General features: G+C 72.5%; 41 protein-coding genes (1 of these 41 running past the window's edge). 27 read left to right on the forward strand and 14 right to left on the reverse strand.

Annotated elements, in window-relative coordinates; genetic code table 11:
- From B4N89_RS35645 to B4N89_RS35655, 3 genes are all read left to right on the forward strand, one after another.
- On the forward strand, window positions 1–364 hold the 3' end of the coding sequence (locus B4N89_RS35645; protein ID WP_235619105.1) for an ATP-binding cassette domain-containing protein. It extends 1,808 nt beyond the left edge of the window; the window shows 364 of its 2,172 coding nt (coding positions 1,809–2,172); its start codon lies beyond the left edge, outside the window; it ends in the stop codon at window positions 362–364.
- 28 nt (window positions 365–392) lie between these two features.
- Entirely contained in the window at window positions 393–593 is a 201-nt protein-coding gene (locus B4N89_RS35650; RefSeq protein ID WP_078980586.1) for a hypothetical protein, read from the forward strand.
- Between the two features lie 205 nt (window positions 594–798).
- Window positions 799–1,758 carry a GlxA family transcriptional regulator gene (locus B4N89_RS35655; RefSeq protein WP_078980587.1) on the forward strand — a complete coding sequence of 320 codons (960 nt, stop codon included), beginning with the start codon at window positions 799–801 and terminating at the stop codon, window positions 1,756–1,758.
- Between the two features lie 82 nt (window positions 1,759–1,840).
- On the opposite strand, the gene B4N89_RS35660 is transcribed toward B4N89_RS35655, so the two are convergent.
- The gene (locus B4N89_RS35660) at window positions 1,841–2,671 is read right to left on the reverse strand and encodes a class I SAM-dependent methyltransferase (RefSeq protein ID WP_078980588.1); all 831 of its coding nucleotides are present in this window, start codon (window positions 2,669–2,671) and stop codon (window positions 1,841–1,843) included.
- A gap of 59 nt (window positions 2,672–2,730) precedes the next feature.
- On the opposite strand from B4N89_RS35660, the gene B4N89_RS35665 reads away from it, so the two are divergent.
- Window positions 2,731–3,330, forward strand: a complete 600-nt coding sequence (locus B4N89_RS35665; protein WP_078980765.1) for a TetR/AcrR family transcriptional regulator — start codon at window positions 2,731–2,733, stop codon at window positions 3,328–3,330.
- Window positions 3,331–3,557: 227 nt separating this feature from the next.
- Window positions 3,558–3,914, forward strand: a complete 357-nt coding sequence (locus tag B4N89_RS35670; protein WP_161500927.1) for an STAS domain-containing protein — start codon at window positions 3,558–3,560, stop codon at window positions 3,912–3,914.
- Between the two features lie 28 nt (window positions 3,915–3,942).
- Here the strand turns inward: B4N89_RS35670 and B4N89_RS35675 are convergent, their stop codons facing one another.
- Entirely contained in the window at window positions 3,943–7,224 is a 3,282-nt protein-coding gene (locus B4N89_RS35675) for an amidohydrolase family protein (RefSeq protein ID WP_414646450.1), read from the reverse strand.
- Window positions 7,225–7,623: 399 nt separating this feature from the next.
- On the opposite strand from B4N89_RS35675, the gene B4N89_RS35680 reads away from it, so the two are divergent.
- Both B4N89_RS35680 and B4N89_RS35685 read left to right on the forward strand, forming a co-directional pair.
- The gene (locus tag B4N89_RS35680; protein WP_078980590.1) at window positions 7,624–9,009 is read left to right on the forward strand and encodes a salicylate synthase; all 1,386 of its coding nucleotides are present in this window, start codon (window positions 7,624–7,626) and stop codon (window positions 9,007–9,009) included.
- A 172-nt stretch (window positions 9,010–9,181) separates the two neighbouring features.
- Window positions 9,182–9,835, forward strand: a complete 654-nt coding sequence (locus tag B4N89_RS35685) for a GNAT family N-acetyltransferase (RefSeq protein WP_078980591.1) — start codon at window positions 9,182–9,184, stop codon at window positions 9,833–9,835.
- A gap of 41 nt (window positions 9,836–9,876) precedes the next feature.
- Here the strand turns inward: B4N89_RS35685 and B4N89_RS35690 are convergent, their stop codons facing one another.
- A complete protein-coding gene (locus B4N89_RS35690) occupies window positions 9,877–10,614 on the reverse strand; it encodes a hypothetical protein (RefSeq protein WP_078980592.1) in 738 nt (245 codons plus the stop codon).
- Window positions 10,611–11,087 carry a hypothetical protein gene (locus B4N89_RS35695; protein ID WP_078980593.1) on the reverse strand — a complete coding sequence of 159 codons (477 nt, stop codon included), beginning with the start codon at window positions 11,085–11,087 and terminating at the stop codon, window positions 10,611–10,613. The genes B4N89_RS35690 and B4N89_RS35695 overlap by 4 nt, the downstream gene beginning before the upstream one ends.
- A gap of 690 nt (window positions 11,088–11,777) precedes the next feature.
- Between B4N89_RS35695 and B4N89_RS35700 the strand changes: the two genes are divergently transcribed.
- The 5 genes from B4N89_RS35700 (at window position 11,778) to B4N89_RS35720 (ending at window position 16,261) form a co-directional block, all read left to right on the forward strand.
- Entirely contained in the window at window positions 11,778–12,608 is an 831-nt protein-coding gene (locus tag B4N89_RS35700) for an RNA polymerase sigma factor (RefSeq protein WP_078980594.1), read from the forward strand.
- A 100-nt stretch (window positions 12,609–12,708) separates the two neighbouring features.
- A complete protein-coding gene (locus B4N89_RS35705) occupies window positions 12,709–13,530 on the forward strand; it encodes an SAM-dependent methyltransferase (RefSeq protein WP_078980595.1) in 822 nt (273 codons plus the stop codon).
- Between the two features lie 573 nt (window positions 13,531–14,103).
- A complete protein-coding gene (locus B4N89_RS35710) occupies window positions 14,104–15,279 on the forward strand; it encodes an isochorismate synthase (protein ID WP_101897424.1) in 1,176 nt (391 codons plus the stop codon).
- A 123-nt stretch (window positions 15,280–15,402) separates the two neighbouring features.
- Complete coding sequence (locus B4N89_RS35715) at window positions 15,403–15,843, forward strand: helix-turn-helix transcriptional regulator (RefSeq protein ID WP_078980597.1); 441 nt, start codon at window positions 15,403–15,405, stop codon at window positions 15,841–15,843.
- Window positions 15,844–15,853: 10 nt separating this feature from the next.
- Window positions 15,854–16,261, forward strand: a complete 408-nt coding sequence (locus tag B4N89_RS35720; RefSeq protein WP_078980598.1) for a VOC family protein — start codon at window positions 15,854–15,856, stop codon at window positions 16,259–16,261.
- Here the strand turns inward: B4N89_RS35720 and B4N89_RS35725 are convergent.
- Both B4N89_RS35725 and B4N89_RS35730 read right to left on the reverse strand, forming a co-directional pair.
- Entirely contained in the window at window positions 16,183–17,088 is a 906-nt protein-coding gene (locus tag B4N89_RS35725; protein WP_161500928.1) for an SAM-dependent methyltransferase, read from the reverse strand. The two genes, B4N89_RS35720 and B4N89_RS35725, sit on opposite strands and share 79 nt — an antisense overlap.
- A gap of 141 nt (window positions 17,089–17,229) precedes the next feature.
- A complete protein-coding gene (locus B4N89_RS35730; RefSeq protein ID WP_078980767.1) occupies window positions 17,230–18,075 on the reverse strand; it encodes an SAM-dependent methyltransferase in 846 nt (281 codons plus the stop codon).
- A gap of 438 nt (window positions 18,076–18,513) precedes the next feature.
- Between B4N89_RS35730 and B4N89_RS35735 the strand changes: the two genes are divergently transcribed.
- From B4N89_RS35735 to B4N89_RS50200, 5 genes are all read left to right on the forward strand, one after another.
- Entirely contained in the window at window positions 18,514–18,918 is a 405-nt protein-coding gene (locus B4N89_RS35735; RefSeq protein ID WP_143658198.1) for a hypothetical protein, read from the forward strand.
- Window positions 18,919–21,366: 2,448 nt separating this feature from the next.
- On the forward strand, window positions 21,367–22,062 hold the full coding sequence (locus B4N89_RS35740; protein WP_414646448.1) for a response regulator transcription factor: 696 nt from the start codon (window positions 21,367–21,369) through the stop codon (window positions 22,060–22,062).
- Window positions 22,059–23,672, forward strand: coding sequence for a sensor histidine kinase (locus tag B4N89_RS35745; RefSeq protein WP_235619107.1), 1,614 nt, complete (start codon window positions 22,059–22,061; stop codon window positions 23,670–23,672). Before B4N89_RS35740 ends, B4N89_RS35745 begins: the two co-directional genes overlap by 4 nt.
- A 196-nt stretch (window positions 23,673–23,868) precedes the next feature.
- Window positions 23,869–24,288, forward strand: a complete 420-nt coding sequence (locus B4N89_RS35750; protein WP_078980602.1) for a hypothetical protein — start codon at window positions 23,869–23,871, stop codon at window positions 24,286–24,288.
- Window positions 24,285–24,518, forward strand: a complete 234-nt coding sequence (locus B4N89_RS50200) for a hypothetical protein (protein ID WP_078980603.1) — start codon at window positions 24,285–24,287, stop codon at window positions 24,516–24,518. Before B4N89_RS35750 ends, B4N89_RS50200 begins: the two co-directional genes overlap by 4 nt.
- A gap of 122 nt (window positions 24,519–24,640) precedes the next feature.
- On the opposite strand, the gene B4N89_RS35760 is transcribed toward B4N89_RS50200, so the two are convergent.
- Window positions 24,641–25,357, reverse strand: coding sequence for a GNAT family N-acetyltransferase (locus tag B4N89_RS35760; protein ID WP_235619108.1), 717 nt, complete (start codon window positions 25,355–25,357; stop codon window positions 24,641–24,643).
- Between the two features lie 209 nt (window positions 25,358–25,566).
- On the opposite strand from B4N89_RS35760, the gene B4N89_RS52775 reads away from it, so the two are divergent.
- The 3 genes from B4N89_RS52775 to B4N89_RS35770 all read left to right on the forward strand — a co-directional run bounded on the left by B4N89_RS52775 (window position 25,567) and on the right by B4N89_RS35770 (window position 28,687).
- Entirely contained in the window at window positions 25,567–25,701 is a 135-nt protein-coding gene (locus B4N89_RS52775) for a hypothetical protein (RefSeq protein WP_268812566.1), read from the forward strand.
- 288 nt (window positions 25,702–25,989) lie between these two features.
- On the forward strand, window positions 25,990–27,222 hold the full coding sequence (locus B4N89_RS35765; RefSeq protein WP_078980605.1) for an LLM class flavin-dependent oxidoreductase: 1,233 nt from the start codon (window positions 25,990–25,992) through the stop codon (window positions 27,220–27,222).
- A 73-nt stretch (window positions 27,223–27,295) separates the two neighbouring features.
- Window positions 27,296–28,687 (forward strand): NtaA/DmoA family FMN-dependent monooxygenase, encoded by a 1,392-nt coding sequence (locus B4N89_RS35770; RefSeq protein WP_078980606.1) that lies wholly within the window; start codon window positions 27,296–27,298, stop codon window positions 28,685–28,687.
- A 65-nt stretch (window positions 28,688–28,752) separates the two neighbouring features.
- Here the strand turns inward: B4N89_RS35770 and B4N89_RS35775 are convergent, their stop codons facing one another.
- Together B4N89_RS35775 and B4N89_RS35780 are read right to left on the reverse strand one after the other, a co-directional pair.
- Window positions 28,753–29,451 carry a class F sortase gene (locus tag B4N89_RS35775; protein ID WP_101897427.1) on the reverse strand — a complete coding sequence of 233 codons (699 nt, stop codon included), beginning with the start codon at window positions 29,449–29,451 and terminating at the stop codon, window positions 28,753–28,755.
- Complete coding sequence (locus B4N89_RS35780) at window positions 29,444–30,229, reverse strand: hypothetical protein (RefSeq protein ID WP_143658199.1); 786 nt, start codon at window positions 30,227–30,229, stop codon at window positions 29,444–29,446. Before B4N89_RS35780 ends, B4N89_RS35775 begins: the two co-directional genes overlap by 8 nt.
- 252 nt (window positions 30,230–30,481) lie before the next feature.
- Between B4N89_RS35780 and B4N89_RS35785 the strand changes: the two genes are divergently transcribed.
- The gene (locus B4N89_RS35785; protein ID WP_078980608.1) at window positions 30,482–30,910 is read left to right on the forward strand and encodes a DUF3052 domain-containing protein; all 429 of its coding nucleotides are present in this window, start codon (window positions 30,482–30,484) and stop codon (window positions 30,908–30,910) included.
- Between the two features lie 57 nt (window positions 30,911–30,967).
- Here the strand turns inward: B4N89_RS35785 and B4N89_RS35790 are convergent, their stop codons facing one another.
- Window positions 30,968–31,570, reverse strand: coding sequence for a helix-turn-helix domain-containing protein (locus B4N89_RS35790; RefSeq protein ID WP_078980609.1), 603 nt, complete (start codon window positions 31,568–31,570; stop codon window positions 30,968–30,970).
- Window positions 31,571–31,647: 77 nt separating this feature from the next.
- Between B4N89_RS35790 and B4N89_RS35795 the strand changes: the two genes are divergently transcribed.
- The 4 genes from B4N89_RS35795 to B4N89_RS35810 all read left to right on the forward strand — a co-directional run bounded on the left by B4N89_RS35795 (window position 31,648) and on the right by B4N89_RS35810 (window position 37,558).
- The gene (locus B4N89_RS35795; protein ID WP_078980610.1) at window positions 31,648–33,096 is read left to right on the forward strand and encodes an MFS transporter; all 1,449 of its coding nucleotides are present in this window, start codon (window positions 31,648–31,650) and stop codon (window positions 33,094–33,096) included.
- Window positions 33,097–33,253: 157 nt separating this feature from the next.
- Window positions 33,254–35,095 (forward strand): asparagine synthase (glutamine-hydrolyzing), encoded by a 1,842-nt coding sequence (gene asnB / locus B4N89_RS35800; RefSeq protein ID WP_078980611.1) that lies wholly within the window; start codon window positions 33,254–33,256, stop codon window positions 35,093–35,095.
- Window positions 35,096–35,172: 77 nt separating this feature from the next.
- On the forward strand, window positions 35,173–36,444 hold the full coding sequence (locus B4N89_RS35805; RefSeq protein WP_414646449.1) for a cytochrome P450 family protein: 1,272 nt from the start codon (window positions 35,173–35,175) through the stop codon (window positions 36,442–36,444).
- A 127-nt stretch (window positions 36,445–36,571) separates the two neighbouring features.
- Window positions 36,572–37,558: an L-tyrosine/L-tryptophan isonitrile synthase family protein gene (locus tag B4N89_RS35810; protein ID WP_078980612.1), complete on the forward strand. Its 987-nt coding sequence runs from the start codon at window positions 36,572–36,574 to the stop codon at window positions 37,556–37,558.
- Between the two features lie 7 nt (window positions 37,559–37,565).
- Here B4N89_RS35810 and B4N89_RS35815 read toward each other — a convergent pair whose 3' ends face one another.
- Together B4N89_RS35815 and B4N89_RS35820 are read right to left on the reverse strand one after the other, a co-directional pair.
- The gene (locus B4N89_RS35815) at window positions 37,566–38,222 is read right to left on the reverse strand and encodes an FMN-dependent NADH-azoreductase (RefSeq protein ID WP_078980613.1); all 657 of its coding nucleotides are present in this window, start codon (window positions 38,220–38,222) and stop codon (window positions 37,566–37,568) included.
- 150 nt (window positions 38,223–38,372) lie between these two features.
- A complete protein-coding gene (locus tag B4N89_RS35820; protein WP_078980614.1) occupies window positions 38,373–38,744 on the reverse strand; it encodes a MarR family winged helix-turn-helix transcriptional regulator in 372 nt (123 codons plus the stop codon).
- Between the two features lie 100 nt (window positions 38,745–38,844).
- Here B4N89_RS35820 and B4N89_RS35825 point away from each other — a divergent pair, with 100 nt between their 5' ends.
- Entirely contained in the window at window positions 38,845–40,341 is a 1,497-nt protein-coding gene (locus B4N89_RS35825; protein WP_078980615.1) for an MFS transporter, read from the forward strand.
- A 110-nt stretch (window positions 40,342–40,451) separates the two neighbouring features.
- Here B4N89_RS35825 and B4N89_RS35830 read toward each other — a convergent pair whose 3' ends face one another.
- Window positions 40,452–40,937, reverse strand: a complete 486-nt coding sequence (locus B4N89_RS35830) for a hypothetical protein (protein ID WP_078980616.1) — start codon at window positions 40,935–40,937, stop codon at window positions 40,452–40,454.
- Window positions 40,938–41,101: 164 nt separating this feature from the next.
- Here B4N89_RS35830 and B4N89_RS35835 point away from each other — a divergent pair, with 164 nt between their 5' ends.
- Entirely contained in the window at window positions 41,102–42,193 is a 1,092-nt protein-coding gene (locus B4N89_RS35835) for a M4 family metallopeptidase (RefSeq protein WP_235619109.1), read from the forward strand.
- 36 nt (window positions 42,194–42,229) lie between these two features.
- Here the strand turns inward: B4N89_RS35835 and B4N89_RS50205 are convergent.
- A partial coding sequence (locus B4N89_RS50205) for a hypothetical protein (RefSeq protein ID WP_201261068.1) occupies window positions 42,230–42,440 on the reverse strand: 211 nt, incomplete at its 5' end.

Consider the following 42,440-nt stretch of genomic DNA (forward strand, 5'->3'; position numbering starts at 1 on the left):
GGCCCGCGAATGGTGGGGCGGCGTCGACCCGTCCGTGGGCCAGTGGCAACGATTCGGCATCGCCCGCGCGCTGTACGGCGAGCCGGCGCTGATCTGCCTGGACGAACCCACCTCGGCCCTCGATCCCCGAGCCGAACACCGCATCTTCGCGGGCCTGCGCGAGATCGCCCGGGACGGCGCCGTCGTACTGGTCACCCACCGACTGGCCAACGTCGCGGTCGCGGACCACATCGTGGTGATGGACTCGGGGCGGGTGATCCAGCAGGGCACGTTCGACGAACTCCTCGCGGAACACCACGGGTTGTTCGCCGAACTGTGGCGGCTGCAACAGGACCGGGGCGCCGAATCCGCGCCGCGCGCGTAGTCGGCCCACCCGGACGGAGGAACATCCCATGGACATCGGTACCAGGGTCGAAGCGATCGGGGATCTGGGCGGCGGTCTCACCCAATCCGTCCCCGCACGGGCCCAGGGCGTAGTCGTGGGCAGCCGGTTCGACGGCCGACTGGAGGTCGCCTTCACCCTGGCGGGCCTCCTCGGCGGCACCCGGTCGGTGACGGTCGCGGTCGCGCCGAACGAGGTGAAGCCACTGTGAGGGCAGCCGGGGCGATCGGGGACACCCACCGAAGCCGCCGTACCGGGGCCTCGACCTCTTCCCGGCGCGACCCGGCCGTGCCGCGGCGACCGGCGCCGGAGACGGACGCGGGCGGGTGCCCGGTCCGGGGGCGGGCGGCGCGCGGTCGGTGTCCGGCCCCGGGTGCGGGTGTGGCGGTTTTCCGGTGGCCGGGTACATTCCTGCCATGCACATCGTCGCCATCCTCGCCCTGGACGGGGTGATCCCGTTCGACCTGGCCACCCCGATCGGGGTGTTCACCCTCTCCCGGCTCCCGGACGGTCGGCCCGGCTACGACGTGCGGGTGTGCGCCGAGGAGCCGGAGGTCGACGCCGGCCTGTTCACCCTGCGGGCGCCGTGGGGGCTGGACGGGTTGGCGGACGCGGACACGATCATCGTGCCCGGGACCGCCGACCCGCTGACCCCGCTCAGCCCCGCCGTGCGCGAGGCGCTGCGCTCGGCGGCGCGGAACGGGGCCCGGATCGCGTCGATCTGCGTGGGCACCTTCCCCCTGGCCGACACAGGGCTCCTGGACGGTCTGCGCGCCACCACGCACTGGATCGCGGCCGACCTCCTGGCCGAGCACCACCCGTCCGTCGAGGTCGACCCGGACGTGTTGTACGTGGACAACGACCGCATCCTCACCTCGGCCGGCGCCGCCGCCGGGATGGACCTGTGTCTGCACATGATCCGCCGCGACTACGGTTCGGCGGTCGCCGCCGACGCCGCCCGGCTGTCCGTCATGCCGCTCGAACGCGAAGGCGGGCAGGCGCAGTTCATCGTGCACGACTACACCCCGACACCACAGGGTTCGGCCCTGGAACCACTGCTCGCGTGGTTGCAGGACAACCTGGACGCCGAACTCACCCTCGCCGACATCGCCGCCCGGGCGGGAACCAGCACCCGGACCCTGATCCGCCGCTTCCGCGAGCACACCGGCACCACGCCGCTGCAATGGCTGCACCGCGCGCGCATCCGCCGGGCCCAGCACCTCCTGGAGGCCACCGACCACCCGGTCGAACGCATCGGCGCCCAGGTCGGTTTCGGCTCCCCCACCGCCTTCCGCGACCGCTTCAAGAAGACCACCGGCGTCAGCCCCCACACCTACCGCCGCACCTTCGGCGCCGCGCAACCGGCGTACCCCTGACCACGCCCGGCATCCGGCCCCGACTCCGCGGCCCCGGATCGTCCGCCGGCGTCGGCCGTCCCGGGCGAGGTTCGCGGCGAGGTCAGGCGGGCTCGCGGGTTGTGGTGAGGGTCAGCGTGGCGTAGTCGACGGGGACGTTGCCGCCCGCCGCGTCGATCGCGGTGCCGAGGGCGGTCAGGAGTTCGGCCGAGACGTCGGGGGCGAGTCGGGTGTAGACGCCGATGGTGGGTACCTGGTCCAGCCACTCGTCCCGGGTGTACACGTGCCGCCAGTCGAGCCGCCACTGCTCCGGTTCGGCGAACCCGCCCGCAGCCCGCAGGCCGTCGGCCGCGTGGGTGCACATGGTCGTGTACGCCCGGTCGATGTCCGCCGGGGTCGGCAGGGCGGCGGGGGAGTCGGGCAGCAGTCGGTGGTGGATCTCGGCGAAGGAGGCGGCGAGTTCGGGCTCGGGGCAGGCGGCGTTCCAGAACAGGGCGAGCCGGCCGTCCGGACGCAGCACCCGTGCCGCCTTGGCCGCGCCCGCGACCGGGTCCACCCAGTGCCAGGCCTGGCCGCAGACGAGTGCGTCGAAGGTGCGTCCGGCCGGATCCCAGTCCTCGAACGTGGCGACCTCGACGTCGAGTCCGCGTCCGTGCGCCCAGTCGGCCATGCGCGGGTCCGGGTCGACGCCGAGCACGGTACATCCGGCCGCCCGGAAGCGGCGGCCGACGATGCCGGTGCCGCAGCCGACGTCCAGCACGTCCGGGCCCGGGGCGGCGGCGACGATCCGGTCCACCAAGGCCTGCGGGTAGCGGGGACGGGTCCGGTCGTAGCGCTCGGCGTCCACGCCGAACGACTCCGCCGTCTCGCGGTGGCGGTGGGGTTGGATCGGGGGTTCGGATCGGGGGGTGTGCCCCGACGGTATAGTGGGCATGTGCCCACTGTGAATGGGCATCTGCCCACTCGTCAATGAGCCGGAAGGGGCGAGTGACGATGCCGACCGGAGTGGCCCTGCGCGACGTGCGGGAGCAACTGTTCGACGCGGCCGAGCGGGTTCTGCTCCGGGACGGGCCGAGCGCGCTGACCAGCCGGGCGGTGACCGCCGAGGCCGGCTGCGCCAAGGGCGTCCTGCATCGGCACTTCACCGACTTCGACGACTTCCTCGCCGAACTCGTCCGCGATCGGGCGGCCCGGATCGAGGGGCGCGCCGCCGAACTGCGCGGCGTGGCCGGGACGGGCGACATCGCCGATCACCTCGCCGAGGCGCTGAGCGACCTGTTCGGATCGGTCGCCGTCGCGATCGTCGGCCTGGTCGTCTCGCGCGACGAACTGCGCGCCCGGCTGCGCCGCACGACACCCACCGGTGTGCCGATCCTGACCGAGGCCACGGCGATGATCGCCGGCTATCTCGCCGCCGAACGCGCCTTGGGCCGGCTCGTCCCGGACGCCGATCCCGACACCCTCGCACCCATGCTGGTCGGCACCGGGCATCTGCTCTTCGCCGACCGGAAGGGCACGCCGCCCACGCCCGAGACGGTGCATCGGGCGGTGCGTGCCTTCCTGGCGGGCGTGGTGTCGCAGGCCCCGCGCTGATCGTCGGTGCACGCCTCCGAAAGAAGCGTTCCGGAATTCATTGACGCGGGTTTCGGAGCGTCCGATGCTGGGAGCAGACCAACCCGACAGATGTCGACGAAAGACGCATACGGTACGCAAGGGAGTCGGCCATGTCTCGACGACCGCGTCGCCCCGCGCCCCGCGGCGGGGGTGGATCCTCCGCACCACCGCCGCGGCCGAGCCGACCCGAGCGGTACCAACAACCCGTGCCCGCCTCGGAACTGCTGCGCCTGAACGTCACCGCCGACAGGGAGCCGGTCCTGCTCCGGGTCGCCGGCGAGATCGACGTGGCCACCGGTCCGCGACTGTGCCGGGCGCTCGGCCGGGTGCTCGACAGCGGCGCGAGAAACGTGCACGTCGACCTGGCGGACGTGACCTTCTGCGACAGCACGATCGTGCACGCGCTGTTGCACGCGCGCACGCGGGCGGGCGCGCGGGACACGACGCTCACCCTGGACCCGGGCGAATGGGCCCGCCGCCTGCTCGACATCACCGGGACGACGCATCTGTTCACGCTGCGCCGACACCCCGAGGCGCCGCGTTCCGAGCCCGCCGACTCCTGACCGAGTCGCGCCCTCGCCCGCTGCCGCCTCAGCCGCAACAGCCGTCCCGCTGCAACTCCAAGGCGATGGCCAACCAGCCGTCGGGGGGCCGGGGTTGTTCGGGGTCGGCCGCTCCGGGCGGCGTCACCCGGGCCCGGCCGGCGGCGGGCGCCGGGAAGGAGCGGACCAGGTCGTCCCGGTGGAAGGGGGTGCCGCCGCGTACCGCCGAGACGGTGCGGACCAGGGTGTCGAAGTCGGTGAACGGATCGCCGTCCACGATGGTCAGGTCGGCCAGTCTGCCCGTCTCCAGCGTGCCCAGGTCGCGGTCCACGGCGAAGAGTCGGGCCGGCAGCACCGTGGCGGTGCGCAATGCCTGGGCGGCGGACAGACCGTGCGCGTGCAGCGCGCGCAGTCCCAGATGCAGATGCAGACCCACCGGGACCAGTGGCGCGTCGGTGCCCAGGGCGACCCGGCCGCCGGCGGTCAGGATGCGGCGGTAGGTGGCCATCTCGGTGGCGAGCGCGGCCAGTTGGGCGGGCGTGGGCGGGCGGTCGGCGAGTTGGCGCACGAGCGCGGTGTGCCAGGGCGGCATCAGCGCGGTGACCCGGTCGTCCGCGGCCAGGGCCGGATCGGCCCCGATCAGGGGCAGCGCGGTGAACGGCGTGGCGATCATGGCGAAGCCGCCGGTGGTGTAGATCTCGTGCACGTCCTGGTACGAGTGGCCCGTCACGGAGACGGCGCGGCCGAACTCGATGCGCTGGGTCGCGTTCAGATGGGTCGTCAGGTCCTGGCCCACCTCGATTCCGGGCGAACACAGGTGACTTCCGGCGGCTACGCCCAGCTCTTCGTGCGCGTACCGCGCCGCCTGGGCCATCAGCCACGTGGGGGCGCGCACGTACGTCTTCACGAAGTCCCAGTCGAGCGCGGCGGCCCGGGCCAGCGAACGGGCGAGCCCGGCCGGCGTGCGGTGGCTGCGGCCCATGCTGTACGCCACCCGCGCCCCGTCCAGGAGTTCGCCGGTGCTCAGCAGGCGGGGGCCGGCCGACTCGCCCGCGTTGATCGCCTCCTTGAGCCGGGCCTGCTCGTACGCGAAGCCGCCGAGCGAGACGGCGGTGGTGATGCCGTAGGCGAGTTGGGTGGCGGTCTGTCGGCCGCCGAAGGTGTACTGCCACGGGTGGGTGTGCGCGTCCCACAGGCCGGGGAGCACGGTGCGCGCGGACGCGTCGAGGGGCGGGGCGGCGGACCGGCGGCCGGGGCGATGCGGTTCGATCGCGGTGATCCGGCCGCGGTGGACGAGGATGTCGACGTCGTCGCGGGTGTGCTCGCCGGTGCCGTCCCACAGGCGTCCGGCGTGGACGACGAGGTCGGCCGGGGTGGGGTGGCGGTGGTCCAGCGGCACCCGGACGGTGCGGGCGGTGCCGGCGGCCACGTCGAACAGGCGCAGCCGCCCGGCGGACAGGTAGAGCAGGCGGCCGCCGTCGGCGGACCAGGACGGATGGTCGGCGGCCTCGGTGGTCAGCTGTCGCGCCTCGCCGTCCGGGGTGCCGTCGGCGCGAACGGGCAGCAGCCACAGGGCGGATTCGACGATCACCGCCATCGAGCGCCCGTCGGGGGACCAGACCGGCCCCGAGTCGTAGCGGTCGGCGAGCGAGGTGTGCGGGGCGACCGCGTACAGCCGGCTCGCGCCGGGCGCGTCATGCGCGTCGCCGGCGGGCGCGTCGACGTCGATCACCCGGATGAGGTTGTAGCCCTCGCGGAAGCGCCGGTTGAGCCGGTTGCGGTCGCACAGCGCCACGCGGCGGCCGTCGGGCGACCAACTCGGCCGCCCCGGCAGTCCGCTGCCCGACAGCGGCGGCGCGAGCACCCGTTCGGTGCCGGCGGCGAGTTCGGTCAGGACCAGGTTGCCGGACATGTCGAGGCTGACGAGCCGGCGGCCGTCGGGGGACAGGGCCGGGTGTGCGCGTCCCCCGCCGGCCAGGACCGTTTCGGCGCCGGACGCCAGGTCGAGGCGGCGTACCGCGTAGAGGCCGTCGCGGTCGTCGGCGAATACCAGGCTCCGGCCGTCGCCGGTCCAGGTCGGCGCCATCACGTAGCGCGTGGGCGCGGCGGAGAACACCCGGCGCGGCACCGCGCCCCCCGAAATCGGCGCGACCCAGAGCGAGTTCAGCGCGGCGAAGGCGACCTCGCGGCCGTCGGGGGACAGGGCGGGCAGGTGGATGCCGCGTACGGGTCGCACCCGGTCGGTGTCGAACTCACGGTGTTTGGCGCGGTACCGCGGCCGGTCGAGCGGCAGCGTGGCGTCGAAGGCGAGCTCGGCGGCCGTCGTGGGGTCCTCGGGGCGGAGCAGTCGGAATCGCCCGTCCACGTTGAGCAGCAGTTCGCCGCCCGCGCTCCAGCGCGGCGGCACCGGCAGCACGTCGCCGTCGATCGGGATCCGCACGCCGTCGACGATCAGGGCGCACTCCCCGTCGGGCCGTGCGCTGTCGGGCCCGCCCATGGTGCGCAGATACGCCAACCGCCCGGAGGCGGACAGCGCCGGGGTCATGATCTGCGTCCCGGGCGTGGTCTCGGTGTGCTCGACGGTCACCGGGCCGGTGCCGTCGGGGTGCACGCAGGCCACGGTGCGGGCGTCGGGGGACGCGCCGCCCGCGGCGGCCCGGACGAACAGGATCCGGGTGCCGTCGGGGGCCCAGGTCGGATCGAAGTCCTCCCACGGCCCGTCCTGGAACGGGCCGTCCTGGCCGGGCAGTCCGGTGATCCGGGTGAGCGCGCCGCCGCGCACGTCGAGCACCCACAGCCGGTACGGGCTGCCCGTGATCGGGTCGCCGTCGCGTTCGGACGCGAACACCAGCCTGGCGCCGTCCGGGGACCAGGCGGGCGCGCGGTCGTCCCACGGGCCGTCGGTGAGTTGCCGGAGTCCGCTGCCGTCGGGGCGCATCGTCCAGACGTGGAATCGGCCGTCCCGATAGGCCGAGAAGGCCAGGAGGCGGCCGTCGGGGGCGAACGCCGGTCGTCCGGGCTCCAGTTCGGGCGAGGTCAGCGCGCGGGCCGGGCCGCCGTCGGGTGGGATCGCCCACAACACGCCCTGCACCTCGGCGACCAGGCCGCCGCCGACGGGGTCGAGGGTCGCGGCGCCGTTGGTGGCGGCGGTGAAGGAGAGCGAGTCGTGGCCGGCGGCGACCTCCGCGAACGGATCGTGGGGAGACCGGGCGTCGGGCCCGATCGCGTCTCCGATCGACGCGCCGCCGACCGCGATCCCGCCGGCGGCGATCACGAAGCGGCGCCGGGTGAGTCCCGAACGGGAGGAACGGCCCTCGTCGGCCAGGTCGATGGTGTGCACGGAGCCTCCTGGTGGACGACGTGCGAGGTCGGGAGGGCGGACTTCGGCAACGTATCGATTTGTCCGGTACGGCGGTTGTCGATGCGGCGCGGGAGGCCGAAGAAACCATCCCAATGGCTGAGTCGCGGTATGCGCTCGTGGGTCGATCGGTGTGTGCGGGCGAGCGAACGCCGCAGGGATGCGTTACCCAACTCGGGCGTGATGCAGCCGAATTGGCTTGTGAGCCGAGAGATCGTGAGCATCGGCGGGAGCGCCCGATATGGCGTTGGCATCTTTGGTTAGGTAAGGCTAACCTAACTCGTACACTGCTCAATCCGTGCGGTCGGGTGGGCGCCGCGCGTGACGTGTCGAGGCCCGGGCCGGCCGCGGTATCCGAGGACGGTGCATCCCATGACCATCGACTCCGCCGCCACCACCACCGCCGCGCCCCCCGATGCGGCCGCGACCGACCCGCGCCGGCTGTGGGTGCGCCGCGAGGGGGAGTTCGATCCGCTCGACGTCGTGGTGCGGTTGGCCGAGGCCGGGGGGTTCGACGAGTCGGTCGTCTACGAAGGCGAGGGGCGGTGGTGGTTCGCCGGCGGCGCCGTCGCGGAGGTGGCCGTGTATCCGGATGCCGTGGTCGGGACGAGTGCGGGGCGATGTACCCGGGTGCCGTGGGTGGGGTCGCCGGCGCGGGCGATCGAGGCGGTGCTGGCCGGGCTGCCGATCGAGGACTGGCGGCTTTACGGGTGGGTAGGCTTCGAACTCGGGCGGGCCGTGGCCGGGTTGCCGGTGGGGCCGGATCTGCTCGGGCGGCTGACGGTGCCTCGGGTCGAGGTCGGCGTGGACGAGAGGGCGCTGACCGTGTGGGCGTGCGACGTCGAGGGGTTGCGGCGGGTGACGCGGATCGTGCTCGACGGCGATCGGGCGACGGCCGCGCCGAGTTGGCCCGTGGACGTCGAGGACGACGATCCCGCGCCGTTCGCGGCGGCCGTGGCAAAGACGGTGGGGCGGATCCGGGCGGGCGAGGCGGACAAGGTGGTGTTGTCGCGACGGGTGGCCGTGCCCTATGCCGTCGACTTTCCGGCCACCTACCTGCGGGGGCGTCGGGAGAACGCGCCGGCCCGATCGTTCCTGCTGGATCTGCCGGGACTTCGAGCCGTCGGGTTCAGCCCGGAGACCGTGGTGGAGGTCGCCGGCGACCGGACCGTCACCGTGCGACCGCTCGCGGGCACGTGTCCGCGCGATGGCGACCCCGCCTTCGACGCCCGACGGCGCGGCGCGCTCCTGCGGGACGCCAAGGAGGTACACGAGCACGAACTGTCGGTCCGTGCGGCCGAGGCCGAGCTGCGCGCCCTGTGCGAGCCGGACAGCGTCGGCGTGGACGAGTTCATGGTGGTCCGGGAGCGGGGCAACGTGCACCACATCGGCTCGCGCCTGTCGGGCCGACTGGCACAGCCGTACAGCCCGTGGGACGCGTTCGTCGCGACCACCCCCGGCCTCGCCGCGACCGGCGTCCCCAGGGCGGCGGCCTACGCGGTGATCGACGCCCACGAGTCGGGCCCGCGCGGCCTGTACGGCGGCGCCGTCGTCCGAGCCACCCGGCTGGGTGAGTTGGACGCGACCCTGGCCCTGCGGATGGTCCACACCCGGGACGACACCACCTGGCTACAGGCCGGCGCCGGTATCGTCGGCGACTCCCGCCCGCCCCGCGAATACCGCGAGACCTGCCACCAACTGTCCACGACGGCCCCACACATCGTCCCCCTGTCGCACGGCGCCGCGAAGCTCCGCTGACCCTTCGTGGGCGCGCTCGCCGGTCCGTGGCGGATCGTGGTCTTCGTCACCCGGGAAGGGGAAGCGACCGGTTTCGGGGCCGGTCGGGCCTGCGGCACCCGGGGCCTTGTGCGGATCGCCGAAGTCTCGGTTGCAGCATGTTCGCCTCGACCACTGTCCGTCGCGTGGGGACATGCCGGAGAATGTCCCGGAGCACTGGTTCGCGAGTCGGCGGGAGAGGAGCAGGTCGTTGATCGGTTTCGCGCACCGCGCCAAGGGCGGGGCCGTCCTGGGGGCCGCTCCGGGCCACCACGGGCCGTTCGGCGCCGACGCCCCGAGCGGCACCGGCGACATTCGCCTCGTGCCGCGTCCCTACACGCATCCCGACACCCAGCGCCTGCTGCACGCGCTCTACGCCCAGCAGGTCGCGCTCTACGGCTTCGCCGATCACCCCGACACCACCGAGCCGCGCGATCTGGAGCCGCCCGAGGGCCTGTTGGTGGTGGCGTACGCCGGCACCGAGCCGATCGGCTGCGGCGGCTGGCGTACCCTGCCGAGTCGCACGGCGGAGATCAAGCGGCTCTACGTGGTGCCCGAACACCGGGGTCGCGGTTGTGGTCGCCGCCTGCTGAACACCCTGGAGCACACCGCCGCCGAGGCGGGGGCGCGGCGCCTGGTGGTGGAGACCGGTGCGCGCAACATCCGTGCGCTCGCGCTGTTCGCGGCGACGGGATATACGCCCCGCATCCCGTATGTCGAGGGCCGTGACCCGGCGGTGAACCGGGCCATGACGAAGGAGTTGTTCCGCACCCTGGGCACGCGCCCCCTGTCGGCACCACCGCGCTGAGCGGCGGCGGCGCGCCGAACGGCGGCGCGCCCGGGCCGGGGTCAGCGTCGGGGAGTCCCCCGGGCCGTGGCGACGGCGAGTTCGCGCGGGAGGGTGGGATCGGGCACGGGTACCTCGCCGAAGTCGGGCGCGGCCGCGTCCACCGGAAGGCCGTGGATGACCCGTTCGACGGCCGGCGGCAGTCGGGGGTCGGCGCCGCGATGACTGGCGGCGATCAACGCGTGCCGCACGGGATCGGTGAGCAGCGGGCGGGCGGCGCACGGCACTTCGCACGGTGCGTCGGGTGCGGTCATGCGCTCGGCCCGGCGGCGCCAGTGCACGGCGTCACGGGTCTGGCCGTGGCTGCGGTGCAGGAGGTACAGGCAGTGTGCGGCGGTGCGGTTGCCGCAGCCGGCCGCGACCTGCCACCAGAAGCGGGCGCCGTCCCCGTGATGGGCCAGGTACAGCAGCGAGGCGAACACCAGCGCGCCGTCCGGCCCGCCCGCGTGCAGCGTGGACAGCCGCTGGAGCGCGTCGGTGGCCTGGTCGGCGTTGAGCACCACGGCCGCGGCCAGGGCGAGTTCGTGGGCGGCGCGCTCGCGGACGGCCCGGGGACCGGCCTCGGCGTCGGTGTCCGTACCGGCCTCGGCCGGGGTCGACGCGCCGAACAGGGCATCGACGATGGCCCGTTCCGCCTCGGCGTGGTCGTAGTCGTCGTATTCGTGCGCGAGGACGCCATCCGCGCCCAGCATCTCGTCGATGGTCGGCCGGTGTTCGCGACGGTCGGGGCAGGTGCTCACGGGATGTCCTCGCTGGGGTCGGTCGTGCCCGGATGGGTGGCCGTTCGGCGCAGCGCCCACCGCAGATCGCAGCGCACGCCGTCGGCGGTCGTACCGAGCAGGTCCGCGACCTGCTCCGCGGAGCAGCGCAGTCGGGTGCGCAGGATCAGTACGTCGTAGTGCCGCCCCGGGAGCGCCGGAGTGTGCGGCGAGGCCGCGACGGCGATCCGCGTCCGGTGCGGGCCGTGCTCGTCCAGATGTCGCCGGAACAGGGCCCAGGCGTACGCGTGCACGTTGGGGCGGCGCAGCGCGTGCGCCCACGTGAGGGCGAGGTCGAGGAGCGCGCGGGCGACGAGGGTCCGGGCCCGGTCCGGGTCGTCGAGGTGCAGGCGCGCGTAGTCGAGCCAGGTGTCCGCGTGTGCCTGGCGGTAGGCGTGGAACGACACGGGCAGCGTGCGGGGTTCGCCGCCGATCGCGGCGTCGGTGGGGCTCATGGGCGGGTCGGAGGGGGACGGTCTGGGCGCCGATGGTCGCTCACGGGTGTCCTTGCCTGTTCGGGGCGCGTGTCGAGGCCGGATCCGCGAGGTCGCCGATGCGGACATCGACAGGACTTCGGGATGCGCTCGAGGGGACTTGGCACACAGCCAAGCGGACGCGGAGGCCGTCTGTGCAAGTGCACGGCAAGTATTTTGTCCCATCCGGGGGGTTCGCCGTGCGGAACGGCGGACCGCGGCCCCCGGATGCGGGACACTCGGTACCCGCCCGGCGCAACCGCGTTCGCCGGGTCGTCCGACCGCCGGGTGGTGGTCCCCCGCTCGGCGTGCGATCGGCTCGCGGCCGCGGTGTGGGCGCCAGGCGCCGGGGCTCTTCGATCCTGGATAAATGATCGTAAACATGCCAAAACAAGGCCCGTTCGATCAACGGACAGCGCATATGCACTCACGTGCAGTTAGCCTTCATCTTGCACAACCGGGCTCTGCACCGGGTTTGCTGTGCCTGGGAGCGCGCCGCGCCCCGCATCGACGCCCCGGCCCGCACGGGCCGGGGAGCCAACAGAGAGGTCTCCGCGTGGAGACGCAGAACCACCCTCTGCGGGCCCTCGAACCCGGCTCGCTGATGCCCCTCCCCGGGCCGGGGACGGGAGTTCCCCGCCGGACCCCACCGCGCAACAGGAAGGACGGGTCGTGACGAACCCGGGGGAACGATCCGCCGAAGGCCAACTGCCGCCCGATTTCGTCCGGTTCCATCGCAGGCACGCCACCCTGTGGTTACGGGTCGCGCACCTGGAACTGGGCGCGCGCGAGCCGGCCGCGGAAGTCGTCGAACAAAGCCTGATCGAACTGGCCACGGTATGGGAGCGCGCGTCGGGACCCGTGGAACCGCTCGCCTGGCGCATGTTGCGCCGGCACATCGTCCGCCACATGCAACGCACGGGCCAGACCTCGTCGTTCGTGTCCACCGCCGCCTTCGACCCGGCCGCCTTCGAGGCGCTGCGCCTGCCGCCGAAGGTATTCGACACCCTCGAACACCGCATCGCGCTGTTCACCGCCGTGCACGAACTGCCACGGGACCACCACGAGGTCTTCCTGCTCACCCGGGTCCTCGGACAGAGCAACCAGGACGCCGCCCGGCTGCTCGGCATCCGGGAGAAGACCGTGCGCGAACTCCGGCGCGACGCGATCGCGCTGCTGATGCAGGGATTGAGCGAGGACGACCCGGACACCGCGACAGCCGCCCGCCGGGTACTGCACCTGTCCCGCGACCAGCTCGCCGAACTGGAGGGCCCCATCGGCCTGTTCCGGGCCATCGCCCGGCTGCCGGACCGGCAGTTCGAGGCGATGACGCTGCGGTACGTCCTGGAGTACTCCGACGAGACGGCCGGTCGCCTGCTGGGCATGACCGCCGCCACCGTGCGCTCGAACGTTCGCCACGCGAAGGAGACGATCGCCCGGACCCTGGGCCTGCCGGAGATCCCGGACCCCGACCGACGCGCGACGCCCCCCGATCGCGGGTAGTTTCCCGATGTGCCCCGCGGGCGGGGCCGGTTCGCGATGATCGGGCGGACGACGACCGGTACCGCGCGGAGGATCCGGTCGGCAACCAGGGGAGACGACGGTGGCGGACGAGCCCGGACGCGGCACGGACAGGTCCTTGGAGATCGGGATCGAACGAGCCCACCCGGCCCGGATGTACGACTACTACCTCGGCGGCAGGACCAACTTCGACCCCGACCGCGAGGCGGCCGAGGCGGCGCTCGCGGCCTTCCCCACCCTGCGGATCACCGCCGAGGAGAACCGGGGGTTCCTGCTGCGCGCGGTCGAGCACCTGGCCCGGGCCGGGATCCGGCAGTTCGTCGACGTGGGCAGCGGCATCCCGGTCGCCGGCCGCAACACGCACGATGTGGCCCAGGCCGTCCGGGCCCAGGCCCGGGTGCTCTACGTGGACAACGACCCCATCGTGCTCGCGCACGCCCAGGCCCTGCTCACCAGCGGACCCCGGGGGCGTACCGCCTACCTCAACGCCGACCCGCACAGGCCCGAAACGATGGTCGAACACCCGGAGTTCGTGCGCTCGGTGGCCTCCGACGAGCCGGTCGCGATGCTGCTCGTGGCGATCCTGCACTTCGTCGCCGACCACCAGGACCCGATCGACCTGCTGCGCCGGCTGACCCGACGACTGCCCTCGGGCAGTCGGCTGGTGATCGCGCACGTCACCGGCGACTACGACCCCGAGGGGTGGGCCGGCCTGGTCCGCGCCTACGCCGACGCGGGCATCACCGTACGCCCGCGCAGCCGCGCGGAGGTGGCCGAACTCCTCGACGGCTGGGACGTGGAGGAGCCCGGCGTGGTCCCGGTGTCCCGGTGGCACCCCACCGTCGAGCCGTCCGCCGAACCCGCGCTGGTCTCCTGCTACGGGGCGGTGGCCCGCAAACCGTGAACACACCGCGGACGCGCCCACGAGGTGGGTCGCCCGCACTCCGGACGCTTGCGGGCGCAGGGCGCGCTCGAATGCACGGGAGGGTCGGCACGGTGCCGCCGCCCGTGGCCGAGATGCGTATCCCGTGGCCGAGTCGGGCCACGATCGGGCCCGGGCGGATGGACAGGGCCTGCGCCGAGAGGGCTCAAAGCCGGACGCGGGCCCGGGCCGAGGCGTGCCGGGGAACGGCCGGTGGGGGCCGGCGGGCCGGGCCGGAAGGCGCGAATCCGCCCACGCGGTACGGCCGGACGTCCCGCGGGGCGGCCCCGACCGGACCGGGCGGCGACGGGGTGCGGCACGGCCGATTCCGTCCGGCGCGCAGGATGGACCGCCGTGCTTCGGGACGCGAGCGCACCACCCCCGCGCGCCCTGCCGCCGACCCGTGACCGGATGGTGCACTGGCGGGACGGCGGTGAGCCGAGCGGGTCGTTCCCGCCGTCGACCCTGCCCGCCAGACATCCCGCACGGCTGCCACGTCGGCGGCGGCGCCGCCCGTATACGGCCGGTCGGCGTCGCGCGGAACAGGAGTCGACGATGCCCCTCGGTCCGGCCCGCTTCCTACTCGCCACCTCCCGATCCCTGCTGCGGGCCCATCCCGGGCCGCCGCTGCGGGTCCGGCCCGGCCCGGGCCAGTTCGCCCGCGTCGCGCAGACCGCCGAGCGGGCCCTGCGGCACGCCGGTCCCGGCCGGTGCGTGGTCGGCGCGCTCCCCTTCGACGAGAACACCCCCGCGGTGCTCGCCGTCGGTCGCATGTACAGCACGGCCCGTACCACCGTCGCGACCTGCGGAGCGGCGCCGCCCCGGCGGGCCGGACCGTCGGCCGCCGACCCCGCCTACCTGGCCGCGGTCGCCGAGGTGGTGCGGCGGCTGCGGGCCGGCGACGCGCGCGGGGTGATGCTGGCCCGCAGCCTGACCCTGGCGGGCCGATTCGACCCCACGGTGACGCTGGATCGGCTGTACCGAAACAACCCCGGCGGACACGTCTTCCGACTCGACCTCGACCCCCGCGCGCCCGGACCCGACGCACACCGCCCCGGCGTGCGCGGGCCCCGGCGCATTCTGGTGGGCGCGTCGCCGGAACTGCTCCTGTCCCGACACGGCGACCGACTCCTGCTCAACCCGATGGGCGGCAGCGCACCGCGACACCCCGATCCCGCCCTGGACCGGGCCCGAGCCGCCGAACTCCTGGGTTCGGCCAAGGAGCGGCGCGAACACGCCCTGCTGGTGGATGAGTTGCGCCGAGTGCTGAGCCCGCTGTGCACGAGGCTGGACATCCCCGAACGGCCGGACGTGGTGGCGACCGCACGGGTGTGGCACCTGTCCACCCGGATCCAGGCCAGACTGCGCCCACCGGTGCCCAGCGCGCTGGCGCTCGCGGCGCTGCTGCATCCGACCCCGGCGGTGTGCGGACTGCCCCGCGCGGCGGCCCGGACCCTGATCGACCACCTGGAGACCCACCCGCGCGGCTACTACAGCGGCCTCGTCGGCTGGATGGACCGGCACGGCGACGGCCGCTGGATCATCGCGTTGCGCTGCGCGGTGATCGGCCGCTACGGCATCCGACTGTGGGCGGGCGCGGGCATCCTGCCCGAATCCGACCCGGAGGCCGAACTCGCGGAGACCAGCGCCAAGTTCGCCACCATGCTCGACGCCCTCGGCCCGCTCCCGGTGGAACACCGCCTGGTCCCGATGCCACCGCGCCACGCGTGAGCGCACGCCGGCGCCCTCACCCGTGCCAACCGGACGGTTTCGGCGTGGTGGGCGCCCGGGTGCTCCCGGTCCCGTTCGCGCAGGTCGTCGGGTATGTCGGCAACCGGCGGTAGCGTGGTCCGCATGACTCCGGAAGAGCTGGCCGATCTGGCCCACCTGCGGCGTGCGCGGGACCTGATCGACCGGGACTACGCCCGACCGCTCGACGTGCCGACGATGGCCCGCCGGGCGCTCATGTCGCCGGCGCACTTCTCCCGGCGGTTCCGGGCCGCCTATGGCGAGACGCCCTACAGCTACCTCATGACCCGTCGGATAGAACGGGCGATGGCGCTGCTGCGCGGCGGGATGACGGTGACCGAGGCGTGCATGGCCGTCGGCTGTACCTCGCTCGGCTCCTTCAGCTCACGGTTCACCGAGATCGTCGGCGAGACCCCGAGCGCCTATCGCGGCCGGGAGCACCCGGCGGTGGCGGCCATGCCCGCGTGTGTGGCCAAGCTGCAGACCCGGCCGAGCCGGGGCGGACCGAGCAGGATCCGAGAAGCGGGCCCCGCCGACGCCGGCTAGCGTGGGACGCATGAAGATCGCCCTCCAGTACTGCCACATCACCGTCAACGACGTCGACGAATCGCTCGGCTTCTACCGTGACGCGCTCGGCCTCGAACTGCGCAACGACGTCGCATCCGGCGACTTCCGCTGGGTCACCCTGGGCAGCGCCACGCAGCCCGACCTCGAAATCGTGCTCTCCGAGCCGCACGCCGGCCGCTCCCGGGCCGACGGCGACGCCCTTCAGGAACTGCTGGTCAAGGGCATGCTGCCGATGACCGTCTTCAGCACCGACGACCTCGACGCGACCTTCGAGCGGGTCCGGGCGTCCGGCGCCGAGGTCCTGCAGGAGCCGATCGATCAGCCCTGGGGACCGCGCGACTCCGCGTTCCGCGACCCCTCGGGCAACATGGTCCGGATCCAGCAGGCCAAGGGGTAGCACATCCGACAGGCCGAGGGCCGGCGCCGCTCGCCCCCGGCCGGCTCAGCGCAGCCGGCCCACACCCGCGAACATGTTGGTGTCCTCGACGCCGACCGGTTCCTCCCCTCGACGGGGTGCCAGTGCTGCATCGGCACGACACCCGGTTCGACGAGGTCGTACCGGTCGGCGAACAGGGCGGTCAACTCGTCCCGGGAGCGCAGATACATCGGCACGCCCCGGCGGTTGTACACCTCGGCCAGCGCGGTCGAGCCCTTGGCCAGGTCGGCCGTCGCGGCGGTGATGGCCAGGTAGCTGCCGGGGGCCAGCGGCGCGGTCAGCTTCTCGATCAGCCCGGCGGCGTCCTCGACGAACTGCAACATCGCGATGACCGTCACCGCGACCGGCCGGCTCAGGTCGAGGGTGTTGCGCAACTCGGGGCTCGAGAACAGCGCGTCGGGCTTGCGCATGTCGGCCTCGACGTACGAGGTGCGGCCCTGCGGGGTGCTGCTCAGCAGCGCGCGGGCGTGCACGAGCACGATGGGGTCGTTGTCGACGTACACCACCCGCGACTCCGGGGCGGTCTCCTGCACCACCTCGTGCAGGTTCGGCGAGGTGGGGATGCCGGTGCCGATGTCGAGGAACTGGCGGACACCGGCCTCGACGGTCAACCAGTGCGCCATGCGGCGCATCACCGCCCGGTTGACCCGCATGCTCGTCCACAGCCCCGGCCACACCTTCAGGGCTTCCTCGGCGGCCTCCCGGTCGACGAGGTAGTTGTCCTTGCCGCCGAGCACGTAGTCGTACATCCGTGCCGAATGCGGCACCGTCGTATCCACCTGAACCATCCTCGGCCACTCCTGACTTCCGACCGGTAACGCGCTGGGGCCGATAGGCATACGATCCTGCATCACAGGAACGTATAAGCGAGTTTCGAATCCGACAACCGCGGCGGGGTGTTCGTCCGCTTTGCCGGCCCCGTCGGGCGCTCAGGCGGCGCGGCGGCAGTGGAAGATGCCCCAGTTCATCCGGCCGCTGCGGCACGCGTCGACCCACAACGGCAGGTTCTCCTGGAGGGCGGCGAGGTAGCTCGGGTCGATCACGCCACGGAGTTCGTCGGCGCGCCGGTGGGTCTCCTCGGTCAGGCGCAGGTAGTGGGTGAGCGCCTGGTCGCTGCGGTCGTCGAAGTCGATGTGGGTCAGGCCCAGCGCGGCGATCTCGCGGAGGTAGAACGACGGCGTGGCGAACTCCGCCACCTCGAGCCGGGCCAGCACGGAGCGCAGCGCCTCGGGCGGGGTGCCGTCGGCGGCCATCAGGTCGGTGAAGACCAGGTCCCCATCCGGGGCCAGTACACGAGCGGCCTCGGCCAGGAGTTGCCGCCGATCACCGCTGTGGCAGAACGCCTCCTGCGACCACACCACGTCGAACCGCCCCGCCGGGTACGGGATGTCCTGGAACGAGCCGGTGACGACCTCGATCAGCCCGTCCAGACCGGCCTCGACGTTGGTGTCGTGATGCCGGACGTTCTGCGTCGGACTGATGTTGAGCGCGACGACCCGACACCCGAACCGCCCGGCCAGGTAGCGAGCCGGCCCGCCGTACCCCGAGCCCAGGTCCAACACCGTATGCTCCGGCCCGAGCCGCCCGGCGACCCGATCCGCCGCGAGCTCGACGGCGCGGCGGGACGCGACCGCGACCGATTCGTCGGCGCGGGCGTACACGCCGGTATGGATGTCCTCGCCGCCCCACACGGCCCGATAGAAACCGTCGACGTCGCCGGTGCCGTAGTAGCGCCGCGCCGCCTCGGCAGCCGCGACCGCGCTCTCGGAACTCATCACCGCCACCCTCACCCTTCGCTCGTGCGCCACCGCCGGGGGACCCGACGGCAGGTTCGCTCGAATGTGCCGAATTCGACGTTAGTCGGCTTCGTTACCGGTGACCGGGATTCGGCAATCATCAGCTTTTTGGGGGTGGACGGCCCTCGATGTTCGCACCGTCCGAGCGACCGAGCGACCACCGCCCGACCGCAGCGTGTCCTTCGCGGTGTCCGAGTCAGTCGAAGTAGTGACGCCCCAACGTGCCTGTCCGAAGCGCGAATCGGGGGACGGACGACCCCGCGTCACCGCGCCGCCGGGTTGATCCGAAACCGTGCGATCGCCAACGTGAAGCCCGGTTGTTCTCAGGGGAGTTCGCGCTACGATCCAGCGATCGTGGCGATGAGCGGGGGAAACGTGGGGCGTTGCGCCTGGTGGCGAACGGTGGTGTCGCGGGCCGTGCGCGGCACCACACCGGCTCTGGCGGCCGTCGTGACGATCTCCTGCTCGGTGTCGGGGGCCGACTTCGACCGCCCGTGGCACGACACCACGCGCGACTACCTGCACGCGGTCGCCGCCGGCCGACCGGCGGCCGCGTTCCACGGCACCTGCGACGGCGCGCGCGAGGAGGACACCCGCCGGGTGGTGGCGGGCGAGGGCGCCGACTTCACGTTCTCGTTCGTCGATTCCACCCGGGAGGACGACCTGGCCACCGTGAACGTCTCGATCACCGGCTCCGACCACTCCCCTTCGCCCTACTCGGTCGACCTGCGCCGAGAACACGGCAAGTGGTTCGTCTGCCACCTGGCCACAGGCAACACCGCCATCGACGCCGGCCTCCCGGGAAACGCCCCCATCGGCTGACCGGGCCCGGGCCCACAAACCTTCGGCAACCAAAAGCACCATCCTGGCCGCACATGCAGACCCAACACCCAAGCCACCGATCGGCCTTGCCAAGACACGGGCGCCGGCGCTGCGGCGCTGCGGAGCTCCGGCGCCGAGGCTTGGCAAGTCGGGTGGCGTACGCGGGGAGGACGGGCGGGCGGGTGGTTGGGCCGAGTCCTCCGGAGGGCCTTCCCGAGCGGGTCGGGCGTTCCCGGCGGTGCGTTGCGCTTTCGGCTGCGGGCCGGCCGGTGCGGGGTTGGTCCGAGTCGGTGATGGGCCGCCGCCGGCGTTCGGGGCTCCGAGGCTTGGGACTCCGGTGAGGCGGGTGCATTGGTCGGCGAAAACCGGCTGGCAGCGGGGGGCAGGGTGGGTGCTCGGGTCCAGTCCTCCGGGCAACCTTCTCGAGCAGGTCGGGTGCTTTCGGCGCCCGTTGCGCCTTGGGCTGCGGGTGGCCGGTGCGGGGTTGGTCCGAGTCGGTGGTGGGCCGCCGCCGGCGTTCGGGGCTCCAAGACTTCGGGCTTCCGACGAGACGGGTGTGTTGGTCGGCGAAAACCGGCTGGCAGCGGGGGGCAGGGAGGACGGCTGGGTCGAGTCTTCCGGAGGGCCTTTGCGAAGGGGTCGGGCGTTCTTGGCGCCCGTTGCGCCTTGGGCTGCGGGTGGCCGGTGCGGGGTTGGTCCGAGTCGAAGGTGGGCCGCCGCCGGCGTTCGGGGCTCCAAGACTTCGGGCTTCCGACGAGACGGGTGTGTTGGTCGGCGAAAACCGGCTGGCAGCGGCGGGCCGGGAGGGCGGTCGGGTCGAGTCCTCCGAGGAACCCTGCTGGGTGGGTCGGGGCGCTTCGGGGGCGTTTGGAGGGGAGTTGGGGTCGGAACCGGATCGCGATCGGCCGTAATGGGTTTCGAGTTTCGGTGACCTGCGGTTTTGTGGGATCGGGGTGGAAAGTCGGGCGCCGAGTGCCGGTTTCGTGCGCTTCGACCCCCTCAACGCCGGAGCGGAGACCGAAACCGCCCCATCGGGCCGACTTCGGGCGCTGCGACCCCACGGAAGGACGTCGAGGAGACCGAAAGTGCCCGGTGAGAGCCGAAACCGGATTCCAAAGGCATCCGAAACAGCCGCCGTCCGCGCTGACCTGCGATCTTCTCTCACGCCAAGACTCCGGCGACCCATGCGATCCGGGTTCGTAAACTTTCGTCACCCACATGCCACCGCCCGCCGAAAACACGCGGCCCACTCGGGAAGGCGCCCCGGAAGACCCGACCCGAGCACCCACCTCGCCCCCGCTGCCAGCCGGTTTTCGGCGAGCAAGACGCGCGTCTCGTCCGGGGCGCGGAGTCTTGGAGCCCCGAACGCTGGCGGCGGCCCATCTTCGACTCGGACGGGCCCCGGACCGGCTACCCGCAGCCCAAGGCGCAATGGGTGCCGAGAACTCTCGACCCGCTTGGGAAGGCTCTCCGGAGGACTGGACCCGGCCGTCCTCTCTGCCGCCCGCTGCCAGCCGGTTTTCGGCGAGCAAGGCGCGTGTTTCGTCGGGGGCGCGGAGTCTTGGAGCCCCGAACGCTGGCGGCGGCCCATCTTCGACTCGGGCGGGCCCCGGACCGGCCACCCGCAGCTCAAGGCGCAACGGGCGCCAAGAACGCTTGACTCCATCGCAAAGGCCCTCCGGAAGACTCGACCCGGCCGTCCTCTCTGCCGCCCGCTGCCAGCCGGTTTTCGGCGAGCAAGGCGCGTGTTTCGTCGGGGGCGCGGAGTCTTGGAGCCCCGAACGCTGGCGGCGGCCCATCTTCGACTCGGGCGGGCCCCGGACCGGCCACCCGCAGCTCAAGGCGCAACGGGCGCCAAGAACGCTTGACTCCATCGCAAAGGCCCTCCGGAAGACTCGACCCGGCCGTCCTCCCTGCCCTCCGCTGCCAGCCGGTTTTCGCCGAGCAAGGCGCGTGTTTCGTCGGAAGCCCGAAGTCTTGGAGCCCCGAACGCTGGCGGCGGCCCATCTTCGACTCGGACGGGCCCCGGACCGGCTACCGCAGCCCAAGGCGCAATGGGTGCCGAGAACTCTCGACCCGCTTGGGAAGGCTCTCCGGAGGACTGGACCCGGCCGTCCTCTCTGCCCCCGTTGCCAGCCGGGTTTCGCCGAGCAAGACGCGCGTCTCGTCGGGAGCCCCGTGTTTTTGGAGTCCCGAACGCCGGCGGCGGCCACTGGCTGCCTGCGCGGCCCGAGGGGCAGCGTGTGCCGGGGGCCTTCTGCCTGTTCGGGCAGGTTTTCGGCGGGCTCTTGCTTCGGTTGCCGCCGCCCTGGTCCCGTCCCCGGAGCCGCGTGTGCGGGGGATACTCGCGGCGTAGAGTCCGACCACCTTTGGGAGGGCCGGTGAGTGTGGGGTGGTGGACGGGTGGTTGAGGGGGAGGGGGCTGCGGGGGCGGCTCGGATATTGGTTGTGGATGACGATCCTGCCATTCGGCGGGCCCTCGAGCGGGGGCTGCGGTTGGCCGGCTATCGGGTGCAGTTGGCCTCGGATGGGGCGGCGGCGTTGGCTGCGGTCGGGACCGGAGAAGGGCTCGGGGGGCAGGCGGCGCCGCAGGCGATCGTGCTCGACGTGGCCATGCCCGGGCTTACCGGGATCGAGGTGTGTGCCGCGTTGCGTGAGCGCGGGGTGGATACCCCGGTGCTGATGTTGTCCGCTCGGGACGAGACCGTCGACCGGATCACCGGGCTGGAATCGGGTGCGGACGACTACCTGGTCAAGCCCTTCGACCTGCGCGAACTCGAACTCAGGCTGCGTGCGCTGTTGCGTCGTCGACCGCCGGCCCCGGTCGGGGATCGGGTGCTGCGGGCAGGGCCGCTGACCCTGGACGGTGCCGCGTATCTGGCCACCTACGAGGGTGAGCCGGTGAACCTGACCGCTCGCGAGTTCGCGCTGCTCGACGTGTTCGTGCGCAATGCCGGGCTGGTCCTGACTCGGGACCAGTTGCTGGCCCGGGTATGGGGCTACGACTTCGAGGTGCGGACCGATGTGGTCGACACCTTCGTGAGCTACCTGCGCCGCAAGTTGGAGGCCGGTGGCAGGCCGCGCCTGTTGCACACCGTGCGCGGGGTGGGCTTCGTGCTTCGCGTGTCGGACGGCCGGCGGTGAAGGCGGCAGATGTGGACCGGGCGGTGAACGTGGCCGGCGGGGGTGCGCCGTCCGCGCCCGCCGGTGGACCCGTATCCGTCGAGGCCGGCCGCCGGCCGTCGGGCGCCACCTCCCCGGCCCGGCGCCGGCGACTGTCGATGCGGTTGTCCACCCGGATCGCGCTCGCCGTCGGCATCCTGGTTCCCCTCCTCGTGATCGCGGCCGGAAGTCTGGTTGTGCGGTGGGTCACCGCTGATGTGACTCACCGTCAGGACGTCACGTTGCGGCAGCGCGCCGATCGGCTTGCTCCGGATGCTCGGGCGCTTCTGCGTGCCGTCGAGAACGATCGGGAGAATGCCGTGCGGGTCCGGGAGACCAAGCTGTTCGACGGGGCGCTCGACGTCGGGGTGCGCGTCGAACTGCCCGGCGGGCCGGTCGCCGCCGGGCCGCAACCGCCGCCCGAGGTGGCGCTGCCGGAGAATCGGCGGTCCGGGCCTGTCACCGTGCGCTCCGGCGGCAAGGCCTGGCGCGTGATCACCCGGCCGCTGGGTGCGACGCGCTCCGGGGCGTCGGCGACGCTTCGGGTGTTCCAGCCGACGGCGGAGACCGAGGCCCGTACCGCGCTGCTGCGCCGCCGGGTGTTCGTGGTCGCGCTGTTCGCCGTACCGATCTCCGCCCTCGCCGGCCTGGTCGTCGCCGGCACGACCACCCGCTCGTTGCGGGCGCTGCGCCGACGGGCGGCGGCGATCGAACCGGACGACCGGGAGCGGCCGGACGTACACGTCCCGTCGGGTGTGGCCGAGGTGGACGAACTCGGTCGCACTCTCGCGGACGTGCTCGGGCGCTACGACGTGCAGACCGCGCGGACCCGGGACGCCCTGGACACGGCGAGCGCGTTCGCCGCGACCGTCGACCACGAACTGCGCGGGCCGCTCACCGGGATGCGAACCGACCTCGACGTGCTCGTCGGCTACCCCGACCTGGCGGCGCACGAGCGCATCGAGGTACTGGCCGACCTGACCGCCGGCCACGAGCGGATCCTGTCCCTGCTCGCCTCGCTGCGCGCCCTCGCCCAGGGCGACCTGGCCGACGCGCAATCCTTCGAGCGGGTGGACCTGGTCGAACTCGCCCACGAGGCGGCCCACGACGCGCGGATTCGGCAGCCAGGCGCGGAGGTCGAGGTGGTCGGCTCCGGCGAGGTCCGGGTCGACGGCCTGCGCCCGGGACTGCGCCTGGTCGTGGACAACCTGATCGGCAACGCGCTGGTGCACGGACGCGGCCCGCACGGGCCGACCCCGATCCGGGTCGCCGTCGAGGCGGTGCCCGACGGCGTCCGGATCCGGGTGGACGACGCCGGCCCGGGGATTCCGGTCGACCGCCGCGCGGCGGTCTTCGAGCGCTTCCGGCGCGGACCGGACAGCCCGGGAGCCGGTCTGGGGCTGACCCTGGTCGCCCAGCAGGTCGAGCTGCACCGGGGCCGGGTCACGGTCGCCGACTCGCCCGCGGGCGTCGGTACGCGCGTCGAGGTCGTGCTCCCGCTACGGCACCCGGCGGCGGACGCGACCGGCGACGACGGGATCCGGCACGACTGGCTCACCCGCGAACCGGAGGCGGTCGACACCGCGAAGTGAGCCTCCAGAAGCCTCGGAGACCGCCAGACCGCCAGACCGCGAAACCGGGAGACCGGCGGACCGGGCGCCCCCCGGCCGAGTCCCGCTTCACAAAAACCCCACAGACGGCTCACAAGAACCCCACAGATCGGCGACCTACTCTCGCGGCACGCCACCCCGCAGCGGGGCGGTGAACCGTGAACTCGGGAGATCCACCATGTCTCGCCGTACCACCACTTCGCGCGCCCGCGCGCCCCGGCGCCTCGCCACTCTGGGCGCCCTCGCCGCCCTGACCACCGTCGGCGCCCTGGTCTCGGCACCCGCCGCCCAGGCCGGACCGATGCCCGCCGGCGACAAGCACAAGCCGGCCATCTGCAAGCGTGTCCCGACCGTCGACACGCGTCTGACCAAGGCGATCGAGCGGCTGGGCGGCGACGCGACCGTCAAGGGGTCCATCGCACACCTGCAGGCGCGCATCGCCGAGGCGGACAAGCTCAACCGGCCGGCCGTGAAGACCTACCTGAACGACAAGTTGACGACGCGTCAGCGTCTGTTGCCGGAACTCAAGCAGCGCAAGGCCGACCTGGCGAACGTCAAGACGTGGTGCGACACGCAGCCGTCCGCCGCGGGCAAGTGACCGGCGCGCGCCGCCGGATCGGCGGACTCGTCGTGGCGGCGCTCGCCCTCGGTGTCACCCTGACCGGGTGCGGCGGCTCGGACGGCGGCGACAACGGCTCGAAACCGGCCGGCAGCCGGGCCACGCCCGCCGACGCGCCCTCGGACATGGCCTCGGCGGTGGCCGAGGCGGAGAAGGCCGCCGACCGCGCCGACCAGGACGCCACGGCGGCCGAGGCCCCGCCGGGCTGACGGCCCCACCGGTCCTCGCAGGCCCCGGGAGCGCACGGGCGCACCGAGCCACGGCGATCGGTACGTACACACCGGCGGGCCGCACGAGCGGCCCGCCGGCCCCACGCCCACCCGCCGGCCGCCTACCGCGCGTTCACTCCGGCGACGGGCTCGTCCGCCGGGACCCGTACGGCGAGGAAGGTCGGGGTGTGCCGCAGCCGGAAGCCCAGCGACTCGTACAGCCGTATCGCGTCGGCGTTCCCGGCCGAGGCATGCAGGAACGGAGTCTCGCCCCGATCCCGTATCCCGGCCACCAGAGCCAGGACCAGCCGCGTCGCCAGTCCCCGTCCCCGGTGCGCCGGATCGGTACACACCGCGCTGAGTTCGGTCCAGCCGGGCGGATGCAGGCGCTCCCCGGCCATCGCGATCAGCGCGCCGTCGTGGCGGACGCCGAGATAGGTGCCCAGTTGGATGGTGCGGGGCAGGAACGGCCCGGGCTCGGTACGGGCGACCAGATCCAACATCTCCGGTACGTCGGCGGCGGTGAGCCGGACCAGCGAGTCGTCGGGGATGCCCACCACGACGTCGCCCAGGAGTTGTACGCCCGCCAGTCGCATCACCACGTCCCAGTCCTCGGGCGGCCGCAGGGTCTGCCCATTGGCCAGTGGTATGACCGCGCCGGGACCGGCCAGGGCGGCCAGATCCGCCCAATCCGCCGCGTCCGGATCGTCCGGCAGCGCCGCGAACGGCGATACGTCGACGGGATAACGCCGCACCCGCCCCTTGCTCTCGGCGAGGCCGGCATGCGGTCCGGTCAAGGACGTGTAGGCCACGTTGTCCAACACCCGCAGGTCGCTCACGCGGCACCGCCCGGCCATCGGGACTGAGACATGATCCGCAGGCTACGAGCATGTTCCCGCTCCGTCAAAGGGTGTTCACGGTTCGAAACGACGCCCGGGGCCGGCCCCGACCGGGTCGATGGACAAGACCGGACGGGCTGCGTTAGCGTCGCGATGTCGACCGATGCAATGTCGACCGATACCGGGGGAACGATCGCATGAGCGGGTGGATGAGTACGGCGAATCGCCGCGCCACACCTGCCGCGTACCCCCGCACCGCCGCCGGTGCGATGTCGCCTCGGGCGCGGTTGACCCGGCGCCTGTTCATCGATCTGCGCCGCTCCGCCGGCTCCCTGTGTCACTGACCGGGTAGCACCCTCCGCCCACCCGGGCCCACACGGCCGCTCCACGAAACGACCCGTTCCGCACGCGACATCGCGCGCGGCAGGACTCGTGGTCGGTCGATTCCGCGCATGAACCGCCGCCCGTGGCAGGCAACTTCGGCATGCCCCCCTGCGGGCCGTCCGGCGACGCCGCGTGCCCGGGCGGCCGACTCATGGCGTGCGTCGCCCCGGCAGGGATCCGGCTTCGCCACCGTCATTCACCTTCGCCACCGTCATCCGCCGTGCCCGTCGAAAGCGAGAACCGAACCCATGTCATCCGTACCGAACCCCGCGACCCCCCTCCACCTGGCCGTGGCTCTCGACGGCGCCGGTTGGCATCCGGCCGCCTGGCGCGAACCCGACTCCCGCGCCGACGAGTTGTTCACCGCCCGCTACTGGACCGACCTGGTCGCGGAGGCGGAGGCCGGACTGCTCGACTTCGTCACCATCGAGGACGCGCTCGGCCTCCAGTCCACCGGCTTCGATCGCATCGACGACCGGATCGACCAGGTGCGCGGTCGACTGGACGCGGTGTTGATCGCCGCCCGCGTCGCGCCGTCGACCCGGCACATCGGGCTGATCCCGACGGCGACCGTGACGCACACCGAGCCGTTCCACGTCTCGAAGGCGATCGCCACCCTCGACTACGTGAGCCTGGGCCGGGCCGGCTGGCGGGCGCAGATCTCCCGGCCGGTGGACAACGCCCACTTCGGGCGGCGCGAGCAACCGGCGTTCACGTTCGCCGACCTCGGGAAGCCCGAGGCGGTGGCCGCGGTCGCGGAAACCTTCGCCGAGGCGCGGGACTTCGTCGAGGTGGTGCGCCGACTGTGGGACAGCTGGGAGGACCACGCGGAGATCCGTGACGCGGCGACCGGCCGCTTCATCGACCGCGACAAGCTGCACTACATCGACTTCGTCGGGCCGAGGTTTCGGGTCCGAGGCCCGTCGATCGTGCCGCGCCCGCCGCAGGGTCAGCCGCTGGTCACCGTGCTGGCCCACGACACCGTGCCCTACCGGCTCGGCGCCGACTCGGCCGACGTCGTGTACGTGACCCCGCGCGACCACGACCACGCGCGGGACATCGTCACCGAGATCCGAGCCGAACAGCGGCTCGCGGGACGGGAGTCGCAGACCGTGCACGTCTTCGGCGACGTGGTCGTCGTCCTCGACGAGAGCACCACGGCGGCGCGCGAGCGCAAGGCACGCCTCGACGACCTCGACGGCGCGGAGTACGCGAGCGACGCGCTCGTATTCACCGGCACCGCCGTCGAGTTGGCCGACCTGCTCCAGGACTGGCAGCACGCCGGGCTGACCGGATACCGCCTGCGCCCGGCCGCGCTGCCCCACGATCTGCGCGCCATCACCCGCGAGTTGATACCCGAGTTGCAGCGTCGCGGCGTCTTCCGCACCTCCTACGACGCGGGTTCCCTGCGTTCCCGCCTCGGCCTGCCGCGTCCCGCGAACCGCTACGCCGCGCCCGCGCCGGCCGCCGCCGCGTCGTGACTTCGGCGCACCCACTCGTCGCACCACCCGTCTCGCCACCGGTCTCGCCACCCGTACGAAGGAACCCATCCCGATGAGCAAGCCACACAAGCAGATCATCCTCGGCGCCTACCTGGGCGGGGTGAACCACCACACCCTGTGGTCCGATCCCGAAGCCGGCAGCCAGATCGACTTCGCCTCCTTCCGGCACGCGGCGCAGACCGCCGAGCGTGGCCGGTTCGACTTCTTCTTCCTCGCCGAGGGCCTGGCGCTGCGCGAACGCCTCGGCCTGATCTTCGACCAGGACGTCGTCGGCCGCCCGGACACCCTGCCGGTGCTCGCCGCGCTCGCCGCCGTCACCGAACACCTGGGCCTGATCGGCACGATCAACGCGACTTTCAACGAACCCTACGAGCTGGCCCGCCAGTTGAGTTCGCTCGACCATCTGTCGGGCGGCCGGGCCGGATGGAACGTGGTCACCTCGTTCGACGCGTTCACCGGCGCCAACTTCCGCCGCGCCGACTTCCTGCACCGGGACGAGCGCTACACCCGAGCCGGCGAGTTCCTGGCCGCGGCCCGCGAACTGTGGGACTCCTGGGCGGCGGACGCGGTGGCCGCCGACCGGGAGGCGGGGGTCTTCCTGCGCGATGCCAAGGCCGGCGAATTCGCGTTCGACGGCGCACAGTTCGACATCTCGGGCCGATTCACCACGCCGCGCAGTCCGCAGGGCAGGCCGGTGATCCTACAGGCCGGCGTCTCACCGCAGGGGCGCGACTTCGCCGCCGGCGGGGCCGACGCGATCTTCTCCCCGTACCACCGCCTCGACGAGGCCCAGGAGTTCTACCGGGACATCCGGGCCCGGGCCGCCCGACTCGGCCGCCCCGCCGACGCGGTCAAGCTGCTGCCGCACGCGTCCTTCGTACTGGGCGAGAGCGAGGCCGACGCGATCGAACGCCATCGCGACATCACCCGGCGCCAGATCGGCGGACGCACCGCGCAGATCCTCCTGGAGACGGTCTGGAACCGCGACCTGTCCGGGTACGACCCCGACGGGCCGCTGCCCGATGTGGATCCCGACCCCGAGGGCCCGCCCGTGATTCGCGGCCGGGCCCGGATCGCCGAGGACGCGCACCGCAGGGTGGCCGAATGGCGTGCGCTCGCCGAGGCCGAGTCGTACTCGCTGCGCGATCTGGCGATCCACGTCTTCGGCCGCACCGAGTTCGTCGGCACACCCGAGCAGGTCGCCGACCGGATCGACACGTTCGTCCAGCAGGACGGCTCCGACGGGTTCATCCTCGGCTCGCACCTGACCCCCACCGGCCTGGACGAGTTCGTCGACAAGGTCGTGCCGCTGCTCCAGGAACGGGGTTCGCTGCGCACCGACTACACCGGTACGACGCTGCGCGACAATCTCGGCCTGCCGTACCCGAACGCACACCCGGACGTACAACCGAACGTACAACCGGACACGACCCGGGTGGCCTGAGCCACGACGTCCCCATGCCCGGTCGTCGCGGACGACGACCGGGCATGGGGACGCGCGAGGGTGGGTCAGCGCGAGCCCGTCAGGTGCGCGAACAGGATGGTGTTGTCCTGGTAGCCGCCCTTGTCGGCGTCATAGTCGCCGCCGCAGGTGATCACCCGCAACTCGGCGCGGTTCAGGTCGCCGTAGACCCGCTGGGTCGGGAAGTCGGTCTTGGTGAAGCGTTCCACCGCGTCGACGGTGAAGATCGCGGTGCTCTGGTCGGCCCGGCGGATCTCGACGGTGGCGCCCGGACGCAGGTTGCCCACTTCGTAGAAGACGGCGGGACCGGCGGCCGAGTCGAGGTGGCCGACCAGTACGGCCGGGCCGAGTTCGCCGGGGGTGGGTCCCTGGTCGTACCAGCCGGCGCGGCGCTCGTCCTCGGCGGGCGGTACCTGCACGGCACCGTCGGCGTCGAGACCGACCGAGGTCACGGGAGCGTGCACGCCGATTTCCGTGATGTCGACCGTGACCGGCTCGGAACGGGCCAGGATCGGTCCCTCCGGCGGTGCCGGCGCCGCTGCGGAACCAGCGGGATCGCCGAGTGCGCCGGCGGCCGGGGAAGGGGCCGCCGTGGCAACGGACTTGGGCGCGGCCGTGGCCGTCGCGGGCGGGCGACGGTTCTGGTAGCCGATCACGCCGAGTACGACACCGCACACCACCGCCGCGACGGCCACCACCAGCAGGAGGCGGCGGCCGACGCGACGAACGAAGGACGTGTCAGCCACGCAGGCTGCCCCGACGCAGTGCGAACGCACCGGCGCCCGCACCCGCGACGGCCAGCGCGCCGCCCAGGGCGAGCAGACCGGCGTCGGACTCGGTGGTCCCGCCCGAGCCACCGGCGACGGCGCCGACCGGCGTGGTCTTCGTCTGCGTCCCGTGGTGGGCCGCCGGCTGGACCACGTGGTGCGGCTTGGTCGTGTCGTTCTTGTGGTGCACGTGCTTGGGCCGATCGTGCTTCGGGCGCTCGTGCTTGGGGTGTTCGGGCTTCGAGTGCGCGGGCTTGTGGTTGTGCACGATGTTCGTCGTGTGGTTGTTGTTGATGTTCACCGTGTTGTTGGTCGTGTGATTGACCGTCACGTGCGACGTGCTCACGGTGGTGTTCGTGACGTGGTTGATCACGACCGGCCGGTGGATCGGCTTGTGGTCGGGCTTGCCGGCCGGCTTGTGGTCGGAATTGTGGTCCGGCTTCCCGGACGGCTTGTGATCGGGCTTGTCGGCAGGCTTGTCGGCGGGCTTCTCGGCCGGCTTGTGGTCGGGCTTCCCGGCCGGCTTGTGGTCCGGCTTCCCGCTCTGGCAGTCGTGCGTGGGCCGGGGGCAGCGGCCCACGCCGTCGGCGGTGCGCGCGGCCTGGTCGTCGTCGGACCCAACACTGGTGCCGGTCGCCGGGGCCTTGAGGGTCTTGCTCTGCGGGCCGAGGCCTTCGGCCGCGGCGGCCGTGCCGCCCATGGCTACGGCCAACAGGCCGGCGGCTACCGTGGTGCTAAGGACACGAGTGGTACGCATCAGCGTTGTTCTCTCCTTCGCGGCCGGCGCGTGATCGGTGATCCGATGGGGAACGCGGCGGCGCATCGGAGGGTTGCCTCGCTTAGTGCGAATATCACTCTTTGTAGCTTTTTTGACACATATGGACGATCGCGCCGCCGGCCGGGGCCGCGCCCTCGGCAACGACCTTCCGCGTGGATCACCGCGAGCACCGTTCGTATCTGCTTGGCTACTGAGCGACGTGAAAGGCGCGTCGGTATCCGGGAGGCAGCGATGAGCACAACCGAGTACGAGCAGACCAACCCCGCCGTCCGGCTGGACCTCGAACCCGGCCGGATCGTCCAGGAATTGGGCTACGACGACGACGTCGACCACGACCTCCGCGAGGGCATCGAGTGGCTGACGGGCCACGACCTCGTCGACGAGGACTACGACGACATCGCCGACGCCGTGCTGCTCTGGTTCCGCGCCGAGGACGGCGACCTCGCCGACACGCTGCTCGACGTCGTCGGCCTGCTTCCGGAGGACGGCGCCGTCTGGCTGCTCACGCCCAGGCCCGGCCGGGACGGCGCGGGCGAGCCCGACGCGATCGAGGACGCCGCGCGCAACACCGGCCTGAGCCGGACCCCGGCCGTCGACGTCGGCGCGGACTGGGAGGCAACCCGGCTGACCGTCGCCGGAAGCCGGCCGTCCTGGGGCTGACCGCCGACGCCTTTCGAGCCGGGCCCGGGAGCTGCCGCGGCCTGCCGTCGACCGTCGTCACTCGGGATCGGCGGCGCTGCGGGGCTTGGCGCGTACGTGCATACGTTCGCCCTGGCGGCCGAAGAGGCTGAGCACCTCGACCGGCCGTTCGTCCGCGCTGCTGAACCAGTGCGGGACCCGGGTGTCGAACTCGGCGGCCTCGCCCGGGCCGAGGACCAGATCGTGCTCACCGAGGATCAGCCGCAGCCGGCCCTCCAGCACATACAGCCACTCGTAGCCCTCGTGGGTACGGAAGGCGGGCTCGGTGCCCCGGAACGGGATGATCATCTTGAACGCCTGGAGCGGGCCGGGGGTGCGGGTGAGGGGGATGAACATACCGCCGCTGGGCAGCGGGTGCGGGTTCAGCCGGATCCGGGGATCCCCCACCTCCGGGGCCCCGACCAGATCGTCCAGCGGCACCCGGTACACGCCCGCCAGCGGCAGCAGCAACTCCAGCGTGGGCCGCCGTTGCCCGGACTCCAGTCGGGACAGCGTGCTCTTGGAGATGCCGGTCGTCTCGGACAGCGCGGCGAGCGTGAGACCACGCTCGGCCCGCAGCCGCCGAAGGCGGGGCGCGACCTCGTCGAGGACCGCTCGGTAGGGGGGTGCGTCGTCCGTCATGCGGGCATTCCACCGTGCCGTCCCCATCTTGGCAACACGAGTTGCCGGGGTGGGGGAGCCGGTGCAGCCTCCTCGCCATGACCTCAGAGATTTCGCGGGATGTGCGGGTGACCCACGATGTGCGGCCGGCGTCGGGCTCGGTGCGGTGGGCGCTCGCCGGGCTGTGCCTGTCCATGTTGTTGTCCTCGCTGGGCACGAGCGTCGCCAATGTCGCGCTGCCGACGCTGGCGGATACGTTCTCCGCCTCCTTCGCCCGGGTTCAGTGGATCGTGCTGGCCTACCTCCTGGCCATCACCACCGTGATCGTCGGCGCCGGCCGACTCGGCGACCTGATCGGGCGCCGCCGGCTGCTCCTGGCCGGGATCGGCGTGTTCACCGGGGCCTCGGTGTCGTGCGGCCTGGCACCGACCCTGGAGACGCTGATCGCCGCCCGCGCCGCGCAGGGTCTGGGGGCGGCCGTGATGATGGCGCTCACCATGGCGTTCGTCGGCGAAACGGTGCCCAGGGAGCGGACCGGGAGCGCGATGGGGCTGCTCGGCACGATGTCCGCCGTCGGCACCGCGCTCGGTCCGTCGCTCGGCGGCGCGCTGATCGCCGGGCCGGGGTGGCGGGCGATCTTCCTGGTCAACGTGCCGCTGGGGATCCTGGCCCTGTTCCTGGCACACCGGCACCTGCCGACCGACCGCCGCGAGCCCGGGGCCGACCGACCCCGCTTCGACCACGTGGGCACGCTGCTGCTGGCCGGGACGCTCGGCGCCTATGCCCTCGCGATGACCGTCGGGCGCGGCGGATTCGGCGCGCTCAACGCGGCGCTGCTCGTGGCGGCCGGGCTCGGCGTCGCGCTGTTCGTACGGACCGAGGCGCGGGCGGCGTCCCCGCTGATCCGGTTGGCGATGTTCCGCGAGCCGGCGCTGAGCGCGAGTCTGGCCACGAGTGCGCTGGTGTCGACGGTGATGATGGCCACGCTCGTGGTGGGGCCGTTCCACCTCGCGCGGGCGCTCGGCCTCGGCGACGCGCTCGTCGGACTCGTCATGTCGGTCGGCCCGGTCGTCGCCGCGCTCACGGGGATACCGGCCGGCCGGATCGCGGACCGCTTCGGCGCACGGCGGATGACCGTCGTCGGGCTGATCGCGATATCCGTCGGCGCGTTCGCCCTGGCGCTGACCTCGGGACACCTCGGACCGGCCGGCTACCTGGCCCCGATCGTGGTGACGACCGCCGGATACGCGGTGTTCCAGACCGCGAACAACACCGCCGTGATGGCCGACGTCCGGCCCGACCGACGCGGGGTGGTCTCCGGCATGCTCAACCTGTCGCGCAACCTCGGCCTGATCACCGGCACATCGGTGATGGGCGCGATCTTCGCGCTCGCCTCGGGCGCACACGACGTGACCACGGCACGCCCCGACGCGGTGGCGGCCGGCACCCGGATCACCTTCGCCGTGGCGGGAGTCCTGATCGTCGCGGCGCTCGTCATCACGCTCCTCGCCCGACGCCCCGCCGCCGGCCCCGCCCCGACCACGTGAACCGGACCGCGTGAACCCACCCGCGCGGCCGGGAACTTTGTCGGTCGGACGGACGACTGCTCGGGTGGAACGACGAGGGCGGGGGCGTCCCGGCGGCGCCATCGACCCCGCCCCGATCCCTCCGCAGCCGACGCCTCGACCGAAGGACGGATCACGCATGTGTGGAATCGCCGGCTGGGTGTGCCTCCGGCCCGACGGGCGCCCGCGCCGAACGGTCGTCGAGGCGATGACCTCGACCCTGACCCCGCGCGGCCCGGACGCGGGGGACGTATGGGCGGGCGCACACGCGGCGTTCGGTCACCGCCGCCTGGCCGTGCTCGACCTCGCGGGCGGCACGCAGCCGATGGGAGACCGGCCCGAGGACCCCCGAGTGGTCCTCGTGTACAGCGGCGAGGTGTACAACCACCACGAGCTGCGGGCCGAACTCCGCCGTGCCGGGCACCGGTTCCGCACCCGCAGCGATACCGAGACGGTGCTTCGCGCCTACCTCGAATGGGGCGACGCGTGCGCGGAACACCTGGAGGGGATGTACGCGTTCGCGATCTGGGACCTGCGGTACGACCGCCTGGTCCTGATCCGCGACCGATTCGGCGTCAAGCCGCTGTACTGGGCGCGCGTGCGTGACGGCATCGCCTTCGCGTCCGAGCCCAAGGCCCTGTTCGCCCACCCCGAGATACGACCGCGCGTGGACGCGGACGGACTGCGCGCGGCCTACGGGCTGCTCTTCGACACCGGACCCACCGTCTGGACCGGGATCCACGAGCTCGAACCCGGCTCGATCCGCACCCTCGACCGCGCCGGAACGCGCGAACACCGGTACTGGCAACTGGCGGTAGGCCCACACCACGACGACCGCGACACCACCGTGGAACGGGTGCGCGCCCTGGTCGAGCACGCCGCCCGCAGCCAACTGGAGGCGGACGTACCGGTGTGCAGCCTGCTGTCCGGCGGCCTGGACTCCACCGTGGTCACCGCGCTGCTCGCCGACGAACTGCGGCGCCGCGAGGGCCCCGACGCCCGGATCCGCTCCTACGCGGTCGACTACACCGACCAGGCCGACACGTTCACCGCCGACATACTGCGCACCGGCCACGACACCCCGTACGCCGCCGAAGCGGGCCGGTTCATCGGCACCGAGCACGACACGGTGGTCCTGGACCCGCGTTCCCTGCTCGACCCGGAGCACCGACGCGCGGTCGTCGCCTGCCGCGACTCGCCGATCGGCGTCGGTGACATGGACACCTCGCTGTACCTGCTGTTCGGCGAGATCCGCCGGCACGCCACCGTCGCGCTGTCGGGAGAGGCGGCCGACGAAGTCTTCGGCGGCTACCCGTGGTTCCACAGTCCCGCCGCACGCGCCGCCGACACCTTCCCGTGGCTCCTGGTCACCGGCGACGAGGCCGCGATGCCGCTGCATCCCGACGTCGCGGGCGCCCTGCGCATGGGCGAATACCGGGCGGACACCTACCGCACCGCGCTCGCCGCCGTTCCGCACGCCGCGCACGAGAGCGCCGAGGAGCACCGGCTGCGCGAACTGCGGCACCTGTCGCTGACCCGCTGGCTGCGCCAACTCCTGCACCGCAAGGACCGGTTGAGCATGGCCCAGGGTCTGGAGGTGCGGGTGCCCTACTGCGATCACCGCCTGGTCGAGTACGCCTACGACGTGCCGTGGTCGCTGCACTCCTTCGACGGTCGGGAGAAAAGCCTCTTGCGAGCCGCCGCCGGCGAGACACTCGCTCCCCGCTCGGTCCGGGAGCGGCCCAAGAACCACTACCCGGCCACCCATCACCCCGACTACAACCGGGGATTGCAGGACCTGGCCCGGGACGCCCTCGACGGACACGGCGGACAGGTCCGCGCGCTCGTCGACGAGACGGTGATCAAGTCCTGCCTCGACACGCCCGCGCACGAACTGCCGTGGGGACACCGGCTGCGCCTGGAACGAGTGGTCGACCTGGGCCTGTGGCTGGACGTGTACCGACCGGAGATCACCATCTGAGCCCCGACCGGCACCCGATCCACACCGCTGCCCAACCACCGCCCCCGCACCGCACCGCACCGCAGGAGACGCACCCCGTGACCCGGATCGAACCCGGTACGAACCGCCCCGACCGCACCGAGAACGCCCCGCACGCCGTCGAGTTGTACGGGCGCGAGTACAAACGCGACCCCTACCCCCTGTACGCCAAGCTCCGCGCCGCCGGCCCGATCCACCGGGTGCGCTTCCCCAGCGGGGTGGGCGCCTGGCTGATCACGGGCTACGAGGCCGCGCACGCCACCCTCAATGATCCCCGGCTGGGCAAGAACCACGACCTGGGCAACGACCGTTGGCGGGCCCTGGCCTCGATCATGCCCGAGCCGCAACACACCGAACTCCAGGTGCATCTGCTCCACCAGGACCCGCCCAAGCACACCACCATGCGCCGCCTGGTCACCGACGCCTTCGCACCGCGCCGGGTCGACGCGCTGCGACCCCGGATCCAGGAGATCGCCGACGACCTCGTCGACGCCATGCCGGCCGGCGGGGGAGCGGACGTCGTGGCCTGCTTCGCGGCCCGCTTCCCGTTCCGGGTGCTCGCCGAGGTCATCGGTCTGCCCGAGGGGTTCGCGGCCCGGTTTCGGCGCGAGTGGTGCAAGGTGGTGCAGCCCGTCGGTCCGAGAGACCCGCGCCGGGCCGGGTACGAGGCGCTGCTGCGCGAACTCCAGGGCTATATCGCCGACCTCGTCGCCGATCGCCGGGCCGATCCGGACGACGACGGCCTGCTCGGCCGACTGGTCGCCGCGCACGCCGCCGGCGAACTGACCCGGGCCGAGCTGGATTCGATGATCTTCCAACTCCTGGTCGCCGGACAGGAGCCCGTGACCAACCAGATCAGCACCGCCCTGATTACCCTCCTGCGGCACCCCGGACACCTGGACCGACTCCGCGAGGACCCCGCGCTCCTGCCCGCCGCCGTAGAGGAACTGCTGCGCTACGACAGCGCGTTCGAACTCACCACCTGGCGCTTCCTCGCCGCGGACGACGATCTGCACGGCACCCCCGTACCCGCCGGCGACTCGGTGATCGTCTCACTGTGCGCGGCCAACCGGGACCCGAGACGTTTTCCCGACGCGGACACCCTCGATTTCGACCGCAGCCCCAATCCGCACCTCGCCTTCGGCCACGGCATCCACTTCTGCCCGGCCGCCGCACTGGCCCGGGTCGAACTCCAGGTCGCGCTCGGCACGCTTGTCGCCCGCCTGCCGGGATTGGCCCCGGCCGTGCCGGTCGACGACGTCGAGTGGATCCCCGCCGTGCTCGCGCGCGGTGTCGACGCGCTGCCGGTCACCTACACCGAGCGGGCCTGACCACACCTCGGCCCCCGAACCACCTTTTCCCACAGGCACATTCGCGCGCCCCGGCCGGCACCGCGCCGGGGTGCCCCGCTGTCCTGCGCCCACCAACCCGCCGCTCAGCCCGTGGAGAGCCGACGCCATGCACGCCATCGACCGCCGCGACCGCCCGGGTCCCACGCAGACCGCCGCGATCAGCGCCGCGATCCTGGAACTGCTCCTGCCACACCGCCGTGCGGCGGAACGCGACCTCGACCCGGGCCGCGAATCGGTCGCCGACTTCCCCGAACAACTCGACCGACTGGCCGACTTCGTCGCCAGGGGCGAACCCGTGGTGTTCGCGCTGCCGGGCTTCCCCTGCAAATCGCCCAACCCGGCCAAGGTCCTGGGACATCTGCCCGACGAGGGCGAACGGCTGAGCCTGGCCTTCCTGGACGGGCTGTGCGCGTCGGTGGCGGCCGTACACCCGCCCGGCGCCCGGATGTTGATCTGCTCCGACGGCCACGTCTTCGCCGACCTCGTCCGGGTCCCGGACGCGCACGTCGACGCCTACACCGACGAACTGCGCGCCGTCATCGCCGACAACGACCTGGACCGGCTGAGCGTGTTCGACCTGCGCGACGTGCTGGGCGACGATCCGACCGGCCGGACCGGCCCTCGCACACACGCGGACAAACGTGCCTGGCTGCACGCGCGCCACGCCCCGACCCTGGCCGAATTGCGGGCCCAAGTCCGGTCCGACGAGGACACGTTGCGGCTGTACCGGGGCATCACCCGGTTCCTGTTCGAGGACACCGCCGACTTCCCCGGCACCCGTTCCGCGCTGCAACGCGACTGCCGCGACCGCGCCTACGGCGTCATCCAGCGCAGCCGGGCCTGGAGCGACCTGATCGCCGAACACCACCCGCGCGCGGTACGCCTGTCCATCCATCCGCAGCGGCGCGGCGCCGACAAGTTCGGGATCCGTCTGCTGGACGCCCCCGACGTATGGGCCACCCCGTGGCATGCAACCGTGCTCCGCCGGCCCGACGGCCCTCCGCGCCTGCTCCACCGCGCGGAGGCCGCGCGCCTGGGCACCCTGATCCACCACGACGGCCGCCCCAGCCACTTCTCCCAGGCGGCCCACTGACAACGGGCTACCCCGCCCGCACCGCATCCCGGTCGGCCAGTGATTCCAGGGTCCGGTAGGCCCGTTCGAGAGACTGCTCGGCGAGCGGCTTCAGGGCGGACATCTGCGGCACGACGGCGGCGAGCGTCAACTCGGCGGGTACGAAGGCGGTCAGGTCGTCGGTGAGGCCGATGGCCCGCAGGACGGCGCGCAGATAGGGCTCCTGGTGGTCCCAGCCCGCGCGCGGCGTGCCCGGGGCGTACGAACCGCCCCGAGGACTGATCACGATCACGGACGTGCCCGCCAGGGGGCCGGGTTCGCCGCCGGGCACCGCCATGGTGGCCGGGGAGACGACCCGGTCCAGCCAGGACTTGATCGTGGACGGGATCGAGTAGTTGTACATCGGCACGCCCATCACCACCGTGCTCGCCGCGCGCAACTCGGCGTTGAGCGCGGTGGTCAGCGCCCATTCGTCCGCCGGCGCGCCGTGTGCGGCGCCCGGGTCGACCAGCGCCTCGCGCACCGCGTGGGTCAGGTGCGGGATCGGCTGGGCGGCCAGGTCCCGGTAGGTGTACGCGCCGCTCGGGTGGCGTTCGCGCCAGCGGGCGGCGAAGTGGGCGGACAGGTCCCGGGATACGGATCCGGTCCGACGCATGCTGGCGTCGAGATGCAGGAGGGAGGGCACGCTCGGCCTCGAATCGTCGCAGTGTCGGTTCGGCACGGTGCCGGAAGCCGTCGCGGGAGGCGATCCGACTCGGGATCGGCCCTGTGCGGCGGCCGGCGAGGACGACCGTAGACATTGACGCCGGCGTGAAGGCAAGCGTGCCCGGCGGGCTCAGACCAGGTGTTCGCCGAGTACGGCGAGTTGGGTCGCCCGGGCCTGCTCGTGCAGGGCGCGGCCCTTGTCGGTGGCGATGACGAAGACGCCCCGGCGGTCGCTCTCGCACATCGCGCGCTGCACCAGGCCGCACTTCTCGAGGCGGGCCACGGCGCGCGAGGACGCGCTCTGGCTCAGGTGCAGATCGACGACGAGATCGTGGATGCGGGACTTGCAGCCCTCCGCGTCGACCAGGCGGTCGAGGACCTCGTACTCACTCATCGTGAGGTCGTGTCGGGCCTGAAGAGCGCGATCGAGTTCGTGCGCCACCCGGCTGTACCGCGACAACAGCTCGCGCCAGCTCTCGATCAGCGGGTCCTTCGTCTTCATTGCGTCACGGTAGCGCCGGCCGCCGTAACATGCAAGCAAATTTATTGCACCCACATTTAATGCGTAGACATTCAATGCGTGCGCATGTACGTTCTTGCCCATGGCTTCAACAGTCGAGACCTACGCGGGACCGTCCTCCCGCGAGCACTCCGTCCCCTCGTCCTCCTCGTCGGCCGAAACACCGTCCGGTTCGCACTGGACCCCCAGACTCTGGGGCGTCCTGGCCGTGCTGTGCCTCGTGCTCTTCCTGGATGGCCTCGATGTCTCGATGGTCGGCGTCGCGCTGCCGTCGATCGGCCACGAACTCGGCCTGTCGGCGACCTCTCTGCAATGGATCGTCAACGGCTACATCCTCGGCTACGGCGGCCTGCTGATGCTCGGCGGTCGCACCGCCGACCTGCTCGGGCGCCGTCGGGTCTTCCTGATCGCCCTCGCCGTCTTCGCCGGCGCCTCGCTGCTCGGCGGCATGGTCGACAGCGGCGGCCTGCTGATCGCCACCCGCTTCATCAAGGGCCTGGCCGCCGCGTTCACCGCGCCCACCGCCCTGTCCATCCTCACCACGACGTTCCCCGAGGGCCCCGCCCGCAACCGGGCGCTGTCCGTCTTCTCCGTCTTCGGCGCCAGCGGCTACTCCTCCGGCCTGATCCTCGGCGGCCTGCTCACCGAGTTCGGCTGGCGCTGGACCTTCCTGATCCCCGTGCCGCTCGCCATCCTGGCGCTGATCGGCGGCTGGTTCCTGATCCCGCGCGACCGTCCCGCCGACTCCGGCGGCCACGACGTGGTCGGCGCGGTCACCCTCAGCGGCGGCATGCTGCTGGCCGTCTACACCGTCGTCTCCGCACCCGAACGGGGCTGGGGCGCACCGCTGACCCTCGGCTCGATAGTCCTGGCCGCCGCCCTGCTCACCGCGTTCGTCCTGGTCGAGAAGCGCATCGCGCACCCGCTCGTGCGGTTCGGCATCCTGCGCGTCGGCACCGTGGTCCGGGCCAACCTGAGCATGGTCGCGCTGATGGGCTCCTACATGAGCTTCCAGTTCATGATGACCCTCTACCTCCAGGACGGGCTGGGCTGGTCCGCGCTGCGGATGGCGCTCGCGCTGCTGCCCGCCGGCCTGGTCGTGGCCTTCGGCTCGCCGTTCACCGGCAAGCTGATCAACCGCTACGGCACCGCGCCGCTGCTGATCGCCTCGATGGCCTCGATGAGCCTCGGCTACGTGTGGTTCCTCGCCACCGCCGGCACCACGCCGAACTACGCGTTGGCGGTGCTGCCCACCATGCTGCTCCTGGGCGGCGGCTTCGCCTTCGGCTTCAGCGCGATCATGGCCCAGGCCACCGAGGGCATCGAGGACTCCGAGCAGGGTCTCGCCTCCGGCCTGGTGCAGACCTCCGGCCAGGTCGGCGCGGCCCTCGTGCTCGCCGTGGTCACCGCGCTGACCACCGGTGCCAAGGCCGGCGACGCCGACTTCGGCTCCTACCGTCCCGGCGCCAACCTCGTCACCGGCGTGGCCGTGGTCGGACTCCTGCTCAACCTGGTCCCGCTGCTCGGCGCCAAGCGTCGCGGCACCGACGCGGACGACTCCATCGCGAACGTCCGGTAGCCCGGACGGCGCGCGGACGGCTCGACATCCGCAACGGCGAGGCGGGTGCCGGCCCCGGATTCGGAACACGAATCCGGGGCCGGCACCCGCCTTTTCCGCTCATCCGGGCGCTACGCGTCCGGATCGATCAGCCCGACCCACGCGCGCCGCAGGTCCGCGAGCGCGACCCGCTCGGCGGGCGCGGCGCCGACGGCGCACAGGGTCCGTGCGTGCGCGTCGGCCAGGGCCACATGCGCGGCGGTCGCGCGCCCGTTGGCGACGGCGTCCTCCCGGGCCTGACGCAGCGCGGATGTGCCCAGGTCCAGCGCGACGGCGACGTCGTACTCCCGCGCGGCCTCCAGGATCGTCACCCACCTCGCGAACACGGCCGGGAAGCCCGGCGGGATGCGCCCGGCCAAGTGCGCGGCCTGCGCGACGAGTTCCCGGCGCCCCCGATCCACGGCCGCGTCCCGCGGCTGCTCGGCGAGCCGCTCCCGGACGTTCGCCAACTCCAGAAGCATCAGTTCCAGCAACCGCTCGTGCCGCTCCCGCAGGAGATACGCGGACCGCGGATAGGCCGCGATCCCGTGCCTTCGGCCCCGTCCGAACACCGCCACGCACCCCACATTGCTCCCTGTGACCGGTCGGCGACAAGCCGATTCGGAAGGATGGCGGGAGTAGCCGGAATGTGCCGATGACCGCCGCCGGCCTTGACCGCGCCCCGACGGGGTGTGAACGTGTCGCTCGCGCGACGAACCCGCCTTCCACCCGGGGAGACCGGATGCATCGCACCACGCTGACCATCGGCTCGTGCCTGGCCCTGGTGATCGCCCTGCTGCTCGGTACCACGCAGAGTTCGAACGCGGACCGCCTCCGATCGACGCCCGCCGCCGCACTGGTGTCCGGGACCGGACACGGTGCGTGGAACGGGCCCGACCCGCTCGCGATCGACACCACGGGCACCGGCGGGTCGTACTCGCTGCGCGACCCGAACCGGTTCAATCTGCTCTGCAAGAGCTACCGCACCGGCAACGTCTACACCAAATCGGTCAACGACTGGGGCGACGGCAACCCGACCAGGCTGGAGACCGCCTGCGTCGACGCCATGTGGGCGGCGCAGAAGCAGTTCGACATGTTCCGCAACTGGCTGGGCCGCAACGGGCAGAACGCGCAGGGCGGGGCGTGGCCGCTGCGTGTGGGCCTGCCCGATGTGGGCCTCTACTGGAATTCGACGAGCAAGACCATCGACATCGGGCATACCGGCCCCACCTACGATACGTGGGTCACCCAGATGGATCTCGTGGGCCGCGAATACGGACACGCCGTCGACGAGACGGCGCCCGGTTGGCCGTTCCGGGATCCGGGACTGGCCGAGGGCTTCGCCGACATCATGGGCACGCTGACCGAGGCGTACGCCAACGAGCCGCTGCCGTACGACGAGCCGGACTACCTGATCGGCGAGAAGGTCAACCTGCTCGGCACGGGGCCGCTGCGCTTCATGTACGACCCCTCGCTCGCGGGCCACGAGAACTGCTACTCCTCGGCGATCCCGACCATGGAGGAGTACCGGGCATCGGGCGTGCTGAACCACTGGTTCTACCTGCTCGCCGAGGGCAGCAGCCCCGGCGGTGGCAAGCCGACCAGTCCGACCTGCAACAACTCGACGGTCACCGGGGTCGGTATCCGGATGGCCGGCAAGGTCGTCCACCAGGCGCTGCAGATGCGGGTGAAGGGCACGGGTTACGGGCGCGAGCGCCTACTGACCCTCGCCGCCGCCAAGCAGTTGGATCCCACCTGCGTCGTGTTCCGGGCCACGCAGGCCGCGTGGAACGCGGTCCGCGTCCCGGTCGGGCCCGATCCGCTGTGCCCCTGAGCAGGGCGGCGCCCGGGTCGGATCCGCCGCCCGACCTCAGCCGGCCAGGTCCCAGACGGTGACCTCCATGCGTACCGGGGTCTCGCCGGCGGGCACCGAGGTCAGCTTGAAGTACGCGGTGCGGCCCTCGTCGGTCACGGCGCAGAAGCGGGAGCCCAGGGCCAGTTCGCCGCCCAGGTAGGAGCCGCGTTTGCGGACCGCCTCGGCGCAGTCGGCCGCCGTCGGGTCGGGGCTGCCGGCGGGGAGC

Origin of the sequence: Embleya scabrispora, assembly GCF_002024165.1 — a bacterium.
In the GTDB taxonomy this organism is placed as follows: domain Bacteria; phylum Actinomycetota; class Actinomycetes; order Streptomycetales; family Streptomycetaceae; genus Embleya; species Embleya scabrispora_A.

Excerpts from the sequence above, each read along its gene's own strand:
- B4N89_RS35650 (WP_078980586.1), top strand. The coding sequence starts at position 393 with ATGGACATCGGTACCAGGGTCGAAGCGATCGGGGATCTGGGCGGCGGT.
- B4N89_RS35655 (WP_078980587.1), top strand. The coding sequence starts at position 799 with ATGCACATCGTCGCCATCCTCGCCCTGGACGGGGTGATCCCGTTCGAC.
- B4N89_RS35660 (WP_078980588.1), bottom strand. The coding sequence starts at position 2,671 with ATGCCCACTATACCGTCGGGGCACACCCCCCGATCCGAACCCCCGATC.
- B4N89_RS35665 (WP_078980765.1), top strand. The coding sequence starts at position 2,731 with ATGCCGACCGGAGTGGCCCTGCGCGACGTGCGGGAGCAACTGTTCGAC.
- B4N89_RS35680 (WP_078980590.1), top strand. The coding sequence starts at position 7,624 with ATGACCATCGACTCCGCCGCCACCACCACCGCCGCGCCCCCCGATGCG.
- B4N89_RS35685 (WP_078980591.1), top strand. The coding sequence starts at position 9,182 with ATGCCGGAGAATGTCCCGGAGCACTGGTTCGCGAGTCGGCGGGAGAGG.
- B4N89_RS35695 (WP_078980593.1), bottom strand. The coding sequence starts at position 11,087 with ATGAGCCCCACCGACGCCGCGATCGGCGGCGAACCCCGCACGCTGCCC.
- B4N89_RS35710 (WP_101897424.1), top strand. The coding sequence starts at position 14,104 with ATGCCCCTCGGTCCGGCCCGCTTCCTACTCGCCACCTCCCGATCCCTG.
- B4N89_RS35715 (WP_078980597.1), top strand. The coding sequence starts at position 15,403 with ATGACTCCGGAAGAGCTGGCCGATCTGGCCCACCTGCGGCGTGCGCGG.
- B4N89_RS35720 (WP_078980598.1), top strand. The coding sequence starts at position 15,854 with ATGAAGATCGCCCTCCAGTACTGCCACATCACCGTCAACGACGTCGAC.
- B4N89_RS35725 (WP_161500928.1), bottom strand. The coding sequence starts at position 17,088 with ATGGTTCAGGTGGATACGACGGTGCCGCATTCGGCACGGATGTACGAC.
- B4N89_RS35730 (WP_078980767.1), bottom strand. The coding sequence starts at position 18,075 with ATGAGTTCCGAGAGCGCGGTCGCGGCTGCCGAGGCGGCGCGGCGCTAC.
- B4N89_RS35750 (WP_078980602.1), top strand. The coding sequence starts at position 23,869 with ATGTCTCGCCGTACCACCACTTCGCGCGCCCGCGCGCCCCGGCGCCTC.
- B4N89_RS52775 (WP_268812566.1), top strand. The coding sequence starts at position 25,567 with ATGAGTACGGCGAATCGCCGCGCCACACCTGCCGCGTACCCCCGCACC.
- B4N89_RS35765 (WP_078980605.1), top strand. The coding sequence starts at position 25,990 with ATGTCATCCGTACCGAACCCCGCGACCCCCCTCCACCTGGCCGTGGCT.
- B4N89_RS35770 (WP_078980606.1), top strand. The coding sequence starts at position 27,296 with ATGAGCAAGCCACACAAGCAGATCATCCTCGGCGCCTACCTGGGCGGG.
- B4N89_RS35780 (WP_143658199.1), bottom strand. The coding sequence starts at position 30,229 with ATGCGTACCACTCGTGTCCTTAGCACCACGGTAGCCGCCGGCCTGTTG.
- B4N89_RS35785 (WP_078980608.1), top strand. The coding sequence starts at position 30,482 with ATGAGCACAACCGAGTACGAGCAGACCAACCCCGCCGTCCGGCTGGAC.
- B4N89_RS35790 (WP_078980609.1), bottom strand. The coding sequence starts at position 31,570 with ATGACGGACGACGCACCCCCCTACCGAGCGGTCCTCGACGAGGTCGCG.
- B4N89_RS35795 (WP_078980610.1), top strand. The coding sequence starts at position 31,648 with ATGACCTCAGAGATTTCGCGGGATGTGCGGGTGACCCACGATGTGCGG.
- asnB (WP_078980611.1), top strand. The coding sequence starts at position 33,254 with ATGTGTGGAATCGCCGGCTGGGTGTGCCTCCGGCCCGACGGGCGCCCG.
- B4N89_RS35810 (WP_078980612.1), top strand. The coding sequence starts at position 36,572 with ATGCACGCCATCGACCGCCGCGACCGCCCGGGTCCCACGCAGACCGCC.
- B4N89_RS35820 (WP_078980614.1), bottom strand. The coding sequence starts at position 38,744 with ATGAAGACGAAGGACCCGCTGATCGAGAGCTGGCGCGAGCTGTTGTCG.
- B4N89_RS35825 (WP_078980615.1), top strand. The coding sequence starts at position 38,845 with ATGGCTTCAACAGTCGAGACCTACGCGGGACCGTCCTCCCGCGAGCAC.
- B4N89_RS35835 (WP_235619109.1), top strand. The coding sequence starts at position 41,102 with ATGCATCGCACCACGCTGACCATCGGCTCGTGCCTGGCCCTGGTGATC.